Origin of the sequence: Saccharothrix obliqua, assembly GCF_019375475.1 — a bacterium.
Lineage (GTDB): Bacteria > Actinomycetota > Actinomycetes > Mycobacteriales > Pseudonocardiaceae > Actinosynnema > Actinosynnema obliqua.
This window is the reverse complement of the sequence record NZ_JAHXGQ010000012.1, coordinates 1-57671: the sequence shown is the minus strand read 5'-3', so window position 1 is coordinate 57671 and position 57671 is coordinate 1. Positions and strand designations below refer to the sequence as shown.

54 protein-coding genes (1 of these 54 running past the window's edge) are annotated in these 57671 nt (G+C 73.1%); 29 read left to right on the top strand and 25 right to left on the bottom strand.

Annotated features, from left to right (window positions below):
- The 3 genes in view from KZQ38_RS30190 to KZQ38_RS30180 are tightly spaced (at most 23 nt apart) and all read right to left on the bottom strand, a layout consistent with a single transcriptional unit that may run on beyond the window.
- On the bottom strand, positions 1–200 hold the start of the coding sequence (locus KZQ38_RS30190) for an ABC transporter substrate-binding protein (RefSeq protein WP_219446833.1). The gene continues 1000 nt to the left of window position 1, outside the view; only the first 200 of its 1200 coding nucleotides appear in the window; its start codon is at positions 198–200; its stop codon lies beyond the left edge, outside the window.
- 23 nt (positions 201–223) lie between these two features.
- Positions 224–1285 (bottom strand): ABC transporter ATP-binding protein, encoded by a 1062-nt coding sequence (locus KZQ38_RS30185; RefSeq protein WP_219446831.1) that lies wholly within the window; start codon positions 1283–1285, stop codon positions 224–226.
- Complete coding sequence (locus tag KZQ38_RS30180; protein WP_219446829.1) at positions 1285–2382, bottom strand: FecCD family ABC transporter permease; 1098 nt, start codon at positions 2380–2382, stop codon at positions 1285–1287. Before KZQ38_RS30180 ends, KZQ38_RS30185 begins: the two co-directional genes overlap by 1 nt.
- A gap of 491 nt (positions 2383–2873) precedes the next feature.
- On the opposite strand from KZQ38_RS30180, the gene KZQ38_RS30175 reads away from it, so the two are divergent.
- Entirely contained in the window at positions 2874–3623 is a 750-nt protein-coding gene (locus KZQ38_RS30175; RefSeq protein ID WP_219446827.1) for a class I SAM-dependent DNA methyltransferase, read from the top strand.
- On the opposite strand, the gene KZQ38_RS30170 is transcribed toward KZQ38_RS30175, so the two are convergent.
- Positions 3595–4755 carry an MFS transporter gene (locus KZQ38_RS30170; protein ID WP_308258665.1) on the bottom strand — a complete coding sequence of 387 codons (1161 nt, stop codon included), beginning with the start codon at positions 4753–4755 and terminating at the stop codon, positions 3595–3597. The two genes, KZQ38_RS30175 and KZQ38_RS30170, sit on opposite strands and share 29 nt — an antisense overlap.
- A gap of 159 nt (positions 4756–4914) precedes the next feature.
- On the opposite strand from KZQ38_RS30170, the gene KZQ38_RS30165 reads away from it, so the two are divergent.
- From KZQ38_RS30165 to KZQ38_RS30155, 3 genes are read left to right on the top strand one after another with little or no spacing between them, the layout of a single operon-like run.
- Positions 4915–5982: a cysteine synthase family protein gene (locus tag KZQ38_RS30165; protein ID WP_308258664.1), complete on the top strand. Its 1068-nt coding sequence runs from the start codon at positions 4915–4917 to the stop codon at positions 5980–5982.
- Positions 5979–7157 (top strand): ATP-grasp domain-containing protein, encoded by a 1179-nt coding sequence (locus KZQ38_RS30160; protein ID WP_219446821.1) that lies wholly within the window; start codon positions 5979–5981, stop codon positions 7155–7157. The genes KZQ38_RS30165 and KZQ38_RS30160 overlap by 4 nt, the downstream gene beginning before the upstream one ends.
- Complete coding sequence (locus tag KZQ38_RS30155; RefSeq protein ID WP_219446820.1) at positions 7157–7849, top strand: (2Fe-2S)-binding protein; 693 nt, start codon at positions 7157–7159, stop codon at positions 7847–7849. The genes KZQ38_RS30160 and KZQ38_RS30155 overlap by 1 nt, the downstream gene beginning before the upstream one ends.
- Here the strand turns inward: KZQ38_RS30155 and rox are convergent.
- Positions 7830–9263, bottom strand: coding sequence for a rifampin monooxygenase (gene rox, locus KZQ38_RS30150; RefSeq protein ID WP_219446819.1), 1434 nt, complete (start codon positions 9261–9263; stop codon positions 7830–7832). The two genes, KZQ38_RS30155 and rox, sit on opposite strands and share 20 nt — an antisense overlap.
- Before the next feature lie 247 nt (positions 9264–9510).
- On the opposite strand from rox, the gene KZQ38_RS30145 reads away from it, so the two are divergent.
- The 5 genes from KZQ38_RS30145 (at position 9511) to KZQ38_RS30125 (ending at position 14014) form a co-directional block, all read left to right on the top strand.
- Entirely contained in the window at positions 9511–10371 is an 861-nt protein-coding gene (locus KZQ38_RS30145; protein ID WP_219446818.1) for a hypothetical protein, read from the top strand.
- A gap of 81 nt (positions 10372–10452) precedes the next feature.
- Positions 10453–11361, top strand: a complete 909-nt coding sequence (locus KZQ38_RS30140; RefSeq protein ID WP_219446817.1) for an ABC transporter ATP-binding protein — start codon at positions 10453–10455, stop codon at positions 11359–11361.
- Positions 11362–11371: 10 nt separating this feature from the next.
- Positions 11372–12112 (top strand): ABC transporter permease, encoded by a 741-nt coding sequence (locus tag KZQ38_RS30135; protein ID WP_219446812.1) that lies wholly within the window; start codon positions 11372–11374, stop codon positions 12110–12112.
- A 4-nt stretch (positions 12113–12116) separates the two neighbouring features.
- Positions 12117–13388: a sensor histidine kinase gene (locus KZQ38_RS30130; protein ID WP_219446810.1), complete on the top strand. Its 1272-nt coding sequence runs from the start codon at positions 12117–12119 to the stop codon at positions 13386–13388.
- Complete coding sequence (locus KZQ38_RS30125; protein ID WP_219446808.1) at positions 13385–14014, top strand: response regulator; 630 nt, start codon at positions 13385–13387, stop codon at positions 14012–14014. The genes KZQ38_RS30130 and KZQ38_RS30125 overlap by 4 nt, the downstream gene beginning before the upstream one ends.
- Before the next feature lie 82 nt (positions 14015–14096).
- Here the strand turns inward: KZQ38_RS30125 and KZQ38_RS30120 are convergent, their stop codons facing one another.
- Entirely contained in the window at positions 14097–15530 is a 1434-nt protein-coding gene (locus tag KZQ38_RS30120) for an MFS transporter (RefSeq protein WP_219446806.1), read from the bottom strand.
- Positions 15531–15604: 74 nt separating this feature from the next.
- A complete protein-coding gene (locus KZQ38_RS30115) occupies positions 15605–16054 on the bottom strand; it encodes an Rrf2 family transcriptional regulator (protein ID WP_308258663.1) in 450 nt (149 codons plus the stop codon).
- Positions 16055–16234: 180 nt separating this feature from the next.
- Here KZQ38_RS30115 and KZQ38_RS30110 point away from each other — a divergent pair, with 180 nt between their 5' ends.
- The 3 genes from KZQ38_RS30110 (at position 16235) to KZQ38_RS30100 (ending at position 18866) form a co-directional block, all read left to right on the top strand.
- On the top strand, positions 16235–17230 hold the full coding sequence (locus KZQ38_RS30110) for a Rieske 2Fe-2S domain-containing protein (RefSeq protein WP_219446804.1): 996 nt from the start codon (positions 16235–16237) through the stop codon (positions 17228–17230).
- Positions 17231–17305: 75 nt separating this feature from the next.
- Positions 17306–17773, top strand: a complete 468-nt coding sequence (locus KZQ38_RS30105; RefSeq protein ID WP_308258662.1) for an SRPBCC family protein — start codon at positions 17306–17308, stop codon at positions 17771–17773.
- 34 nt (positions 17774–17807) lie between these two features.
- Positions 17808–18866 (top strand): methyltransferase, encoded by a 1059-nt coding sequence (locus KZQ38_RS30100; protein WP_219446802.1) that lies wholly within the window; start codon positions 17808–17810, stop codon positions 18864–18866.
- Positions 18867–18890: 24 nt separating this feature from the next.
- Here the strand turns inward: KZQ38_RS30100 and KZQ38_RS30095 are convergent, their stop codons facing one another.
- The 10 genes from KZQ38_RS30095 to KZQ38_RS30050 all read right to left on the bottom strand — a co-directional run bounded on the left by KZQ38_RS30095 (position 18891) and on the right by KZQ38_RS30050 (position 27979).
- On the bottom strand, positions 18891–19700 hold the full coding sequence (locus KZQ38_RS30095; RefSeq protein WP_219446800.1) for an ABC transporter permease: 810 nt from the start codon (positions 19698–19700) through the stop codon (positions 18891–18893).
- Positions 19697–20668, bottom strand: coding sequence for an ATP-binding cassette domain-containing protein (locus tag KZQ38_RS30090; protein WP_219446798.1), 972 nt, complete (start codon positions 20666–20668; stop codon positions 19697–19699). Before KZQ38_RS30090 ends, KZQ38_RS30095 begins: the two co-directional genes overlap by 4 nt.
- Positions 20665–21033 (bottom strand): ArsR/SmtB family transcription factor, encoded by a 369-nt coding sequence (locus KZQ38_RS30085; RefSeq protein WP_219446792.1) that lies wholly within the window; start codon positions 21031–21033, stop codon positions 20665–20667. The genes KZQ38_RS30090 and KZQ38_RS30085 overlap by 4 nt, the downstream gene beginning before the upstream one ends.
- A gap of 7 nt (positions 21034–21040) precedes the next feature.
- Positions 21041–21421, bottom strand: coding sequence for a VOC family protein (locus tag KZQ38_RS30080; protein ID WP_219446790.1), 381 nt, complete (start codon positions 21419–21421; stop codon positions 21041–21043).
- 75 nt (positions 21422–21496) lie between these two features.
- On the bottom strand, positions 21497–21940 hold the full coding sequence (locus tag KZQ38_RS30075; protein WP_219446788.1) for an ester cyclase: 444 nt from the start codon (positions 21938–21940) through the stop codon (positions 21497–21499).
- A gap of 3 nt (positions 21941–21943) precedes the next feature.
- Entirely contained in the window at positions 21944–22672 is a 729-nt protein-coding gene (locus KZQ38_RS30070; RefSeq protein WP_219446786.1) for an SDR family oxidoreductase, read from the bottom strand.
- Positions 22669–24084, bottom strand: coding sequence for an alpha/beta fold hydrolase (locus KZQ38_RS30065; RefSeq protein ID WP_219446784.1), 1416 nt, complete (start codon positions 24082–24084; stop codon positions 22669–22671). Before KZQ38_RS30065 ends, KZQ38_RS30070 begins: the two co-directional genes overlap by 4 nt.
- Entirely contained in the window at positions 24060–25409 is a 1350-nt protein-coding gene (locus KZQ38_RS30060; RefSeq protein WP_219446783.1) for an alpha/beta fold hydrolase, read from the bottom strand. Before KZQ38_RS30060 ends, KZQ38_RS30065 begins: the two co-directional genes overlap by 25 nt.
- 172 nt (positions 25410–25581) lie before the next feature.
- On the bottom strand, positions 25582–26694 hold the full coding sequence (locus KZQ38_RS30055) for an SDR family NAD(P)-dependent oxidoreductase (protein ID WP_219446781.1): 1113 nt from the start codon (positions 26692–26694) through the stop codon (positions 25582–25584).
- Between the two features lie 4 nt (positions 26695–26698).
- Positions 26699–27979 carry an ABC1 kinase family protein gene (locus tag KZQ38_RS30050; protein ID WP_257902586.1) on the bottom strand — a complete coding sequence of 427 codons (1281 nt, stop codon included), beginning with the start codon at positions 27977–27979 and terminating at the stop codon, positions 26699–26701.
- A 163-nt stretch (positions 27980–28142) separates the two neighbouring features.
- On the opposite strand from KZQ38_RS30050, the gene KZQ38_RS30045 reads away from it, so the two are divergent.
- A complete protein-coding gene (locus KZQ38_RS30045; protein WP_219446777.1) occupies positions 28143–29459 on the top strand; it encodes a HEAT repeat domain-containing protein in 1317 nt (438 codons plus the stop codon).
- 22 nt (positions 29460–29481) lie between these two features.
- The gene (locus KZQ38_RS30040; RefSeq protein ID WP_219446775.1) at positions 29482–30120 is read left to right on the top strand and encodes a DUF6073 family protein; all 639 of its coding nucleotides are present in this window, start codon (positions 29482–29484) and stop codon (positions 30118–30120) included.
- Between the two features lie 38 nt (positions 30121–30158).
- Here the strand turns inward: KZQ38_RS30040 and KZQ38_RS30035 are convergent, their stop codons facing one another.
- Positions 30159–30956 (bottom strand): helix-turn-helix transcriptional regulator, encoded by a 798-nt coding sequence (locus KZQ38_RS30035; protein WP_219446773.1) that lies wholly within the window; start codon positions 30954–30956, stop codon positions 30159–30161.
- Positions 30957–31087: 131 nt separating this feature from the next.
- Here KZQ38_RS30035 and KZQ38_RS30030 point away from each other — a divergent pair, with 131 nt between their 5' ends.
- The 7 genes from KZQ38_RS30030 to KZQ38_RS30000 all read left to right on the top strand — a co-directional run bounded on the left by KZQ38_RS30030 (position 31088) and on the right by KZQ38_RS30000 (position 39056).
- Complete coding sequence (locus tag KZQ38_RS30030; RefSeq protein WP_219446771.1) at positions 31088–31519, top strand: ester cyclase; 432 nt, start codon at positions 31088–31090, stop codon at positions 31517–31519.
- A 1-nt stretch (position 31520) separates the two neighbouring features.
- Entirely contained in the window at positions 31521–32621 is a 1101-nt protein-coding gene (locus KZQ38_RS30025; protein ID WP_219446769.1) for an FAD-dependent oxidoreductase, read from the top strand.
- Positions 32622–32677: 56 nt separating this feature from the next.
- The gene (locus KZQ38_RS30020) at positions 32678–34789 is read left to right on the top strand and encodes a methyltransferase (RefSeq protein ID WP_219446767.1); all 2112 of its coding nucleotides are present in this window, start codon (positions 32678–32680) and stop codon (positions 34787–34789) included.
- A gap of 98 nt (positions 34790–34887) precedes the next feature.
- Positions 34888–35706, top strand: a complete 819-nt coding sequence (locus tag KZQ38_RS30015; RefSeq protein WP_219446765.1) for an SRPBCC family protein — start codon at positions 34888–34890, stop codon at positions 35704–35706.
- Entirely contained in the window at positions 35699–36691 is a 993-nt protein-coding gene (locus KZQ38_RS30010) for a helix-turn-helix transcriptional regulator (RefSeq protein WP_219446764.1), read from the top strand. Before KZQ38_RS30015 ends, KZQ38_RS30010 begins: the two co-directional genes overlap by 8 nt.
- A gap of 76 nt (positions 36692–36767) precedes the next feature.
- Entirely contained in the window at positions 36768–38084 is a 1317-nt protein-coding gene (locus KZQ38_RS30005) for a M20/M25/M40 family metallo-hydrolase (protein ID WP_219447107.1), read from the top strand.
- Positions 38085–38201: 117 nt separating this feature from the next.
- Positions 38202–39056 (top strand): alpha/beta fold hydrolase, encoded by an 855-nt coding sequence (locus KZQ38_RS30000; RefSeq protein WP_219446763.1) that lies wholly within the window; start codon positions 38202–38204, stop codon positions 39054–39056.
- 588 nt (positions 39057–39644) lie between these two features.
- On the opposite strand, the gene KZQ38_RS29995 is transcribed toward KZQ38_RS30000, so the two are convergent.
- Entirely contained in the window at positions 39645–42044 is a 2400-nt protein-coding gene (locus KZQ38_RS29995; protein WP_219446762.1) for a CLIPPER-2 domain-containing protein, read from the bottom strand.
- A 334-nt stretch (positions 42045–42378) separates the two neighbouring features.
- Here KZQ38_RS29995 and KZQ38_RS29990 point away from each other — a divergent pair, with 334 nt between their 5' ends.
- Entirely contained in the window at positions 42379–43608 is a 1230-nt protein-coding gene (locus KZQ38_RS29990; RefSeq protein ID WP_219446761.1) for an MFS transporter, read from the top strand.
- 49 nt (positions 43609–43657) lie between these two features.
- Here KZQ38_RS29990 and cph read toward each other — a convergent pair whose 3' ends face one another.
- Positions 43658–44515 (bottom strand): capreomycin phosphotransferase, encoded by an 858-nt coding sequence (gene cph, locus KZQ38_RS29985; RefSeq protein ID WP_219446760.1) that lies wholly within the window; start codon positions 44513–44515, stop codon positions 43658–43660.
- A 242-nt stretch (positions 44516–44757) separates the two neighbouring features.
- On the opposite strand from cph, the gene KZQ38_RS29980 reads away from it, so the two are divergent.
- From KZQ38_RS29980 to KZQ38_RS29965, 4 genes are all read left to right on the top strand, one after another.
- Positions 44758–45867, top strand: a complete 1110-nt coding sequence (locus KZQ38_RS29980; protein ID WP_219446750.1) for an LLM class flavin-dependent oxidoreductase — start codon at positions 44758–44760, stop codon at positions 45865–45867.
- A 16-nt stretch (positions 45868–45883) separates the two neighbouring features.
- Positions 45884–46390: an OsmC family protein gene (locus tag KZQ38_RS29975; RefSeq protein ID WP_219446748.1), complete on the top strand. Its 507-nt coding sequence runs from the start codon at positions 45884–45886 to the stop codon at positions 46388–46390.
- A 228-nt stretch (positions 46391–46618) separates the two neighbouring features.
- The gene (locus KZQ38_RS29970; RefSeq protein WP_219446746.1) at positions 46619–48367 is read left to right on the top strand and encodes a M28 family peptidase; all 1749 of its coding nucleotides are present in this window, start codon (positions 46619–46621) and stop codon (positions 48365–48367) included.
- 255 nt (positions 48368–48622) lie between these two features.
- Positions 48623–49144: a GNAT family N-acetyltransferase gene (locus KZQ38_RS29965; RefSeq protein ID WP_219446744.1), complete on the top strand. Its 522-nt coding sequence runs from the start codon at positions 48623–48625 to the stop codon at positions 49142–49144.
- Here the strand turns inward: KZQ38_RS29965 and KZQ38_RS29960 are convergent.
- From KZQ38_RS29960 to KZQ38_RS29950, 3 genes are read right to left on the bottom strand one after another with little or no spacing between them, the layout of a single operon-like run.
- Complete coding sequence (locus KZQ38_RS29960) at positions 49125–49616, bottom strand: hypothetical protein (protein ID WP_219446742.1); 492 nt, start codon at positions 49614–49616, stop codon at positions 49125–49127. The two genes, KZQ38_RS29965 and KZQ38_RS29960, sit on opposite strands and share 20 nt — an antisense overlap.
- Positions 49613–50086 (bottom strand): nucleoside/nucleotide kinase family protein, encoded by a 474-nt coding sequence (locus KZQ38_RS29955; protein ID WP_219446740.1) that lies wholly within the window; start codon positions 50084–50086, stop codon positions 49613–49615. Before KZQ38_RS29955 ends, KZQ38_RS29960 begins: the two co-directional genes overlap by 4 nt.
- Positions 50087–50132: 46 nt before the next feature.
- Entirely contained in the window at positions 50133–50855 is a 723-nt protein-coding gene (locus KZQ38_RS29950) for a GntR family transcriptional regulator (protein ID WP_219446738.1), read from the bottom strand.
- A 149-nt stretch (positions 50856–51004) separates the two neighbouring features.
- Between KZQ38_RS29950 and KZQ38_RS29945 the strand changes: the two genes are divergently transcribed.
- From KZQ38_RS29945 to KZQ38_RS29935, 3 genes are all read left to right on the top strand, one after another.
- A complete protein-coding gene (locus tag KZQ38_RS29945; protein ID WP_219446736.1) occupies positions 51005–52201 on the top strand; it encodes an ROK family protein in 1197 nt (398 codons plus the stop codon).
- Positions 52202–52243: 42 nt separating this feature from the next.
- The gene (locus KZQ38_RS29940) at positions 52244–53203 is read left to right on the top strand and encodes a DNA polymerase domain-containing protein (RefSeq protein WP_219446734.1); all 960 of its coding nucleotides are present in this window, start codon (positions 52244–52246) and stop codon (positions 53201–53203) included.
- Positions 53204–53758: 555 nt separating this feature from the next.
- Complete coding sequence (locus KZQ38_RS29935; protein ID WP_219446727.1) at positions 53759–55054, top strand: M28 family metallopeptidase; 1296 nt, start codon at positions 53759–53761, stop codon at positions 55052–55054.
- 35 nt (positions 55055–55089) lie between these two features.
- Here the strand turns inward: KZQ38_RS29935 and KZQ38_RS29930 are convergent, their stop codons facing one another.
- Both KZQ38_RS29930 and KZQ38_RS29925 read right to left on the bottom strand, forming a co-directional pair.
- Positions 55090–57093: a PQQ-binding-like beta-propeller repeat protein gene (locus KZQ38_RS29930; RefSeq protein WP_219446725.1), complete on the bottom strand. Its 2004-nt coding sequence runs from the start codon at positions 57091–57093 to the stop codon at positions 55090–55092.
- Positions 57094–57233: 140 nt separating this feature from the next.
- Positions 57234–57671, bottom strand: a 438-nt coding sequence (locus tag KZQ38_RS29925; protein ID WP_443706245.1) for an elongation factor 1-alpha C-terminal domain-related protein, incomplete at its 5' end; no start/stop codon positions are given.

Genomic DNA, 57671 nt, shown 5'->3' with positions numbered 1-57671 from the left:
GTGATCGTCTTGTACGAGTTGTGGTAGCTGATGTCCCACAACTCCGACTCCACGACCGTGCTCTTGTCCGGGAAGTAGTCGCGGCCTTCGGCGTAGTCGGTGACGCAGCCCGCGGCGTCGGCCCGGTCGCCCGGACCGGCGGCGCCGCACCCGGTGGCGGCGAGGAGCAGCGCGACGGCCGAGGCGACAAGTCTTCTCACGGTGGTGCTCTCCTTGACTCCGGTCATGCGGTTCGCGAGTCCTCGGGGCGCGGTGCGACTTGACCGCGCAGGTGGGTGACGAGGCTGTCGAAGCTGATGCCCGCCGCGTGCGGCACGCGCGTTCCCTCGACCCGCCAACGGCACGGCGTGCCCGGTTCGACGCGCAGGACGCGACCGCACTCGCCGGCGACGGGCGTCCAGCCCGCGCGGCGCACGGCGTGCTCGGCCCACTGGCGTGCCCGGCCGTCACCGACCACCTGGACGGTCGCGCCCGGCGCGGTGTCGTCGGCGACGACGATCGTGGCGGCCGCGTCGTCGAAGGACATGTTCTCCCCGGCGAAGGTGCGGGCGATCGCTTCCCCGTGCGCGAGGTCTTCGGGCGCGCCGGCCGTCACCGAGCCGTCGCCGCCCACCAACCACACCTGGTCGGAGCGGCGCAGCGCGAAACCCAGGTCGTGCGTGGACAGGACGATCGCCGCGCCGGTGGCGGCGGTGAGCCGGGACAGCATCGCGGCCAGCTCGATGCGGCGGGCGACGTCGAGGAACGCGGTGGGCTCGTCCAGCACGAGGACCGCCGGTTCCTGCGCCAGGGCGCGAGCCACCATCACGCGTTGCCGCTCGCCGTCGGACAGGTCGGTCAGCGGTCGGTGGCGCAACTCGTCGACACCCGCGTCGACCAGGGCCCGGTCCACCGCGAGCCGGTCGTCGCCGGTGCCCCGGCCGATCCAGGAGCGGTAGGGCATCCGGCCCAGCGCCACCACCGCCTCCACGCTCATCTGCCCGACGTCGACCGGTTCGGTCAGCACGACCGCCAGCCGCCGGGCGCGCTCGCGGGCCGACAGGGTCGCGAGGTCCCGGCCGTCGAGCAGGACGTGACCGGCCAGCGGGGGCTGGGCCCCGACGAGGGTGCGCAGCAGGGTCGACTTGCCCGCGCCGTTGGGGCCGATCAACGTGATCAGCTCGCCGGGCCGGGCCGCGAGGTGCACGTCCTCCAGCACGCTGACGGCCGGGTGGCGGCGGCGACGCGGGTACCCGGCGGTCACCGCCACCGCTTGCAGGGCCGCCGGTTCGGACACCGGGGTCATCACGCACTCCTCCGCGCACGGCCGGACAGCAGCACCCACAGGATCACCGGCGCGCCGACGAAGGCCGTCACCGAGTTCAGCGGCAGCGAGGTCCGCGTCAGCCCGTTCCCACCGGCGACGTACTCGGCCACCAGCACGATCACCGCGCCGATCAACGCGCTCGCCGGCAGCACCAGCCGGTGGTCGGCCGTGCGCAGCAACCCGCGGGCCAGGTGCGGCGCGGCGAGCCCGACGAACCCGATGGCCCCGCAGTAGGCGGTGGTGATGCCCGACAGCACCGCCACCCCGGCCAGGGACAGGAAGCGCACCCGGCGGACGTTGACGCCCAGGCTGCCGGCGTACCGGTCGCCGAGCAGCAGCGCGTTGAGCGGCTGGGCCAGGAACACCGACAGCCCCAGGACCACGGCGCAGGACACCGCGATGACCTGCAACTCGTTCCAGGTCACGTTGCGCACCGAGCCGCGGGTGAAGGTGGCCAACGCCTGCAACCGGTCCGGGTCGGTGTAGTAGACCAGCATGTCCACCACCGCACCGGCCAGGTAGCCGAGCATCACGCCCACCACCAGGACCACCACCGGGTCGCCCACCCGGCGGGCGATGCCCAGCGCGATCAGCAGCACCCCGGCGGCGCCCGCGACGGCCGCGCCGGTCACGCCCAGCTGGCTCACCACGCCCAGCCCCGACAACCAACCGACCCCGCTGGTGCCGAGGATGACGATGGCGGCGCCGAGGATCGCGCCGGAGCTGACGCCGAGCACGAACGGGTCGGCCAGCGGGTTGCGGAACAGGGTCTGCATCTGCGCCCCGCCGACCGCGAGGGCGGCCCCGGCCAGCAGACCGGCGACGACCTTCGGCAGCCGCGCGTCCAGCACGATCGTGCGGTGGACCGCGGAGTCCACGTCCTGACCGGTCAGGACGCCCACCACGTCGCCGATCGGGACGGCGATCGAGCCCTGCGCGAGCAACACCACGACCGCGCCCAGCGACAGCAGGACCAGCACCGCGAACAACGCCGTCACGTACCCGACGCGCCGCCTGCTCACCGCCGGTGCGGTCCGCCGGACCACGTCTTCGACGTCCGTGCCACTAACCGACACCCTGTTCCTCCCGAGGGCCGATGCGGGGCCACCACCGTAGGAGTCGTCAGACACCGGCCCGGAGTTCCCGTGATCGCACGGAATCAGCCGAACAGCGGCCGCAAGACGCGGAACTCTCGGCCGGGCTCCCCGGACGTTCCGCGTCGCGGGATCTTTCAGGGAGGCTGCCTGAAAGATCGAGACCGGGCAACCATCACGAGCCCCGCGCCCCCGGGTCCCGACACCGCCAGGCGAGCCCTCGAGCCCTCCGGCCCCGACCCCCAGCAGGCAGGCACCCCGGCCCCGACAACTATCAGGCAGGCTTCCTGATAGATCCGGGCCGGGGAACTATCAGGCAGGCTTCCTGAAAGTTCTGCGCCGAGGATCTATCAGGCAGGCTCCCTGAAAGTTTCGGCTTGGGGGGGAACCTCCCTGCCGGGCCGGCCGACCTGTGGTGGTGTGCCGCGGTGTCGCGGGCCGTTGCCGACCGCTCGGCTGCCGGGAGGAGTTCGATGAGGGACCTGGGACCGGAGACCTACGGTGAGCTGAACGTCGACGTCTACGACGAGTGGCACGCCGCCCACGATCCCACCGAGGCGGTGCGTGGTTTGGTCGAACTGATCAGCGAGGGGCCGGCCGGACCGGTGTTCGAGCTTGCCGTGGGCACGGGCCGGGTGACCATCCCGCTCGCGGAGGCGGGTGTGGAGTTGCGTGGGGTGGACGCCTCACCGGCGATGGTGGCGCGGATGCGTGCCAAGCCCGGCGGGGAGCGGATTCCGGTTGTCATCGGTGACATGGTCGACGTCGACCCCGGCACCGACGACCTGTTCGCGATGGTGTTCGTCGTGTTCTCGACCTTCTTCTTCCTCCCCGACCAGGAGCAGCAGATCCGCTGCTTCGCCAACGTCGCCGAGCGCCTGCTCCCCGGCGGCCGGTTCGTGATCGAGTGCCCCATGCCCGACGTCGCCCGCTACGAGCGCAACCAAACCCTGGAGACCTACCAGGTGGGGATCGACCGCGTACGGGTCGTCGCCGTCCGCCACGACCCGGTGGAACAACGCTTCGAGGGCCACCACGTGCTGATCACCGGCGAGGGCACCAAGCTGGCACCGGCGTTCATGCGTTACGCCTGGCCCACCGAACTCGACCTGATGGCCCGCTTGGCGGGACTCGAACGCCGGTACCGGTGGGGCGGCTGGGGCCGTGAACCGTTCCGCGGCGAGGGCAACTACATCACCGTGTACGAGAAGCCCTCGACCTAGCCACCCGGCGCGCCGCCGCCAGCACCAGCGGCGGGAGCAGGAGGCACTGAACGGCTGCCGCCAGCCAGAAGCCGGGCAACGCCCCCACCTCCTCGAAAAGCCCGTACACCGCACCACCGACCACGCCGCTGAACAACGACCCCACGCCGGCCGCCAACCGCTGCTGGCCGAAGGTCACCGTCGCCGACCGCCGCGACCCGGCCAACGCCTCCAGGTCGTTCTTGAGCAGCAGCACGGCGGTGCCCACGCTCATCGCCACCGCACCAACCGCGAACGCGACGATCCCACCACCGGCGAAGGCGACCATCCCCAACCCCATGCACGGGAACCCGATCCCCATCGCCACGGGATAACGCAGACGCCCGACCCACCGCGCCGCAAGGGGTTGGACCACGACAACGCCGAGCGAGTAGCCCATCATGACCAACCCGTAGGCCGCCGTGGGCACGCGACCTTCCGCGAAGCTCGACAGGTACTGGTAGAAGTGCATGTAGAGGTACTGGGTCAGCGCGGTGACGGCGAACGGCAGCCCGGCCAGCCCCCGCAACACGCGCCGGAACGGTTCGACCGCGACCCGGTCCACGTCCCGCTCCCGCCGCAACGACAGGTGCCCGACCGCGAGAACGCCGTAGAGCACGGTGTTCGCCGTGAACAACAGGTCCGGCTCGGCCAGGAACAACGCGCCCACCACCGGCCCGAGGGCGATGCCCAGACTGCCCGCCGCGTTCCCGGCCGACACCAGCCGCGGGCGTTGTCCGGGGGTCGCCGACTGCACCAGGTAGGCGCGGTAGGCGGGCGAGTACAGCGATCCCGCCCCGCTGCTCACGAACAACGCGAGCACCGTCAGCACCGGGTCGTCCGCCCCGACCAGGTAGGTGACCGCACCTGCGCCGTAGAGCACCGTCGCCAGTGCCAGGCAGCGCTTGAGACCGATCCGCTCGGCGAGCGCCGCGGTGAACGGGGCGCTCGCGAACTGCACCAGCGTCGCCAACCCGAGCACCACGCCGACCTGCGCCATCCCGACGCCCAACCGGTCACGCAGCAGGACGGCCAGGTACGGGTACACCGCGAACGTGCCGACGTTGACCAGGCACCCGCTCACCAACAACGCGGCACGGGCACCGGTGAACACAGTCAACGCCTCCGCCCATCCGGCACCAGACCGCCGCAGCACTGGTCGTCCCACGGCGGGGGGAAGTTCCCGCACCGATTCCACCGGCTCGGGAACCGACACCGCCCCGCCGACGACCAGTAGGGCTGGAGACGCCCGGCCGACGCGGAGGTGAGGATCGTGCGCGACCACAACGCCGCGACACCGGCGGTCCACGAGCACATCACCGACGCCATCAAAACACCCTCCCTCGTGCGGCTGTCACCCAACACCGTGCTGATCAGGTTCGAGACGCTGAAGGTGTACGCCGCGCTCGGCGCGGTGCGCCACCTGCTCGACACCGGCGTGCTGCGGCCCGGTCAGACGGTGGTCGACAGCTCCAGCGGCATCTACGCCCTGGCCCTGGCGATGGCCTGTCACCGCCACGGACTGCACTGCCACATCGTGGCTTCCACGACGGTCAACGACACCATGCGCGCCCAGTTGGAGATCCTGGGCGTGACGGTGGACCAGATGCCGCCGTCCGACGACCTGCACCTGGACCAGAACCGGCGGGTCGCACGCGTCCGCGAACTGCTCGCCCGCCGACCCGACCTGCACTGGATGCGCCAGTACCACGACCCGGTGCACCACCTCGGCTACGCGGAACTGGCCGACCTGCTGCGCGCGGCGCTGCCCGGCGAGCCGCTGACCGTCGTCGGCAGCGTCGGCACCGGGGCCTCCACCGGCGGGCTGGCGCGGTCGCTGCGCCGGCACGACCCGTCGGTCGCGCTGGTGGGCGTCCAGCCGTTCGGCAGCGTCACCTTCGGCAGCGAGCACTTCACCGACCCCGACGCCATCATCGCCGGCATCGGCAGCGCCATCCACTTCGACAACGTCCACCACGAACTCTACGACCGCATCCACTGGATGGACTTCCAGCACGCCATGGCCGCGACCATCGACCTGATGCGCGAGCACGCCGTGTTCGCCGGGCTGTCCACCGGCGCGGCATACCTGGCGGCGAAGTGGGAGGCCGCACGGGAACCGTTGCGCACGCACGTGGTCATCGGCGCGGACACCGGACACCGCTACACCGAACGCGTTTTCACCCGCCACCGGGAAGCCCTCGACCCCGCGTTGCTGAAACCCGTGGAGATCACGTCGTTGGCGGAGCTTTCCCCGCCGTGGGCGGCGATCGACTGGGCGCGGCGGTCGTACGAGCGCGGCGTTCCCGTCCACACCCAGGAGAAGGACCTCGTGCCGTGACCGTCGTACTGCTGGAAGCCCTCACGTTCGGACTCGGCCGCCTCACCGCCGCCGCGAGCGACGCCGGGCACGACCTGGTGCTGCTCACCGGCGACCGCTCGATCTACGCCCACGAACTCGCCCGGGGCGGTCCGCGCGTGGTGGACGTCGACACCACCGACGTCACCGCGTGCGAGGAGGTCGTGCGCGACCTGCCCGACGTGGCCGGGTTGATCAGCTCCACCGACACCTGGGCCGTGCCGGGAGCCGAGTTGGCACAACGCCTCGGCCTGCCCGGTCCGTCACCGGAGGCGGTGCGCGTGCTCCGCGACAAGGCCGCTGTCCGGGCGCGGCTGCACGCGTGCGGGCTGAGTCGCAGCGGTCCGCTCGACCCGGCGACCGCGGACGTCTTCCCCTTGGTGCTCAAGGATTCCGCGGGCACCTCCTCCCGGGCGGTGTGGCTCGCGCGCACACCGGCCGAGCGCGACGCCGCGCTGGCGGAGGCCGCGGCCACCGCGCTCAAGGGGACGCTCGTCGCCGAACCGTACTTCGAAGGTCCCCTCTACAGCGCCGAGACGATCACGTGGCGGGGCGAGACCCGGCTGCTCGGTGTGCTCAGCCGGGTCCTGTCGCCCGAACCCGCGCGCCGCGAGGAGGCGTCGGCGTTCCCGGTCGCCTTCCCCGACGACGACCTGACGGCCCTGGACCGCTGGATCACGCGGGTGCTGGCGGCGGCCGGGCACGAGCAGGGCTTCGCCCACACCGAGTTCGTCCTCACCGCGCGCGGACCGGAGGTGGTCGAGGTCAACGCCCGCATCGGCGGCGCCCTCGTCGGCGAAGCCCTGTGCCGGGCGTTGCGCACCAACGTCTACGACGCGATGGTGCAGGTCTCCCTCGGCACGCGCCCCGGCCTGCTCGACGGCGGTACCGCGTGCGGCGTCGCGACGGGTTTCGTGGCGCTCTACCCGCGTGCGGCCGGGGTGCTGGAGGGGTGGACCGGGTTGGCGCGGCTCGCCGACCTGCCCGGCAACCCCGAGTGGTACCCCACCGCGCGGCCCGGTGACGTGCTGGAGCACCTGACCGATCAACGCTCCTGCACCGGGATCGTGCTCGCCGAGGGCCCGACCGCCGAGTTGGCCCTGCACCGCGCGCAGGCCGCCGCGGGCGGCATCACGCCGGTGGTCGGGGCGCGGTGATGTCCTCCGCCCCGGAACCGGGACCGACCCGGCGCGCCGATCCCGCCGCGGTCACCGCCGCCTTCGCCGCGGCGGCGGCGCTCAGCCCGTCCTGCGTCGTCGAGGAGGACGGCGCGGGCTCGTTCCGGCACGACCACGACGCCCTGGCCGAGGCCGTGCGCGTGGTCGGCGCGTGGTTCGACGCGGTGGAGGAACGCGTGGCCGCCTCGACCCTCCAGTTCCTGGTGGCGGCCCGGTCCTGGTCGGTCGCCCTCGGCGCGCTCGCCGCCGGCGGTGTCGTGCCGGACCTGGTGCGGCTGCGGTTCCGGGTGGACGAGGACGCCACCGTGCGGGTGTCCCTGCCCGAACCGGTCGGCTGGACGACCACCGGCGACCCCGCGCCGCTGCTGCTGCGTGCCGTGGTCGACCGTTGCCTGACGCCGTTCCACGCCGAGCTGCGTGCCGTCGCCAAGGTCGCCGACGGGTTGCTGTGGGGCAACGCCGCCGCGGCCGTGCGCAGCGCCATGCGGCGGCTGCCGACCGATTTCGGCGACCTCGGCGACCGCCTGCTGGCCTCGCCGGCGTTGCGGGACAGGCTGTCACCCGACGGCACCCGCCGCAGCTGCTGCCTGTTCTACCGCACGCCCACCGGCCACACGTGCCGCGCCTGCCCGCTCGTCGGCGCGGCCGTCGTCAGGCACGCGGAGCACTGACGCCGAACCAGCGCGGCAGGTGGGCGAGCAGGTCCCGCTGGTCGTCGCCGACCCACGCCACGTGGCCGTCCGGCCGCAGCAGCGCCGCGGGCACGTCCAGCTCCGCGTCGGCGTCGACCACGTGGTCCACCCGATCCGCCCAACCCGCGACGGAGAGCCCGCCGGTCCGGTCGAGCAGCACCCCGCGTCCGGCACGCATCCGCTCGTAGAGGCGACCGCCCTTGAGTTCCAGGTCCCGCAACCGGCGGCCGAGCAGGTCGGGTCCCCCGCCGAAGTCGTAGCGGACACCGATCGCGGTGATCTTCTCGACCAGGTGCCGGTTCACCTCCGCGAAGTCCATCAGCTCCGACAGCAGCCGGCGCACCGCCCGCGGCCCCGGTTCGGTGGACATCAGCTCGCTCTGCGCGCGGGTGGTGTCGAGCACGTCGGCGCCCACCGGGTGCCGTTCGGCGTGGTAGCTGTCCAGCAGCCCCTCCGGCGCCTGGCCGAGGACGCACGCCGCCAGCTTCCAGCCCAGGTTGAACGCGTCCTGGACACCCAGGTTGAGCCCCTGGCCGCCCATCGGCGGGTGGACGTGCGCCGCGTCGCCGGCCAGCAGCACCCGGCCGACCCGGTAACGCTCGGCCTGCCGGGTGCCGTCGCCGAAACGGGACAGCCAACGCGGCGTGTGGACGCCGAAATCGGTGCCGGTGACCGCCCGCAGCCGGTCCTTGACCTCGTCGAGGGTCGGCGGCGTGCGATCACCGACCACGCCCTCCGCGGGCACGACGACGCGGTACACCCCCTCCTCGCCGAAGGGGCCGATGCCGAACCGCTTCTCGGTCGCGCGGACCTCGGCCATGACGGCGGCCACCTCGTCCGGCAGCACGCCCACCGCCATCTCGCCCAGCAGCCACTCGCGCTTGGCGGGCTCACCGGGGAAGGCCACGCCCAGCAGCTTGCGCACCGCGCTGCGGCCACCGTCACAGCCGACCAGGTAGCGGGCGCCCAGCCGGGTGCCGTCGGCCACTTCGACCGTCACCCCGCGGTCGTCCTGGCTCAATCCGACCACTTCACGACCACGGCGGATTTCCGCGCCCAACGCGGTCACGTGCTCGGTCAACACGCGTTCGACGGCGGGCTGCGGTATGCCCAGGACGTACGGGTGGGCGGTGTCCAACCGGTCCGGCACCGGTTTGACGATCCCGGCGAAGAAACCACCGAGCGGGTGCCGCGTGCCCAGTGCGTCGAGCCGGTCGAGCAGGCCGCGCTGGTCCATCAACTCGATGCTGCGCACGTGCAGCCCGAGCGCGCGGACCACCTTGTTCGGCTCCGCCTCCTTCTCCAGGACCAGCACGCGCACACCGCGCAACCGCAACTCGCCGGCCAGCACCAAGCCGGTCGGCCCGGCGCCGGCAATGATCACGTCGAACATGAATACCCGATTTCCCCTGGTACGGACTTCGGCCGCAGATTGTGCGGCACCACCGGGGCCTTGCCGCAAGACCCCCGGTGCGCTATATGTTGAAAGTGGCAGGAGTTCCCTGCCCTTTTCGGAATACCTTCGCGAATGCGCGTGTCCTGCGCCACCTCGGCTGCGCGTGCGCGGCCGCTCAGGCACCCTGGTACCCGGCCCCGCGCCCTCGCGGGCACCCGGACACCCACCTACCGAGGAACAACACGTGACACTGCCCTACGGGCCCGACGACGATTCCGCCGCCTACCACTACATCAACGCCGCGCTGCGCGGCCGTGAGCCCGAGGCGTGGCAGATGCTCGCCTCCGACGCGCACGTCGAGCAGACCGACCGGGTGATGCGGGCGATGCTCGACCGGATCGCGGTGGCGCGGAAGCACCGCATGGCCGCGCGGGCGACGGCGCGGGCACGGGCGCTCTCCGGCGAGATCACCCAGGAGGAGTACCGGCGCGACGCCGCCGAGGACGCCACGCGGGCCTCGAAGACGGCCCACTTCGAGACGCTGCTGCGCGAGCAGTACCGGTCGATCGGCCAGGCCGCCCGCCGGCTGCGCGGCGACGACGTCCGCGACGAGCTGGCGGACCTGGTGCTCGCGCTGGGTTCCGCGATCGACGAGCACCGGACCGCCGTCCTCGCCGCCGGCTACGAGCCCACCGCGGCGGACCAGGCGTTGTGGGAGCGGCTGTCCACACTGGACGCACCCGACGGCGGGGGCCGTGCCTCGGTGGAGGACCTGGTGCAGCGCCGGGCGGAGGCGCAGGACGAGTTCGCGCGGGTGCTGGCCGCGATCGTCCTGGACACCGCGGGCGACGCGACGTCCGTACCGCGCGCGGACCTGCTGCCCGCCTGGAAGAAGGCGGTCGCGCCGATGCTCGCGGCGGAGCAGAAGACCGAGTTCGCGGCCAAGGGCAAGGGTTCCCTGGCGACCGAGAAGCTGCGCAAGACGCTGGGCCACCTGGAGCGCCGGGGTCTGGTCAAGCGCTCCGACGCGGCGGACGGGCAGCGGCTCGACCTGCTCGACCGCCGGGGACTGGCGGAGTTGGCCGGGGATCAACCGATCGGTTGATGCCCTCATCCACCGCGGCCCGTCGCGAAGCCGGCCGCGCGGTCGATTCGGCGCACCCCTCCCGCGCGGCACGCTCTTGGCATGGCGATCATCGAGGTAACCGACCTCGTCAAGCGGTACGGCGACCACACCGCGGTGGACGGGGTCGGCTTCACCGTGGAGCAGGGCGAGATCTTCGGCATCCTGGGGCCGAACGGGGCGGGCAAGACCACGACCGTCGAGTGCATCGAGGGGTTGCGCTCGCCGGACGGCGGCACGATCCGCGTGGGCGGCCTCGACCCCCGGCGTGACGAGGCGGCGCTGCGGCGGCTCCTCGGCGCCCAGCTCCAGGAGAGCGAGCTGCCCGACAAGCTGGAAGTCGGCGAGGCGATGGAGCTGTTCAGCTCCTTCTACGGCAACCCGACCGACTGGCGTGAGCTGATCGAGGCGTTGCGCCTGACCGACAAGCTCGGCACGCAGTTCCGGAAGCTGTCCGGCGGGCAGAAGCAGCGGCTGTCGATCGCGCTCGCGCTGGTCGGCGACCCGAAGGTCGCGGTGCTGGACGAGCTGACCACCGGCCTCGACCCGCAGACCCGCCGGGACACGTGGGAACTCATCGAGGGCATCCGCGCGCGCGGCGTCACGATCCTGCTGGTCACGCACTTCATGGAAGAGGCTGAACGGCTTTGCGACCGGCTCGCCCTGATCGACGCGGGCCGGGTCGTCGCGCTCGACACGCCCGCCGGCCTGGTGGCCAGGGTGGACGACCGCCAGCGCATCCGGTTCCGGCCGTCCGCGCCGATCGACCACGCGGTGCTGACCGCGTTGCCGGAGGTGACCGCCGTCGAGCGGGCCGGCGGTCAGCTCGTCGTCACCGGCCGCGGCAACGTGCTGCTCGCCGTGACCACCGCGCTCGCCCGCCACCAGGTCGTCGCCGGCGACCTGCGGGTCGAGCAGACCTCGCTGGACGACGCGTTCGTCGCGCTCACCGGCCGCCCCTTCGACGCCTGAGGAGACCACCATGTCCGCCCTGACCAGGCTCACCGCCACCGAGGCGAAGCTGTTCTTCCGCGAGCCGATGAGCGTGTTCTTCACGCTCGCGTTCCCACCGCTCCTGCTCGTGATCCTCGGCGCGATCCCGGCGTTCCGCGAACCCGACGAGACGCTGGGCGGCGCCCGGGTGATCGACCTGTACGCGCCGGTCGTCATCGCGATGGCCATCACCATGTTCGCCGTCAGCAGCCTGCCGCAGGGATTCGCGACCTACCGCGAGAAGGGTGTTCTGCGGCGGATGCGGACCACGCCGGTCAAGCCCGCGGTGATGCTCGGCGCACAACTGCTGATGAGCACGCTCATGTCCATCGCGGTGATGGTCGTCGTGCTGGCGATCGCGCGGTTGGCGTTCAACGTGAGCCTGCCCAGGCAGGTGCCCGCGTACCTGCTCGGGTACCTGCTGTGCGCGTTGGCGATGTTCGCCGTCGGCCTGTTCGTCGCCTCGGTCGCGTCGAACGGCAAGAGCGCCGGCGCGATCGGGTCGCTGCTGTTCTTCCCGTTCCTGTTCTTCGGCGGCCTGTGGGCCCCGCGCGAGACGATGAACGACGTCCTGCGCACCATCAGCGACTTCACCCCGCTGGGCGCGGGCGTGCAATCATTGTCCGACGCCACCGCCGGGCACTGGCCCCAGCCGCTGCACGTGGTCGTCATGCTGGGATGGGCGGTCGTGGCCGGCGGGTCGGCCGCGCGGTACTTCCGCTGGGAGTGAAGTCGTGAGCACCGAGGCCGAGCTGCGGGAGGAGTTCCACCGCTGGGAGCGCCGGGAGACCGCCGTCTTCCAGGCCCTGCCCTACCTCCTCCTCGGCATCGGCACCGCCATCACGTTGGCGCAGCCGACCCCGAACCAGCCGGCCGTGCTCGGGCTCACGCTCGCCGCCGCGGTCTGGCTGCTCGTGTTCCACACGTGCCACCCGGAGTGGCACGGGAACGGCTCGTTGACGGCGTTGTACTACGCCGGGTTGATCGCGCTCGCCTTCGGCCTCGTCGCGCTCACGCCCTGGCACGGCTTCTTCGCCTTCGTCGGTTACCCCCAGGCGTTCTACTACCTGAAAGGCCGCTGGCGGTACGTCGGCGTCGCCGCGACCGCGATGGTCGCGGCGATGGCGTACCTGGGCGGGTGGGAGAACATCCGGGCGGAGGACCTGTGGTGGGCCTGGCCGCTGCTCGGCTTGGTCAACACGGTGCTGGCGGCGGGGTTCTCCCACCTCGCCGAGATGGCCGACCTGCGCAACGACCGGCAGAAGCAGGCGCTCGCCGAGCTGCACGAGGCCAACCGCAGGCTGGAGGAGGCGTTGGTGGAGAACGCGGGCCTGCACGCCCAGCTCGTGGTGCAGGCCAGGGAAGCCGGTGTGCTGGACGAGCGGCAGCGGATGGCGCGGGAGATCCACGACACGCTGGCCCAGGGCCTGGCCGGCATCCTGGCCCAGCTCCAGGCCGCCGAGCAGACCGCGGACGAGCCCGCGGCGTTGCGCCGGCACGTGACCAACGCGATGGACCTGGCCCGGGAAAGCCTCACCGAGGCGCGCCGGACCGTGCACGCGGTGGAGCCGTCGGTGCTCGCCGAGGCCAGGCTGCCGGACGCGATCAGCGACGTGACGAGGCGTTGGGCGGAGGTCCACGAGGTCGACGCGGTGCTCACCACCACCGGTGTGCCCCGGCCCATGCACGCCGACGTGGAGGTGACGTTGCTGCGGGCGGCGCAGGAAGCCCTCGCGAACGTGGCCAAGCACGCGAAGGCGGGTCGGGTCGGCTTGACCCTGTCGTACATGGACGACCTGGTGACGCTCGACGTGCGGGACGACGGCGTCGGGTTCGACCCCAACACCAGGCGCGTCAACGGTTCCGCGACCGGCGGGTACGGGTTGGCCGCCATGCGGCACCGCGTGCAGCGGCTCGCCGGGCGGCTGGAGATCGAGTCGGAACCGGGCGGTGGCACCGCGATCTCGGCGACGGTGCCGGCCATCCCGGCCGGAGGCGCGCCGTGATCGGGTTGGTGATCGTCGACGACCACCCCGTGGTGCGTGACGGGTTGCGGGGCATGTTCAGCGCCGACCCGCGCTTCGAGGTGATCGGTGAGGCGGGTGACGGCGCCGAGGCCATCGCCGTCGCCGAGGAGCTGCGGCCCGACGTGATCCTCATGGACCTGCGAATGCCGCGGACGGACGGCGTCACCGCGATCAAGGAGCTGGCGCGGCGCGGTGTGCCGGCCCGCGTGCTGGTGCTCACCACGTACGACACGGATTCCGACGTGCTGCCCGCGATCGAGGCGGGCGCGACCGGTTACCTGCTGAAGGACGCGCCACGCGAGGAGCTGTTCCGCGCGGTGGAGGCCGCCGCACGCGGGCAGGCGGTCCTCTCCCCCGCCGTCGCGACGCGGCTCATGGGCCAGATGCGCAGGCCCGCCTCGGGGCAGTTGTCGCAGCGGGAGTTGGAGGTGCTGGAGCTGATCGCGCGTGGCTCCACCAACCGCGAGGCGGCGCGGCAGCTCTTCATCAGCGAGGCGACCGTCAAGACGCATCTGCTGCACGCGTACGCGAAACTGGGCGTGAACGACCGCGCCGCCGCCGTGGCCGCCGCGTTCTCGCGTGGCTACCTGACACCCCGGGACTGATCCGCTCAGCCGGTGCGCCGGGGCAGGGCCGTTGCCCGCGTGCCGACGGCACCACGTCGTCTTGCCCGCAGCGCCGAGTCCCTCAATCGCCACGATTACGTGCCACGTCCTTGCCTGGGCGCACGTCTGTCGTCGGACGCAACCGCGATGCGATGACCAACGTGACGACCACGACCACCGCCATGGTCAGGAACACGTCGGAGTACGCCGCGCCCTCCGGTCCGCTGTGGAACGGGTTGACGGCCCCCGCCCCGCTCTGCCCCCGCGCGGACACCAGGACGCCGAAGACGGCCGGACCGGTGGCCGCGCCGAGGAACTGGACGCCCTGGAGGATGCCCAGGCCCGTGCCGGCTTGTTCGGCGGGCAGTTCGGCCGCCGCGGAGTTGACGAGGGTCGTCATCACCAGGGCGAAGCCGATGCTGAGGCCGAGGATGCCGATGCCTGCCGGGATCGGTGAGGCACTGCCGGTGAAGGTGGACAGGTACAACGCGAACAGTCCCATCAACGCCAGGCCGGTGAGCACCAGGGTGCGGCGGCCGATGTGGTCGGGAAGGCGGCCGATCAGGGGTGACAGCACGGCGACGGCGACGCCTGCCGGGATCATGGCCAGCGCGCCTCGCCCCGGCGTGAGGCCGTTGACCTCGACCACCAGCAGCGCCACGAACACCAGGCCGCCGAGGTTGACGACCATGGCCGGGAACGCGATCAGCAGGCCGGTGCGGTAGGTGCGGTTGGCGAACAACGCGGGCGGGACGAAGGGGTGCTCGACGCGGAAAGCACGCCACCCGAACAAGAACAGCGCCACCACCGCGGCGAGGAGGCTGCCCCACGCCGAGGGCTCGGCGAAGCCGGCGACCTGCGCGCGCGTCATGCCGAGCAGCACCAAGCCCGCGCCCAGGGCCAGCAGCACGCCGCCGAGCATGTCGATCGGGCCGCTCGCCGCCGGTGCTTCGTCCGGGAGCACTCGCAGTGCCACGGGCACCAGCACCAACGACATCACGAGCGTGATCCAGAACAACGCGGGCCAGCCGAGCAGTTGGCCGACCAGCCCGCCCACGGCGGGACCGGCGGCGGTGCCGACGCCCGCGCCGGCGGAGACCACACCGATACCCGCGCCGCGCTGGTCGGCGGGCATCAGGCGGGTCACGGCGATGATCGACAGCACGGGGATGGCCGCGGCGCCGATCCCCGTGACGACGCGGCCCGCCACCAGCACGAGCAGGCTCGGCGCGAGCGCGCAGACCGCGCTGCCGACCGCGAACGCCAGCAACGCGGAGGCGAACAGGCGCCGCAGGCTGAACCGGTCGGAAACGCGCCCGTAGAGCGGGATGCCGACGGAGAACACCAGCAGGAAACCGGTGACCACCCAGGCCAGTTCGGCCTCGGTGGCGTCGAAGCGCGCACCGATGTCCGGGAGCACCAGGTTGACCATGTCGCCGGCCGTGACCGCGGTCAGCATCGCGGCCGGCACCAGGGCCGGTAACGCGGTCCGCCCGGTCGTTGTCGTCGCAGCCATGACACCCTCCAGTTTACTGCTACCACCGTGGTTACATTTAGGGCCGCAGAAGGTGACGCCCCCGCTGCCCCGACTCAGCGGCGGTGCGGCACCGGCAACCGGCGCTCGGCCTCCAGCACCCGGCGGACCAGGTCGGCGATCGTCGTGCGCCCCAACCGCTCCGCCATGGCCCGTTCCGCTGCCTGGAACTCGTCCTCCAGCAGGCCCTGGATGTTGCGCCCCACCTCGCACTCCGCACTCGGCGGGTGCGGGTGCCGGGACAACACCGGGCCGTCCTCCACGGCGGCATACGCGTCGTGCAGCGTGATCTCCGCCGCCGGGCGCGCCAACGACCAGCCCCCGTTGCGCCCCTCCGCGGACCAGACCAGCCCCGCCACGCGCAGGCTGCCGAGGATGCGCCGCACCAGGACCGGGTTGCTCGCCAGGCTGTCGGCGATCTCCGCCGAGGTCAACGACTTCCCGTTCCACCGCGCGAGCATCGTGAGCGCGTGGATCGCGACCGCGCTCCTGCTGCTGACACCCACGACCGCACCCGTCTCATCTCCGGGGACCAAACCGCAACCAAGCTAGTGGCAGTTCGAGGAGCGTGTCAACGACGCGCGGCCCGACCGGTTTTCTCGCAGGTTGCGGAGCAAGGGTCGAACAACGGGCGGTGTGCCTAACATGGGGGGACGGCACCGCAATCCGTCCTGATTGGACCGACGATGAGCCTCCCCGACGAATCCGCGCCGCGCCGCCGGCTCGTCACCCCTCCGCCGGCGGAGGGCGCGGACGGGCTGTTCAGCCAGACCTGGTACCCGATCTGCCTGTCGGACGAGTTGACCGGCGGCAAGCCCGTCGGGGTGGACTTCCTCGGCGGCCGGGTCGTCGTGTTCCGCGGACCCGGTGGGCGGGCCCAGGTGTTGAGCGCCTACTGCGTCCACGTCGGCGCGGACCTGTCCGTCGGCGAGGTCGTGGACGACCGGCTGCGGTGCCGGTTCCACCACTGGAGCTACGACGTGGACGGGCGGTGCACCGGCACCGGCATCGGCGACCCGGTGCCCGAGGGGGCGCGGCTGTTCCGCTTCCCCACCGCGGAGAAGTACGGGGTGGTGTGGGCGTTCAACGGGCTGCGGCCCCTGTTCGAGCTGCCGGACCTGCCGCACCCGGCGGACCGCCTGGTGCTGCGCGCGTCGGCGTTCCCCCGGTCGCTGCCCTCGGACCCGTGGGTCATCACCGCGCAGACCCTCGACCTGCAACACTTCTCGCAGCAGCACGAGTTCGGGCTGCTGACCGACCCGAGCACCACGGTCCGGCGGACCGCGCACTCGATGGGCTGCGACCTCGACCTGCGCCTGCGGGACGGCGCGGACTTCCGGGTGCGGGCGGACATCCACGGCACCAACATCTACTGGCAGACCGGCACGCTGGACGGGCGCTGGTTCTGCTGGATCACGGGTGTGGGCCTGCCTCGACCGCAGGAGTCCGTCTCGACGTTCATCTGCGGCACGGTCCGCGGCGACGACGATGACGAGGCACAGCGGTTCCTGGACACCGCGACGGGCGTGATGATGAGCCTGCTGGACGACGACGCGGCCGTGCTGAGCACCATTCACTACCGACCGGGACTGCTCACGGAGAGTGACGAAACGCTGCGTGGTTTCCTCGACTACCTCAACGGCATCCCCCGCGCTCACCCGTCCGCCGACTTCCTCTCGTGACGGCTCGACCTGCCCGCTCCACGGGTCTCGCTAGGATGTCCGCGCGCGAGACTCCACCGGCGGACGGGGCGATGGGTGACCGAGAACCCGCGGACGATCAACCTGGACCAGTTCCTGCCCCACCCCCCGCACCGGGTGTGGCGGGTGCTCACGGACCCGGAGTTGCTCGCGCGGTGGCTGATGCCCAACGACTTCGCGCTGGAGGTCGGCCGGCGGTTCACGTTCCGGGGTGAGGCGATCCCGGCGGTCCGGTTCGGCGGCACCGTCCACTGCGAGGTGCTGGCCTACGAGGTCGAGCGGATGCTGCGGATCAGCTGGGACGACCCCGGCGACGACAACCGCCTGCGGTCGACGGTGACGTGGCGGTTGGAGCCGGAGGGCCGGGGCACCCGGTTGTTCCTGGCGCACGACGGGTTCGACGAGCACAACCCGGTGCACCGGTTGTCCCGCCGCATCCTCGGCGGCGGGTGGGTCGGCGTGCTGCGCAAGCTCGGCGCCGTGGTCGACCAGGCGGCCGGCGGGGAACACCGCAACATGCGATAAGTACCGTGAACCGGCGGCTCGTAGCGTCGGCGGCATGGCGACCGCTGAGCAGTTCCTGGACCGGTTCCTGGCCGTGGTCGGCGACGCCTCGGTGTGCGCGATGTGCGCCATCGGGGACCGGCTGGGGCTCTTCCGCGTCCTGGCCGAACGGGGTCCGCTGACGGCGGCCGACCTGGCCCGGCACGGCGCGGTGGACGAGCGGTCGGCGCGGGAGTGGCTGCACGCCCTGGCGAGCGCCGATTTCGTCACCCGGGACGGTGACCGGTTCGCGTTGCCGCCGGAGCACGCGGCGCTGCTGGCGTACGAGGAGTCCCCGTTCTACCTGGGCGGCGTGGCCCGGCTGCTGCCGGCGCTGGGCGGCGTGCTGGACCGGGTGGTGGCCGGGTTCCGCACGGGCGCGGGCGTGCCGGTCGAGGACTACCCGGCGGAGCTGTTCGCGACGATGCACCGGATGGCCGGTCTGTGGCTGGAGAAGATGCTGGTGGCGCAGTGGGTGCCGGCCGTGCCGGGGCTGGCCGACCGGCTCGGGCGCGGCGGGCGGGTGGCCCACCTCGCGAGCGGGGACGGGCGGGCGCTGGTGCTGCTGGCGCGGGCGTTCCCGAGGTGCGAGTTCGTCGGGTACGACCGGGTCGCGGCCAACGTCGCGACCGCGCGCTCCGCCGCGGCGGCGGCCGGGTTGGCCGACCGGGTGCGGTTCGTCCACGGCGACCCGTCCGAGCTGGACGGCGGGTGCGTGCTGGTGCTGGCGCTGGACGTGCTGCACGACGCGCTGGACCTCACGGCCACGTTGCGCGCGGTGGCGCGGGCGATCGGACCGGACGGGGTCTTCCTGCTGCTGGAGACGGACTGCGCGGCCGACCCGGCGGACAACACGGGCCCGGCGGCGACGTTGTTCTACGCCACGAGCGCGCTCTACTCCGTGCCGATCGCGCAGGCGGCAGGCGGTGAGGCGTGGGGCATGATGGGGCTGCCGGAACCCGTGCTGCGCGCGGCGTGCGGCGCGGCCGGGCTGGGCGGGGTGCGCACCCTGGCCCACCCGATCCCGACGTTCAACACGCTGTACGAGATCCGCGCCGCGGAATTCACCCGGTAGTGTCAGTCGAACTCGACCGGCGGTTCAGCGCTTGCGGATGCGGGCCACCGCGATGCCGCCGAACACCACCGAGATGCCGATGCTCCAGAGGACGGCGAGCAGGGTGAAGTGACCCGCCGTGCCACCGGCCAGCGCCTCGGCGGGCGCGCCCTGGGTCAGGGTGCGCGCCGCGTTCACCGCGACGGTCACCGGCTGGTGCTCGGCGATCGCGCGGAGCCAGTCGGGCATGGTGTGCACGGGCACGTAGGCGCTCGACGCGAAGCTCAGCGGCAGCACGAGGAAACCCAGGCCCTGCGCGGCTTGCGGGTTGGCCGCGGACAGCAGGCCGAGGGCCACGAAGACCCAGACGAACGCCATCCCGAACAGGACCACCACGCCGAAGGCCGCCAGCCCGGCGAAGAAGTTCGTGTGCACGCGGAAGCCGATGAGGAAGGCCGTCAGCGTCGCGGCCAGCAGGCACCACGCCACGAGCACCGTGTCCGCCAGCACCCGACCGCCGAGGATCGCGGTGTGCGCCATGGGCAACGACTTGAGGCGGTCGTACAGCCCCTGGCCCGCGTCCTCCGCGATGCCGACCGCGGACACGCCGCCGGAGAACAGGACACCCGCCGTGGCCACACCGGGCACGAGGTAGTCCACATAGGACAGCGTGCCGCTCTCGATGGCGCCGCCGAAGGCGTAGCGGAAGATCAGCATGAACGCGACGCCCTGCACGGCGCTGACGAACAGCACCTGCGGCGTGCGGCGGTACTTGAGCAGGCTGCGCTTGGCCACCGCGGACAGCGAGCTGAGCACTCCCGCCCCGGGCGGGGCCTGCACGACGGCGGCGGTCACGGGCTGGTCACCTTCTCGTCCTCGGGTCGGGCGGCGGACGTCCCGGTCAGGGCCAGGAACACCTCGTCCAGGGTCGGTCGCCGCAACGCGATGTCCTCCACGGCCACCTCCTGCTCGGCCAACGCGCGCACGCTCTCCAGCAGGCGCTCGGAACCGCTGTCGACGGCGATCGACACCAGCCGGGTCGCGGCGTCGGCGCGGGGTTCGCCCACGCCCAGCGGGGCCAGGACGCGTGCGGCGGCGGCCACCGACTCCCGGTCGTGCACGTGGACCTCCACGACGTCGCGACCCGCACGGGCCTTCAGCTCGCGCGGGCTGCCGGCCGCGACGACCCGGCCGCGGTCGACGATGGCGATCAGGTCGGCCAGCTCGTCGGCCTCGTTGAGGTACTGGGTGGTGAGCAGCATGTCCGTGCCCTGCTCGACCAGCTCGCGGATCACCGACCACAGCTCGATCCGGCTGCGGGGGTCCAGGCCCGTGGTGGGTTCGTCGAGCAGCAGCACGCGGGGCGTGCCGACCAGGCTCGCCCCGAGGTCGAGCCGCCTGCGCAGCCCTCCCGAGTAGGTGCGCACCAGCCGGTCGCCGTGCTCCTCCAGGCCCAGTTGGCGGAGCACGCGGTCGGCGGCGGCACGGGCGGCGCGCCGGTCGAGGCCGAACAGCCGGGCCACCATGTCCAGGTTCTCCCGACCGGTCATGGCGCCCTCGACGGCGGCGAACTGCCCGGCCAGGCCGATCAGCCGGCGGACGCGCCGCGGGTCGGCCACGGCGTCCACGCCGGCGACCCGCAACGCGCCGCTGTCGGGCCGCAGCAACGTCGCCACGGCCCGGACGAAGGTGGTCTTGCCCGCCCCGTTGGGCCCGAGCAGCGCGACGACCTGGCCCGGTTCGGCGACGATGTCGAGCCCGTCGAGCGCCGTCACCTCGCCGAACCGCTTGCGCACGCCCACGGCCTCGATCGTGGGGGTCATTCGGGTTCCTCTCGTTCCACGCGGGTCTGCTCCTCTTCCTCCGCACGGGCCTCTTCGTCCAGCACCGCGCTCATCGCGGCGAGCTTGTCCCGCCAGAACAGCTCGTAGGGGGCGAGCCAATCCCGGATGGACGCCATCGCCTCGTGCTCCAGCCGGTAGATCTGCTGCCGGCCACGCCGGCGGCCGGAGACCAGTCCCGCGTCCTTGAGCACCTTCAGGTGCTCGGACACGCTGGGCCGCGCCATGTCGAAGTGCGCGGCCAGGCGCTGCACCGGCTGGTCACCCTCTTCGAGGAGCCGCGCCAGCAACGCCCGCCGCGTCGAGTTGGCCAGTGCCGCGAACACCCCGTCGATCACGTCCGTCATGGGCACATCATCCGGCCTCCTGCCGCTGCACCAGCACGAACGCGTTGCCGTCGGGGTCGGAGAAGGTGGCCTGCGTGCCGAACGGGGTGTCGAACGGCCCCTCCACCTCGACGCCCGACGAGCGCAGCGCGTCGGCGTCGGCGGCGATGTCCTCGGTCTCCAGCATCAGCCCGAAGAGGTTGCCGGGAGTCATGCCCTCGAACCAGGTGCCGAGGATGAAGCTGGTCTCCCCGCCGTCGGGCGCGACCTCGATCCAGCGGGCGTTGTCGCCCATCGGCACCGGCAGTTCGAGCAGCAGCTTGAACCCCAGGGCCGAGGTGTAGAAGTCCTTGGCCCGGTCCTGGTCGGACACCGGCACCGACACGCGCTTGATTCGAGTGATCTCCATGCGGACATGATACGTAGGGAGCTGCCTACGCATCAACCCGGCGTAGGAAGTTTCCTACGCAACGCTGCGTGACGACTACCGGTTCTCCCACATCGCCGACCAGCCGCCGCCGCCCGCCAGCAGGTCCGGGATCTTCGCGACGTCGAACACGCCCCAGTGCTCGGCGATCCGGTCGCCCTCGAACCGGAACGTGTTCGACCCCCCGATCACGAACCGCGTGCCCGTCGGCGCGATGCCCAGGAACTCGCCGGTGTGCTCGAAGTGCAGCTCGATGGCCTGCGCCAGCACGTCGCCCTCGCACACCGACACCAGCACCTCCACCCGCCTGGTGGTCAGCGCCGCGGCGGCCTGGTGGAACCGGTGCTCCACGCCGGGCCGGCCGGGCGGGTCCCACGGCGGCGCGAAGTGGTCGACGAAGTCGTCCGCCAGCACTTCCCGGAGCACGTCGAAGTCCTGCCGGAACAGCACCGCGCCGCGGAACCGGCGCACCACCCGCTCGTAACGCCGCTTGCGGTCCACGGCTCACTCCACCTGCTCGGTCGGCCGCAGGACGACCCGCTCGACGGCCGCGTGCCGGGGCTGCTCGACCACGTACCGGACGAGGCCGCCCACGTCGGCCGGGCTCAGCGGCGCGCCGGGGTCGAAACCGCCGGCCAGGCCCGCCATGACCTCCGGCCGGGTGTGGAGGGGCAGCTCGGTGGGCGCCACGAACCCCGGTTCGACCAGCGCGACCCGCACGTACCGGCGGGCGACCTCCTTGCGCAGCGACGCGCAGAACGCGGCCAGCCCGGCCTTCGTGGCGTCGTAGCCCGCGGTGAACGGCAGCTCCAGCCGCCTGCCCGCCGAGCCGATCACGACCAGGTCCGCCACCCCGCGTGGCCCGGCGGCGGCGGCCAGCAGGTGCGGCAGGGCGCTGTGCGCCACCCGCACCGCGCCCAGCAGGTTGACCTCCACCATCCGGCGCAGCTCCGCGGCCGGCGCGTGCTCGACACCCCCGAGCAGCAGCACGCCCGCGTTGGCCACCACCACGTCGAGCCGGCCGTGGTCGCCCACCACGTCGGCGACGACGTCCCGGTCCGGGTCGGTGAGGTCCGCCGGGTACGCGTGCCCGCCGATCTCCTCGGCCAGCGCCGCCAACCGGTCCGCGCGCCGCGCGGTCACCGCCACGGTCGCCCCGGCGGCGGCCAGCTCCCGCGCCACCGCGTCGCCGATACCGCTGGACGCGCCGGTGACCAGCGCGACCCCGTTCACGACGCCACCCGGGCGCGCAGGTTGGGCACGGTGAGGTCGGCGGTCGGCAGCACGCCGTCCACCAGGTACCCGGTCACCACCTCGTCCACGGCCGCGTTCCGGTAGAACGGGAACACCCGGTGGTGGGCGGTGTCGGCCACGGTCAGCAGCCGCGCCTCCCGGGCGAACACCTCGCGCATCCGCACGCCGGCCGCGTGCGGCGTCGACATGTCCTGGTCCGCCGCCACCAGCAGCATCCCGGGCGCGGGCGCGCCGGTGTCCAGCGGGGTCGGCGGTTCGACCGGTTGCACCGGCCAGAAGGCGGTGGCCTTGATCCCCGCCATCGCCCGGCCCGCGAACGGCCACCGCTCGCCGTGCGCGCGCATGTCCCGCTCGTACAGGTCCGGGTCGCGAGGCCACGACCAGTCTCCCGCCAGGATCGCGAGTTGCGCCACGGTGCCGCTCTCCTCCTTGGGCTGCGCGAACATCGGCGCCATGTACTCCAGGGTGGACGGTGCGAAGGGACCGCCGTGCACCGCCGCGCGCACGATGTCGGCCAGGTGCTCGTACGCCAGGTCGCTGTTCAGCATTCCCACCGCCACCAACCGGATCAGCGTGCGGTCGAACGGGAAGCCGGACACCTCGACCGGTTCTCCCTCGGCCCGCGCCAGCAACCGGTCGTAGCCGGCGCGCACCCGCGCCCCGGTCTCGCCCAGGCCGTACCGGTCGTGGTGGCGCGCCGCCCAGCCGGCCCACCGGTTCAACGCGCGCTCGCCGTTGGGGCTGAAATCGGTGAACAGGCCGCGCCACACCCAGTCCGGGCTGCACATCGAGTCCAGCACCACGCGGTCGACGTGCTCGGGGAACATCCGCGCGTACACCGCACCGAGGTAGGTGCCGTACGAGTACCCGAGGTAGGAGATCCGCTCCTCGCCGAGCACGGCCCGGATCACGTCCATGTCCCGGGCGATGTTGCGGGAACTCGCGTACGGCAGCACGTCCATCGCGTGCTCGGCGACCTTGGCGGCCACCTTCGCCTGGAACCGCACCTCGTGCTCGAAGTCGCGCGGGTGGTGGAACACCCAGAGCCGTTCCTCCGGTTCCAGGCCGACGACCACCGGGCTGCTCGCTCCCATGAACCGGTGGTCGAACCCCACCAGGTCGTAGCACGCGCGCACTTCGTCCGGCAGCGCGCGGGCGAGTTGGCCGAGCAGCACCAGACCCCGGTTGCCCAGGTCGTCACCGGGACCGACGAGCAGCACGCCCCGCCGCGCGGCCGGGTTGCCCGCGCGGAGCCGGCCCAGGCCCAGGGTGATCGTGCGCCCACCGGGCCGGGTGTGGTCCAGCGGCACGGTGAGCGTCGCGCCCTCCAGCCCGGCCACCGCCGGCTCGTCGAGCGGTGCCCAGGTCAGCTGCTGGTGGTGGAAGTCCACGGCGTCGCCTCCGCGATCGACAGGTCGTTGTCCGGCAGTCGGCCGCTCACCAGGTAGTCGGTGACGGCGCGGGTGACGCCCCCGTGGCCGGAGAACGGGAACACCCGGTGGTGGGCCAGGTCCTCGGCGAGCACGAGCCGGCTGCGCGGCAGCAGTTCCCGGACGTGCCGCGCCCCGGACGCCGGTGTGAACGGGTCGTGTTCGGACTGCACCAGCAGCACCTCCGCCGGACCGCCGATCGCGGTGGCCGGCTCCAGCGGCGGCACCGGCCAGAACGCGCCCGGTTTCGGCCCGGCCATCGCCTCGCCCACCAGCGTGCCGCGGGCCGCTTCGAGGTCCGCCCGGTACACGGCGAGGTCACGTGGCCACGGGCACTCGCCGCTGAGGATCGCGAGGTGCGCGACACCCGCGCTCCGCGGTTTCGGCGTGCCGAACAACGCGCCCAGCTCGGCGACCGCCGCCGGCTCCGGCTCGGCGTCGCCCGCCGCGGCGGCGAGCACGTCGGCCAGCACGCCGTAGGTCCGGTCGGCGCGGAGCAGCACGACGGTGATCATGCGCAGCAGCGCGCCGGTGACCGGCACCGGCCCGATCGCCGCCGAACCCAGTTCCCACAGGCGCTCCGCGTAGGCCCGCACGCGGTCCGGGGTGCGGGCGATCCGACCGGTGGCCGCGCACCAGCGCGCCCACCGGTCCAGCCCGGCTTCCGCGCCGGCCGCGACGGCGCGGAACAGACCACGCCACACCCAGTCCGGGTCCAGCACGCTGTCCACCACCACCCGGTCGGTCCGCGGGCCGAACATGTGCGCGTAGACCAACGCGATGTAACCGCCGTAGTTGTGGCCCAGCAAGGAGATCCGGTCCGCGCCGAGGGCCGCGCGGACCACGTCGACGTCTCGCGCGATGTTGCGGCTGGTCAGGTGCGGCAGCACCGCGGCGTGGCGGGGGAAGCACTTGTCCACCAGGGCGCGCTGGAAGCGCACCTCCGCGGCGAAGGACTCCGGCCGGTGGAACGCCCACAGCACCTCGTCGTCGGTCAGGTCGGCGGTCAGCGGTGCGCTGGCGCCGCTGAACCGGTGGTCGAAGCCGACCAGGTCGAAGCGCTCGGTCACCACGCGCGGCAGCAGGTCCGCGAGCCGCGCGGCGAGGGCGGTGCCGGAGCTGCCCGGGTCGTCGGGGCACACCACGAGCACGCCGTGCCGCCGGGCCGGGTCGGCCCGGTACCGGACCACGGCCAGGTCCAGGGTCGCGCCGCGCGGGTGGCGGTGGTCCACGGGCACCGGCACCGTCGCGCGCTGGACGCGGTCACCACGCCACACCGGGGTCATCACGGCCACCTCGCCGGGGTGGTGGCGACTCCGTCCACCGTGGATCGTCCGGGCTGTGGGGCGCCGGACCCGCCCGGCGGGTGCGCGTCGGGTGACCGTCCGGTCGTCATGAGCCGAGCGTGGCACGGGCGCCAGGTGTGAACTTCTCGGAGGTTGCGCTCCGCCGGGGCCGTCAGTCCAGCCGGATCGCGGTGGCGTGGGCGGGTCCGGCGGGGCGGTGCAGCAGGCGCAGCAGGGCGTCCATCCCGGCCCGCAGCGGGATCGGCGTCATGCCCATCCGCCGGGCCTGGGCCACCGCGCCCATCTCGTGCGCCATGCCCGCGCCGCTCCACAACGCCCATTCCGCCACCGTTGTCGCCGCGTTCGGCAGGCGGGTCGCCAGGCTCAGCGCCGAACGCCGCAGCAGTTCGTTGGCCAGGCCGTACGCGCCCATCCCCCGGTGCGGGTCGTGCGCCGTGACCGAGCCGAACACCACCAGGTGCCGCAGCTCCCGCGCGTCGACCACGTCCAGCACCGCCCGCAGTCCCGCCACCTTCGCCGACTGGGCGCGGGCCAGGTCCGCCGGCGTGCTGCGCGCGACCTGCCCCGCCACCAGCACACCCGCGCAGTGCACGACCGCGCGGACCGGCCCGGTGACCGACGTCGCCAGCGCCGCGCGCACCGCGTCGCGGTCCCGCACGTCCGCCCGCACCACGACCGCGCGGGCCGACGCGAGCCGGTCGGCACGCCCCGGCTCCGCCACGTCCACCACCACCGGCCGCCAACCGTGCACGCGGGCGAGCACGAGGGCCGCCCGCAGCCCCAGACCACGCGCGCCACCGGTGACCAGCACCGCGCCGCCGGGCAGCGGGCCGTGGCCGGGCAACGCCACCTCGTGCCACGCGGTCCGCGTCACCCGCCCGCGCGCGTCGACGCGCGCCTCCGGCTCGTGCATCGCCGCCGTGGCCGCCGCCACCGCGGCCCGCGTCGGCACGGCGGGCAGTTCCACCACCCCGACCCGCAGCCCGGGGTCCTCCCGGGCGGCCACGCGCAGCAGGCTGCCGCCCCCGGCGCCCTGGTGCACCAGCACGAGCCGACCGCCGGTGCGGGCGGCGGCGGCCACGGCCGCCAGCAGCAGAGCGTTGTCCGCGGGGCGGAACTCCGCGCCGAGCAGCACCGCGGTGGCGTCCGTGCCACGTGGCAACCCGGCCGCGACGGGGTGGTCCGCCGGACCCAGCAGCCGCCACCCGCACGCGACCGCGGGCGCGGGGCGGAACGGGGCGTCGTGGCGGGCGGAGGCGCGCACCACGTCAGGCCCGCAACGCCTGGAGCAGGGTGGGCACCGCTTCGGCCTGGAAGTCCACGTCCACGTCGAAGTCGTTGATCATTCCCTCCAGGACCAGCAAGGACACCAGCGGGAACACGAACTCCGGCGCCGCCGAGATGCCCGACCGCCGCTGCACGTCGAACAACCGGGTGGCGAACGGCGCGAGCCGGAACCGACCCGCGGTCTGCCCGTGCGCGGCGCGGACCAGTTCGACCACACCGCGCCGGAAACCCGCCACGTCGCTGCCCGGCGGCACGTGCTCGGCGCTGCGCAGGACCACCTCGGCGCACTCCTCGGCCCGGCCCGTCGCCATGTCCAGGAAGAACTCCGCGAACAGCCGCCGCACCCCGGCGGGCAGCCGCACCACGAAGCCCGCGTCGAGCAGGACGACCTCGCCGCCCGGCGCGAGGTACAGGTTCCCCGGGTGCATGTCGCAGTGCACGTAGCCGTCGATGAACAGCATCCGGTACACGCCGCCAAGCACGCGCCGCACGATGTCACGCCGCTGCTCCCTGGTGAAGTCGCCCGGCTCGAACCTGGCCAGGCCCTCGATGAAGTCCATCACCAGCGCGCCGTTCCCGCTCGCCTCGGCGATGGGGCGCGGTACGACGAACCGGCCCCGGCCGCCGAGGTTGCGGCGCAACTCGACCAGCGCGTCCGCCTCGTGGTCCAGGTCGGCCTGGCGGCGCACCGCGACACCCACCTGCTCGACCATCCGGCGCGCGGGCAACCGGCGCATACCGGGCAGCGCCTGCACGATTGTCGCGCCGTGGGCGAGCAGCGCGAAGTCGACGCGCATCCGCCGGTCCACCCGCGGCCGGCGCAGCTTGACGGCCACCGGGCGGCCGTCGCGGAGTTCGGCCCGGTACACGCAGGCGATGCTGCCGCACGCGTGTGGCGTCCAGTCGAACCGGGCGAACGGCCAGCGGTCGGGGTACGCGTGGGCGAGGGCGGTGACCGCCTGCGCCCGACTCATCGGGCGGACCCGGTCGTGCAGCGCGCTCAACCGCGCGCACCACGCGTCCGGCAGCACGTCCCGGCGGGTGCCGAGCAGTTGGCCACCCTTGACGAAGGTGGGCCCGAGCCCGGTGGCCCAGGAGCCGACCCGGCGGGCGGCCACGTCGGTGGTGGCGCCGGTGATCCGGTCCCGTGCCGCCTCGACCAGCCCCAGTCCCAGGTGCCAGGCCGTCGCACCGGCCCAGTGCGCGAGGCGGAGCACGACCTGGTGCGGTCGGATTCGTTCCTGCGCGGCGGTTCTCGGCATCGTCACCGTCCCGGGTGGACTCGATCGCGCGAGCGGCGGTCGCCGGTCGAGCACCGCCGCCGTTCGGGTGATGTCGGGAAAGATGAGCTGGAAGAACTTTTTTACTACTGGTTTTTATAGCGTATTCGGACAGGGAAAACCACCGACCTGGAGGGGTGCCGCGATGGCCATCGACCTGTGCAACAAGTCCCCCGCGTCCTTGGCGGAGCGCGATCCCGGGTCCTGGGGCGACGCGGTGGGCGGTCCCGCGCTGCTCGACGACCTGGGCGCCGAGCAGCGCGACGCGCTGAACTTCGCCTACCGCACCACGTTGAGCAACGTCGACCCGCGCTTCGTCGCGGGCGACCCCGCCGCCTGGGCCAGCGACTTCGGCTACGCGCTCGACCGCGTCGCGATCCGCCTGGACAACCGGACCAACGACGAACTGCGCGACCAGGCGCTGAACCACCCCGACCCGGCGATGCGCGAGCAGGCGCTCTACGAGTACGCCGACCGCGACCACGACGACGCGATCGAACTGCTCGTGCAGGCCGCCCGTGACGACCGCAACCGCGAGGTCCGCTGGGACGCCCTGTGGGCGATCGAGAAGCTGGGCGGTCCGCGCGCGGTCGCCGCGCTGCGTGGTTTTCGCGCCGACGCCGACCCGGAGATCGCCGAGTGGGCCGGGTTGTTCGACAGCGAACTCCAGACCGGCGACCCGGCGTTCGACGGCCGGTCCGGCAGGTTCACGCCGGGCCGCACCTTCGACGAGACGATCTACCTGCTCATCCACTGCGACCTCTACGTCCGGTTGGACGACACCAACACGCACTGGGGGAAGATCTCGCTGGCGCCGCAGGGCCTCGCGCGGATCTACGGCCAGGCGCACGCGTGCCCCAACGTGACCACCCGCGAGCGGCAGCTCGTGATCGCCAAGACGATCTCCGGCCTGCACCGGGACGGGTCGCCGCACTGCGACAACTACCTGTTCCGGGGCTTCACCGACCGGACCCGGCGCGACCGCGGCAACTTCTTCTTCGAGTCGCTGGTGCCCAGGACGTTCTTCAAGTCCGGCCGCGCGGACGACCCCAGCGCGGGCACCCGGCAGGCCAACATCGGCTTCGCCCGGTACGGCACGTGGCACCTGGACCCGAAGTTCCAGGTCCACGACGAGGCGGCCATCCGCTACGTGCGCGGGCGCTTCCAGGGCTGGGGCTACGTCAACCTGTCGCGGATCGCGGGCAGGTCGCTGGAGGAGGTGCTCACCCCCGGCAACGGCGTGCTGTCCACGCTGCACGACCCGGAGGTGGGCCCGATGACCAACGCGTTCATCCTCGGCACCTTCAAGGGGAAGCTGAACGACTGGGACGGCGACGGCGTCATCGACCTCAACTCCCGCGACGTCTACTCCACCGTGAACGGCGAGATCGACTCCGACCAGGACGGCGTCGCCGACCAGCAGGGCCTGACCTGCTGCGACCACACGACCCGGTTCGTGTGACCAAGTGCGAGAGGAGAGGACCATGACAGCGCAGCAGCCGACCGTCGTCTACGGCCGCCCGGTGACGACCGAAGGCGTGCCCAACCTCTACCGGGGCACCACCGTCGTCCCCTGGACACCGCCCGAGCCGGGCATCGACAACCTGGGCATCACCTCCGTCGACACGTTCGCCGTGCCGGGCGTGGGCGAGTACACCGTCGAGTTCTCCGGCTACGTGCGCGTGGTGCGCTCGGAGCCGACCTCCGCGGAGTGGGCCGGCGCCGAGGTCTACACGAACCTGATCGAGATGAAGATGACCGGGTCGTGCGAGGAACTGGGCGACATCACCGTCACGCTGAACCCGGACTGCCTGTCCACGGGCCAGATCCGCACGCCGTTCGACCCGTACGCGGGCGAGGGCCCGTCCGCCAAGGCGTGCCGGATGGCCGTGGGCGCGGTGTTCACCATGCCGAAGCTCGGTATGCGGCTGGTCAACAAGGAACCGATCATCCTGACCATCGACGACGTCCGGCAGATCCCGCCCGCCGGGTCGCCGGGCAAGGGCCAGATCTACCGGATGCTGCCGCTGCACGACGAGCGGGACCTCGACGGTCCGCCGGTCGCGTACGTGACGAGCCTGCGCTTCCGGATGGGTGGCTACCTCGCCAAGGAGGAGATGTGACGTGACGGGTGCGGCGGCGCGGGGCCTGCCCCGCGCCGTCAGCCCTTGTGGCGGTGCAGGGCGAACAACAGCGGTACGGCCGGCACGACCGGCGGGTCGTACGGCCGGGCGTCCCGGAGGCGCACCACGAACGGCAGACCCAGCTGCGCCCCCCGCCACACGCGCACCTCCGCCCGGCCCCAGCCCTCGTGGTCCTGGGATTCACCGCACAGCGCCCGCACGACGGTCGTGCCGCCGTCCAGGCACACCGTGAACGCCCGGTAGTCGCCGTCCGCCGGCGAGCCCAGCTCGACCCGGCTGCCCCGGTCGGCCACCGGCACCAGCGCGCACCCCACGGGCCGCCCCTGCGGCAGGTCCGCCCCGAACAGCCCGGTGAACAGCACCGCCGGCCGCGCCGGGCCGCCGAGCACCGTGCCCCACACCGCCGCCGACCGCGCGGGGACCTCCACCGAGTCCAGCAGCTCACCCATCCGCAACCCGCCCACCCGGTCGACGGCGCGCCGGTACGCGCCCGGTGACGTGCCGACCAGCCGGGTGAACTGCGTGGTGAAGGTGCCCAGGCTCGCGTAGCCCACGCGCGCGCACACGACCGTGACCGTCAGGTCCGTCTCCGCCAGCAACCGCTTCGCCACCGTCATCCGCACCGCGGTCAGGTAGCGCGCCGGCGTCGTCGTGGTGACCCGGTGGAACGTTCGGTGGAAGTGCGACGGGCTCAGCGTCGCCAGCGCGGCCAGGTCGGCCAGGCGGTGCGGTGCGGCCGGGTCGGCACGCATGTGGCGCACCACGCGCGTCACGTCGTCCTCGTGCACCCGGGAGACCAGCCGGCGCCCCGTCATGACCGGAGACGCTAACTCTATGATTTTCAAGCGACAAGGATGCCGCGGACAAGGCCGCAAGACCAGAGAAGTACCGCACCGGACCTGGTCCTAGCGTCCGGGATGACCACCCCGGCGACGAGGAGGACGACATGGCCGAAGCGGACAACAAGGCGTTGTTCCGGCGCTTCGTGGACGCGATGAACAACGGCGACTTCGAGACCGTGCTCAGCGTCTGGTCGCCCGAGATGGTGCACCACAGCCGGGCCGGCTCGTACGGCCGGGACCGGGTGGCCTCCCTCATGGGTGGTTTCCGGCGGGCGTTCCCGGATTTGCGCTTCCACATCGAGGAACTCGCGGCCGACGGCGACCTGCTGTTCTCCCGGATGACCGCCACGTGCACGCACAAGGAGGACTTCCAGGGCATTCCCGCCACCGGTCGCACGATCAGGGTCCAGGTGATGGGCGAACTGCGCATTGTGGACGGACGGATAGTCGAGCACCGCAACGTGATGGACGAGCTGCACTTCCTCAGCCAGCTCGGCCTGGTCGACGAGCGGCTGCTGTCCGCGATCCTCACCTGACGTGCGGGTCGCGGTCATCGGCGCGGGCCCCGCGGGCCTCGCGGTCACGCTCGCCCTGCGCCGCGCGGGGATCGACGCGCGGTGCTGGGAACGGGCGCGAGAACTGCCCGCCGAGGGCACCGGCCTGACCCTGTGGCCCAACGGCCTCGCCGCACTGGACCGCTTCCACGCGGGCGACGTGGTCCGCGCCGCGGGCCTGGCCGCCGAGGGCATCGCGATCCGCACCGCCGGCGGCCGGACGCTGCACCGCTTGTCATCGGACGACATGGAATCGGTCGGTGGCAATGGGATCGGCGTGCACCGCGCCGAACTCGTGGCGGCCCTGGCGGGCCTGCTGCCGCGCGGGACCGTGCGTTACGGGGCTGAGTGCGTCGGTGTCGAGACGGTGGGCGGACGGGCCCGGGCCGTGTTCCGCGACGGCACGTCGACGGAGGCCGATGTCGTCGTGGCGGCGGACGGCGCCGGCTCCACCGCACGTGCCGCGATCGGCCTGGACGTCCCGTGGCGAGGCGGTGGCAGCACCGTGTGGCGGGCCGTGGTCGAACTGGGCCTGCCGCCCGGCCCGGGGCTGCTCACCATGGGCGGTGACCTCTCGGTGGGGGTGTGGCGGCTGCCCGGCGACCGGGTGTACTGGTTCGCCTCCGGACCCCGACCCGGTCCACGTCCGCCGGACCGGTTGCGCGACTGGCACGAGCCCGTGCCGGAACTGCTCGCCGCCACGCCCACCGAGCGGTTCGTGGTCACCGGGGTCCGGGACCGGGGGCGCGCCCGCTCGTGGCACCGGGGCCGCGTCGTGCTGGTCGGCGACGCCGCGCACCCCGGGCTCCCGCACATGGGCCAGGGCACCTCGCAGGCGTTCGAGGACGCGCTGGTCCTCGCCGACCGCCTCAGGTCCACAGTGGACGTCGCGGCGGCACTGCGGTCGTACGAGGAGTCGCGGCGCAAACGCGCCGAGGCCGCCAACGCGCAGGCGCGGGCGTTGGCCGCGGTGGGCGCGTGGCACCACCCCCTCGCCTGCCGGCTCCGCGAGACCGCGGTCGCGGCGATGCCGAGAGCACTGCGGTTGCGGCAGTTGGCCGCGTTGTTCCGGTTGCCGCGCTGACGGCACAGCGCAAGCTGTGAGAAGTCGGCACCCGCGCCCGGTGCCAGTCTCGGTCCATGACGACCGGCCTTCCCGGCGGCGCGTTCGCCGGCATCCCCGCGCCACCCGACTTCGACCTCACCCGGCGCGCGACCGCGTTCGAACCGCTGGGCGGCAAAGCTTTCCCGGTCGCGCAGGACCGCTGGGAACGACTGGTGACCACCACGACGACCACGGCGCCCGCCGACCGCGTGTGGGCCGCGCTCACCGAGCCGGCGCGACTGCGGGAGTGGTTCGCCGTCCCGTCCGGCGAATGGGCGGTGCGCGGCGCGGAGTCCACTTTGGACTTCGAGGACGGCGAGTTCTTCTACTGCGCCACCAGCCGCAGCACGCCGCCGACCGGCACGCAACCCGGCGTGCTGGAGCACCTGTGGCGGTGGAACGGCATCGGCCCGGCGGCCCGGGTGACGTGGACGGTCGCACCCGGCCCGGACGGGACCGCGGTCACCGCGGTGGAGGAGGCGACCAACCCGCCGTCGGACTGGCGGTCGTGGAACGGCATGGGCTGGCCCGGCATCCTCGACCAGCTCACCGCGCACCTGCGCACCGGGGCCAACACCCGGTGGACGTGGCGGCGGATGGGCCCCTACGTCCAGACCCCGCTGCCGTTGATGCCGTTCGCGGCGTGGGAAGCGCTGACCAGTCCCGGCGCGGTGAAGCACTGGTTGCAGCGCTCCGCCGGGTCGCTCGCGCCCGACGACGAGCTGACCCTGGTCATGGGCGACGCGAGCGGAACGGTGCGGATGCGCGTGACCAGGCTGGTGGACAGCGGCCAGCAGTTCCCGTCCTACCTGCCGAGCCTGGACTTCGAGCTGCGCCGCCCCTCCTGGTCGCGTGCGCTCACCGGGCACGTGTGGATCGAGCCCGCGGGCTTGGGCAGCAGCCTGCTCCAGGTGTTCCACTCCGGCTGGGAAGGGCTCGACGTGCCGGACCCGGTCGCCGAGCGCAGGCTGCTCACCGCCTTCTGGATCGACGCGGGCACGCGGGCGCAGTCGCTGTGCGGGCCCCGGCCCGGTCCCGGCGGCCCCCACGGCTGGTCGGCCGGCGGCGGGCCGCCCGAGCGGCGACCCGAGCCCGACCTCGCCGCGACGTTCGGCTTCGCGCAACGCGTCATGGCCGACCTCGGTGGTGGCATGACCGGGCTGCTCGGCGCGCTGGGCGTGCGGCTGGGCCTGTTCGGCGCGCTGGCCGCGGGCCCCGCGGGCAGCGCGGAGCTGGCCGAGCGCACCGGGTTGGCGGAACGGCACGTGCGGGAGTGGTTGTGGGGCATGACGAGTGCCGGTTACCTGGAGGTGGAGGACGCGCGGGAGCGGTTCACGCTGCCCGCCGCGCACGCCGCCGTGCTGGCGCACGAGGAGTCGCCCGCGCACCTCGGGCCGGGTTTCGAGCTGATGGCGTCGATGGCGACCGTCGTGGACGAGGTGGCGGCGGCGTTCCGGGAAGGGCGTGGCGTGCCGCACGAGCGTTACCCGGAGGCGCTTTACGCCGCCATGCGGCGGATGAGCGCGACCTGGCTGGACCGGCAGCTCGTCGACGAGTGGCTGCCCGCCGTGGACGGCCTGGTGGCCCGGCTGGAGCGCGGTGGCGCGGTGGTCGACGTGGGCAGCGGCGGCGGTGCGGCCCTGATCGCGCTGGCGCGGCGGTTCGGCGCGGCCGGGTTCGTCGGGTACGACCTGCACGCGCCCGCCGTCGCACGCGCCACCGAGGCCGCGGCCCGAGCCGGGGTCGCCGAGCGGGTGCGGTTCGAGCGCGGTGACGCGGCGGAAGCCCTGTCCGGGCCGCTCGACCTGGTCACGATGTTCGACGTGCTGCACGACGCGCCCGACCCGACGGCGTTGTTGCGCGCCGCGCGGCAGGCGCTCGCCCCCGCGAACGGCGTGCTGCTGGTGCTGGAGAGCAAGTCGGCGGCCGACCCGCGGGACAACACCGGGCCGGCGGCGGCGGTCCTGCACGCGACGAGCACGCTCTACTGCGTGCCGACCGCGCTGGCCGACGGCGGTCCGGCGCTGGGCACTCTCGGGCTGCCCCGGGGGAAGCTGGTCGAGCTGGCGACCGCGGCGGGGTTCGGCTCGGTGGTCGAGGTGCCGGTGCGCAACCCGCTGAACTCGTTGTTCGCCCTGCGCACCTAGACCGTCCGGGCGTGTGCCGATCGAGTGGCGCGGCGTGGAACCGGCACCGCGGTGCGAGTAGGTTACTTGAAACGCATATAGCGATCTGGGAGGGCGCGGTGCACGACTCCACGGTGCGCGTGGGAGCGGAGGTCGATCGTCCGGTCGAGGTCACCTGGCGGGCACTGGTGGAGCCGGCGGAGGTGGGCCGGTGGTTCGGCGACCTCGACCGCCCGTGGGAGGTCGGTCGGCCGTCGCGGATCGACTTCGGCGACGGCGACTTCTTCGTCGCCACCCCGCTGGCGGTGGTGGCGCACCGGTCGCTGGAGTTCGAGTGGAGCTTCCTCGGCGTCGGCCCACCCGCCCGCGTCCGGTGGGCCGTCGGCGTGCTGCCGCACGGCACCCGGGTCGACGTGGTGGACGTCGAGCCGGGCCGCGGCGCGGCCGAGGCCGGGCAGCTGCGGGACGGGTGGACCGACTTCCTCGGCCGCCTGGTCGGGTACCTGGACACCGGGCGCGGCACCCGGTACGCGTGGCGGGAGGACGTGGACGGCGCGGTGGACCTGCCGCCGGGTTTCGCCGCCCTGTCCCCGGACGAGCTGGTCCGGTGGCTGCCCGTGGCGACCGACGGGTTCACGCCGAGCTGGTTCTTCGTCGTGGACGCGGACGGCCCGCGCCGCTTCCCCGTGGTCGACTGGGTGGCCGCACCGGACCGGCTGGACTTCGGCGTGGAGCTGCCCGGCGGGCACCGCCCCACCCGCTGCGCCGTCCTGGTGGAACACGCGCCGTCCGGCACCCGCCTGCGCTTCACCCACGGCGGGTGGGCGACCGCGGGACTGCCGGACGGCCGCGCCGGCGAACTGCGCCGCCGCTTCGCCGCGACCTGGACCGCCGCGCTGCACGCGGCAGCCGACCTCGCCCGCCGCCGGCATGGCTGACCACGTCGCCGCCGCGCACGCGGCCCACCGACCACCCGTCGACCACCGCTCCCCCGCCCACCACGCGGCCGACCTCCACACGGCCGACCTCCAGACGTCTGCCCACCACGCGTCTGCCCACTACGCGGCCGACCTCCACGCGGCTGCCCACCACGTGGCTGATGACCGCGCGCCCGCCCACCGCTCCCCCGCCCACCACGCGCTCGACGACCGCACCGCGGCCGAGCAGTTCGCCGCCGTGCTGCGCTCCATCCGCTGCATCACCGACAACATCGGGGCGGGTCACTCCCTGGAGTCCCTGGCGCGGGCGGCGCGGTTCAGCCCCTACCACTTCCACCGGATGTTCCGGCAGATCACCACCGTCACCCCGGCGCAGTACCTGGCCGCCGCCCGGATGGCCGAGGCCAAGCGCCTGCTCGCGGCGACCCGCCGCAGCGTCACCGAGATCTGCATGGGCGTCGGCTACACCAGCCTGGGCACGTTCACCACCCAGTTCACCAGGCTGGTCGGCGTGTCACCGCGCCGCTTCCGCAAGGTGTTCGCGATGTTCGCCGACCAGCCCTTCGCCGCCGTGCTGGGCGCGATCGAACCCTCCCTGGCCCGCCCGACCCACGTGCAGACCACCGCCGTGGTCCTCGGCGGACCGACCGGCACGCCGGTGCTGGCGGGGCTGTTCCCCACGGCCGTGCCGCAGGGCCGGCCCGCCGCCTGCGCCATCGTGCCGACACCGGGCGTGGTCGGGTTCGGCGGCCTCGACGACGGCGACTACCGGCCGCTGGCCGTGGCCTTCCACCCGCGCACGTCGGTCGCCGAGGCGCTGCTGCCGGAGCACTGCTGGGTCGGCGCGGCCCGCGCACCCGTCGTGATCCGGGACGGCCGCGCCACCGCCGAACCGCTCCGACTGCACCTGAGCCCGCCGGGGATCACCGACCCGCCGCTGGTCCTCGCCCTGCCGCTGATCGTGGCCGCCGGGCTGGGCGCGTGACCGCAGGTGGGTTCCCAGCACGTGGCCTGGTCCGATCCCGGTCGCCGACCAGTGGTAGGAAGGCCGGGTGAGCAACGTGGAAGAGGGCCTCCGGGTGGCGCAGGACGAGGTCGTCAGCCTCGCCAGCGAACTGATCAGGATCGACACGACCAACACCGGGGATCCGGACACGCTGGTCGGTGAGCGCGCCGCCGCCGAGTGGGTGGCCGAGAAGCTGTCCGAGGTCGGTTACGAGACGACCTACGTCGAGTCCGGCGCGAAGGGGCGCGGCAACGTCGTCGCGCGGTTGAGCGGCGCCGACCCGTCGCGGGGCGCGCTGCTGGTGCACGGGCACCTGGACGTGGTGCCCGCCGACGCGTCGGAGTGGTCGGTGCACCCGTTCTCCGGGGCGGTGCAGGACGGTTACGTGTGGGGTCGCGGCGCGGTCGACATGAAGGACATGGTGGCCATGTCGCTGGCCATCGCGCGTCACTTCAAGCGGGACGGCGTCGTGCCGCCGCGGGACATCGTGTTCGCGTTCCTGGCCGACGAGGAGGCGGGCGGCGTCTACGGCGCCAAGTGGCTGGTGGACAACCGGCCCGAGCTGTTCGAGGGCGTCACCGAGGCGATCAGCGAGGTCGGCGGGTTCTCCATCACGTTGAAGGACGACGTGCGGGCGTACCTGGTCGAGACCGCGGAGAAGGGCATCCGCTGGCTCAAGCTCCGGGTGCGGGGCACCGCGGGCCACGGCTCGATGATCCACCACGACAACGCGGTGGCGAAGCTCGCGGCGGCCGTGACGAAGCTCGGGCAGCACCGCTTCCCGGTGGTGCTGACGCCGTCGGTGCGCGAGTTCCTGGCCGGCGTCTCGGAGATCACCGGCCTGGACTTCCCCGAGGACGACCTGGAGGGGTCGATCGGCAAGCTCGGCGCGCTGTCGCGGATGATCGGCGCGACGATCCGGGACACCGCCAACCCCACGATGCTCTCCGCCGGGTACAAGGCGAACGTGATCCCGTCGATCGCGGAGGCCACCGTGGACTGCCGCATCCTGCCGGGCCGCGAGGAGGCGTTCGACCGGGAGCTGGCCGAGCTGCTCGGGCCGGACGTGGAGCGGGAGTGGTTGGGGCTGCCGCCCGTGGAGACGACGTTCGACGGGGCGTTGGTGGACGCGATGACGGCGTCGATCACGGCGGAGGACCCGGGCGCGAAGGTGCTGCCTTACATGCTGTCCGGTGGGACGGACGCCAAGTCGTTCCAGCAGCTCGGTATCCGCAACTTCGGCTTCGCGCCGCTGAAGCTGCCCGCGGACCTCGACTTCTCCGGGCTGTTCCACGGCGTGGACGAGCGGGTGCCGGTGGACGCGCTCCAGTTCGGCGTCCGCGTGCTGGACCGGTTCCTGCGCAACTCGTGACGCCTGGTCCGCGCGTTCGCTCGTGACGTCCGGTTCGCCCGTTCGTTGGCCTCGGTGAGGGCTTGGACCTCGGTGGGGCTTTGAGCGGGCGGGCGCGGCGTGAGGGGTGGAGGGCGCATGATCGGCGAGCGGGTGTGGATGGACGACGGGACCGAGCTGCACGTGGTGCGCACGGGCCCGCCGGATGCCGAGGTGACCGTCGTGCTGGCGCACGGCTACGCGCTGGACAGCCGGAGCTGGCACCGGGTCGTCGCCGAGCTGCCCGCGGGGTTCCGGGTGGTCACCTACGACCACCGCGGCCACGGCGCGTCCGCGACCGCTCGCCGGGGGTCGGCGCGCGTCGAGCAGCTCGGCGACGACCTCGGCGAGGTGGTCGAGAAGGCGACGACCGGCCGCGTGGTCGTCGTCGGGCACTCCATGGGCGGCATGGCGGCGTTGGCGATGGCCGAGCGGCGCCCCCGCCTGTACCGGCAGCGGGTGGCCGGGGTGGTCTTCGTCGCCACACCCGTGACCGGGGCCGCGGAGACCTCGCTCGCCTGGCCGAAGGCGCTGGGCAAGCTGGTGCGCGAGCTGGAACGCGCCTTCGGCCCGCTGGTGCGCGCGGTCCGCGAGAGGGTCGAACCGGCCAAGGTCGCCGGGTTGCGGTGGTGGCTGTTCGGCGACCAGCCGCGGGCCGAGGACGTGGCGCTGACCGCCGAGATGGTGCGGGCGCACTGGCCGGAGACGGTCGCGTTGTTCCGGCCCGCGGTGGACCGGTACGACCGGGAGGCCGCGCTCACCGTCGCGGGTGAGCGGCCCGTGGTGGCGGTCGTCGGCGACGAGGACCGGCTGTGCCCGGAGTCCGACGCGCACGCGCTGGCCGCGGCGGTCGGCGGTGAGGCCGTGGTGGTCGCGGACGCCGGGCACATGCTGCCGCTGGAACGCCCCGCCGAGCTGGCGACGCTGATCACTCGGCTCGCGTTGAGTGACTAGCTCGATCACCTGGCTCCGTTGGACGGCTGGCTCGCGTTCAGCGGCCGGCTCGCGTTGGGCGACTGGCTGGGCACTCGCTGGGCGACTGGTTCGCTCGGGAAACCGGGCGGTGTCCCGCGCGTCGTTGATCCGGGTGGCTGGTGGGTCGATGTGCGGGCTGGTGGCGGGTCCGGTGTCCGATGGCTCCGGCATCCGGCGTAGCTGGTGGGTCCGGCATGTAGCTGGGTGCGGCGGCCGGCGTGTGGCTGGTGGATTCGGCGTGCGGTGGGCTGCGGTGGGTTGGCTGAGCGTGCGGCGGACGCGTCCGCATCTGGGCAGCGTTCAACCCCGCGTGCGTGTGCCTGGTGCCTCGTTGCCTCCCGCCGTGCCGCCTCCTCTTCTTTACGGCAACGAATTTGCCCGCCGAAAAGTTTCCGGATCGCGTCCGTTTCGCTATATCAGGTGGCCTTTCGAATCCGTGACAACCAAATGAACCATTCACCTGACAAGGTGTTTGCGCTGGTCACGTCCGTCCAGCCTCATGAAGGCGCACTGAACGGCCTACGGAAGTCGAACAGATCGAATGCGACGAGGCGGCCCGGGTCCACGTCAGAGCCGAGCGTTCTCGCGGCGGATCTGGGTGATCAGGTACGCACCGCCGCCCATGAGCAGGAGGAGCAGGCCGACTGCCAAAGGGAGGCCGGGGTGGTAGCCCGTGCTCGCCAACGGCTCGGCGGCGGGAGGGCCGGCGGCGGCCGGGGCGACGGTCAGGTGCACCGCGCCGGGCGCGGAGGTGACCTGGGCGCCGTCGGGGCCGGTGCCGGATGCGGTGGCGACGTTGGACACCCCGCCTGCGGCCATGTCGGCTGGGGTCGGTTCGTAGGTGGCGGTGCAGGTTGTGGTTGCGCCGGGGGCCAGTGGACCCTGCGGGCAGGTGGCTGCCGGCACGGCACCGGTGCCGGAGAACGCCACCTCATCCACCCGCACCTCGGTCAACGTCACGTTGCCGGTGTTGGTCACCGAGAACGAGTACGTGACGGTGTCACCGGGCGAGCGCACCTCAGCGGGCGAGACCGACTTCGTCATGGTTAGCGATGCGGTCCGCGGGATGGTCACCTCGGCACCGGAAGGGGACGACGTAATAGGGGGCAGGCCGGCCGGCGGTGTGGCGGTCGCGGTTGCCGAGTTGGTGATCCGCCCGGCGTCCACGTCGGCCTGTGTTGCCGTGTAGGTGGCGGTGCAGGTTGTGGTTGCGCCGGGGGCCAGTGGACCCGGCGGGCAGGTGGCTGCCGGGACTGCGCCGGTGCCGGAGAACGCCGCCTCGTCCACCCGCACCTCGGTCAACGTCACGTTGCCGGTGTTGGTCACCGAGAACGAGTACGTGACCTCCTCGCCCGCCGCGTCCACGCCGTCCGCCGACGCCGATTTGATCACGCTCACACCCGGCCGCCGGTCGGTGTCCACGGCGGTCTGGGTTTCCGGGGACCTGGTTGGTGTTGTGGCGCCGGGCGGTGTCCCCTCGGCGAACGCCGAGTTGGTGACGCGGCCGGAGTCCAGGTCGGGCTGGGTGATGCGGTAGGTCGCCGTGCAGGTGAGCACTTTGCCGGGCGCGAGCGACGACGCCTCCGGCGGGCAGTTGACGACGGGTTTGCCGCCGGTGCCGGAGAACGCGCCCTCGGTCAGCGTGACGTTGGCCAGGGCGACGTTGCCCGTGTTGGTCACGGTGAACGTGTAGGTAACGGTGTCGCCGACCGCCGAAACCGCCGCCGGCGACGCGGTCTTGGCCACGGTCAACCCGGGCTGCTGGGGGATGATCTCCAGCGTGGCGGGCGGTGCCGGGTTCAGGCCGGAGGTGGTGATGTTGTCCGGTCCGTTGACGTGCTTGCCGGGCTGCGTGCCGGTGACGTTCAGCGTGACCGTGCACGAGGTCATGCCCACCGAGAGGTCGCCGCGCACGGTCACCGTGTCGCTGCCGGAGGTGGCGGTGACCTGGCCGGCGGGGCAGTCGGTGGTCGCGGCCGGGTCGGTGACGACCAGGCCGCCGGGCAGCCGGTCGGTGAACGACCAGCCGTTCTTGGCGCCCAGCTCGCTGGTGTTGGTGATGGTGAAGGTGACCCGGCTGGTCTCGTACGGCAGCACGGACGGCGGGTCGAACGCCTTGTCGAGGTTCGGGGTGACGTCGAGGATGCGGATGTTGTCGAACGCGTGGTCGTTGCCGGCCCCGCTGCCGTTGTTGTTGACCATCGCGACACCGACGGACGAACCGCTCACCAGCACCGCGCTGTTGGCGGTGTAGGTCTCGACGCCGACGGCCGTCGCCGCCACGGTCCCCAGCGGGGGTACCGAGATCTCCGCCGCGCCGGTGCACCCGTCGAGTTCCGAGCCGACCGCCGTCCGGTTGCCGCCGTCGTCCACCAGGTAGAACTGCAACCTCGGGGTGGACACCTCGCAGTTCAGCGCGGCCACGTCGACGCTGAAGGTGAGGAACCGGTTCCGCGCCGTGAACGGCACGTTGTCCACCGTGCGGAACTCGACCAGACCCGCGCCCGGGTCGGCGCTGGTGTACGCGGACACCGCCTGGTTCCCGCGGGCCTGCGCATCGGACTGCCCCGCGTGCTTGCCCAGGGCGTAGGACAACTGCTGGACGCGGTTCCAGTTGCTCTGGTTCCAGCACTCGGCGCGCGACAACGCGCCGGGGTCGTCCACGGGCTGCGACGCCGAGGCGATGTAGCCGTTGCAGTTGGTCAGCCACTTGGGGTCGGCGGCGTACCGCTGCCCGGTCGCCCCGGCGTAGCCGTCGAGCTTGCCGGGCGAGCCGGTGTTGGGGTTGTTGTCGAAGTTCTCGGCGTAGACGGGGATCGGGGGGCTCGGCACGCCCGGTTCGGCCGACGCGGGCGGCGCCGCGATCGCGCCCGAAAGCCCGGCCACGGCCACGACGACGCCCAGCGCGATCCCCTTGCGCGCACCGGTGCGCCGCGGGACGCGGCGGCCGGCTCCCCGTATCGCCATGCTGCCCTCCAGAACACGGAAACAGTGCGCAACGTAATCGGGTTTCGCGGGTCGTACCGGATCAAGCCCATGCCGGTGCGCACTCAGCGTGACCCGCTGGCGCGGGAGGGCCAACGTGGTCAACCTGGCCGTGCGGTCGCCGGCGGGCGGATTCGTCACGCACCGCCGAACCACCACTCGGTCTCTTCACCCTGGTCGAGGTGAACCGCCCCGACAGGTGGTGTTTGCATGACACGACAACTCTCCGCGAGTGCTCGCCGCCGAAAAGCAGTTGCCCGCCACGGCGCAGGTGATTGACTACGCGACGCAACTCCCTTGTTCGAGGGGAAAGCCCGTGGCGACCGTGGACGACAAGCCGCGCGGACTGCGTGACAACCGGGATTTCCGGTTCTGGTGGGGCGGCACGGTGCTGTCCGCCATCGGCGACGAGGTCACGCTCATCGCGTTCCCGCTGCTGGTGTTGTTCCTGACCGGGTCACCGGTGCACGCGGGTCTGGTGGGTGGTGTGGCCGCGGTGCCGCCGCTGCTGCTGAGCCTGCCCATCGGCGTGCTCGTCGACCGGATGTCCAGGCGGGCGCTGATGGTCGGCGGCTCGGTGGTGAGCGCGTTGTCCATCACGTCCATCCCGGTGGCGTACTGGGTGGGCGAACTCGCGTTGCCGCACCTGTACGTCGTCGCCTTCGTCAACAGCGTCGCGGCGACCGTGTACCGGATCGCCGACACGGCGGCGTTGCCGCGCATCGCGGGCGAAGACCAGCTGGGCGAGGCGGCGGCCCAGAGCGAGACGATCTGGGGCATCTCCGCGATCGCCGCGCCGCCGTTGGCGGGCCTGCTGTTCGAGACCGCCGGCCCCGCGTCGCCGTTCCTGGTCGACGCCGTGTCGTTCGCGGCGATCATGGTGTGCGTGCTGGCGATCCGGGCCAAGCTCGGCGCGGACAAGCCGTACCCCGAGGTGTCCTGGCGGCAGGACCTCACCACCGGCGTGCGGGTCACCCTCGGCCGGCCGCTGATCCGCGCGCTGACCCTGCTGACCGCCGCCGGCGACTTCCTGTTCGCGGGGATCGGCCTGCTGCTGATCGTGCTGGTGCGGGAGAACGGGGCGTCCGGGCTCGAGACCGGCACCGTGTTCACCGCCGCGGCGGTCGGCGGCATCCTCGGCTCGATGGTGGCCGCCCGCGTGGAGGACCGCATCGGGATGCTGCCCGCCGTGCTCGGCAAGCACTGGCTCACCGCGGCGTTGTTCCTGCTGCTGCTGATCGACCTGCCCGGCTGGGCCACCGGCCTGGTGTGGGGCCTGATCTCGTTCCAGATCTCCATCCTCAACGTGATCCAGGTGAAGTACCTGATGAGCGTCATCCCCAACGGCGAGCTGGGTCGCGTCGAGGGGTTCCTGACGTTCATCGAGCAGGGCAGCCTGCCGCTGGGCTACGCGCTCACCGGCGTCCTGCTGGGCCTGTTCGGCACCGGCGGCACGTTGCTCGCCTACGAGACCGTGCTGCTCGCCCTGGCCGTCTTCGCGACGGTCAGCCGCGGCCTGCGCCACCCCGCCCGGTCAACGGGCTGACCGGCCCGCCGGGTCGTGCTGCCGGCGGGCCGGTCGGTGCGGGTGCGGCTCAGCGGTAGCCGCTGAGGCCGTCCTCGAGCGCTTCCTCGTCACCGTCGCGGGTGGCGGCCAGGGCCTGCTGGAGCGCGAACGTCCCCTGGTACGCGGTGGTCCTGGGCACGGTGGCCGCCCGGTCGAGGCCGAGCCGGTCGATGACGCGGCCGAGCAGGTCGGGGCCGTAGCTCGCGCCGACCGCGGCCAGGTCCTCGGCCGGGTCGCCGATGGCGGCCTCGTCCCAGTCGACGATGCCGGTGAGCCGGGGCACCTCCCCCTCCTGCCGCCACAGCACGTTCTCGCCGCCCAGGTCGCCGTGCACCAGGCCGGTGGCGACGTGGTCCAGGGCGGTGACCGCGGCCAGCTCCCGCTCGGCGCGGTCCCGGCCGGCGTCGCTCATCAGCGGGTGCAACTCGGCGCGGACGCCGGCGGCGAACCCGGCCCACCGGTCCGGGTCGGTGGTCGGCACGACGTCGCCCAGCCGCGTGGTGTCGGCGGTGGCCATGGCGTGCAGCACGCGGGCGAACTCGGCGGCCACCGCGTCGACCGCGGCCGGGTCGGTGGCGGCGGCCCGGTCGAGCGGCGCGCCCGGCACGCGGGTGAGCACCAGGTAGGCGTCGCCGAGCGGGGCGTCGGGGTCGAAATCGGACAGCGGGGCGGGCACGTCGACGCCGAGGTCGAGGTCCGCCAGGGCGGTCAGCAACGCGGCCCGACCGGGCAGCTCGGCCGCGGCGTCGGCCGTCCGCGGGAACCGGAACACCCGGTCGGACGCGATCAGCACGTCGTGGAACTGGCCACCGTGCAGGCTGACGTCATCCAGGTCCCGACCCGCTCGGGCGCGCCGGACCGCTTCGACGTAGTGGGGCAGGGTCATGTCTTCGGATACTGCCGTCACGCCGACGGATTGGCGAGTAATTTTGTTGACCCTCCGCATCCGCGCGGCTACTCCGTGAACATGGGGTGTTCCGGGGCGGCGGGGGTGCTCACGGGTTGGGACGATGCGGCGCAGACGCGTTCGGATCATGGGCCGGCCCGGTTATTCCCGGTGTTCCCGCACCGTCCCAGTGGGTGGTGGGCCGTTCCCGCGCACCGGGCCGCGCCCCCAGACTGCGGATCATGCCCGCGGTTCCGCTCTCCGTGCTCGACCTCGTGCCCGTGCCGTCCGGCTCGACCGCCGCCGACGCGGTCCGCGACACCGTCGACCTCGCCCGTCGCGCGGAGGCCGCCGGCTACCACCGGTACTGGTTCGCCGAGCACCACCTCAACCCCGGTGTGGCGGGCGCGTCGCCCGCCGTGGCGATCGCCCTGGTCGCCGCCGCGACCGGGCGCATCCGGCTCGGTTCGGCGGGCGTGCAGCTCGCGCACCGCACCGCGTTGGCCACCGTGGAGGAGTTCGGGCTGATCGACGCGCTGCACCCGGGCCGGCTCGACCTGGGTCTGGGGCGCTCCGGTCCGCAGCTGTTGGCGGAGTACGCGCGCCGCGAACCGGTCACGACGCCACCGCCCGCCAACGGGTTGCCGGTGCCCGCCGCGCCGCGGGTGCTCGCCGCGGAGCGGGTGGCGTTGGCGGCGGAGCTGCTGCACCAGCCCGGCGCGCGGACCCCCGACTACGCGCGGCAGGTCGCCGACGTCCTCGCGCTGCTCGCGGGCACGTACCGGTCGACCGGCGACGTCGCGGTGCGCGCCGTGCCCGGCGAGGGCGCGGCGGTGCAGGTGTGGGTGCTGGGCAGCAGCGCCGGTCTGAGCGCGGCCGTGGCCGGCGCGCACGGGCTGCGGTTCGCGGCCAACTACCACATCAGCCCCGGCTCGGTGCTGGAGACGGTGGCGGCGTACCGGGCGGCGTTCGTCCCGTCCGCCGAGCTGGACCGGCCGCACGTGGCGGTGTCGGCGGACGTGGTGGTCGCCCCGACCGACGCGGAGGCCCGGCGGCTCGCGGCGGGCTACCCCGCGTGGGTGCGCGGCATCCGGTCGGCACGGGGCCCGATCCCCTACCCGTCGCCCGCGGAGGCGGACGGGCTGACGTGGACCGACGATGAGCGGGCGCTGGTCGCCGACCGCGTGACGACCCAGGTCGTCGGCTCGCCGGCCACCGCCGTGGCGCGGCTGCGGCAGCTCCGGGACGCCACCGGGGCCGACGAGCTGGTGATCACCACCATCACCCACGACCACCGGGACCGGGTCCGGTCCTACGAACTGCTCGCCGAGGCGTGGGGCACCGCGCCGTGACCGGAGGAAGACACGCATGACACAGCTCAACCAGGTGGACGTCCAAGCGGTGGGCGCGCTGGTCGCCGCCGTCCGGGACGACGAGGCGAAGGCCCGCACGACGTGGGCGGCGCACGTGACGTGGCGCGGCGGGTTCCGGTCGGAGGCGAAGGTGCGCGGGTTCGACCCGGCGCCGTCCGACGAGCCCACCGCGCTCGGTGGCGACGACACCGCGCCCAACCCCGTGGAGCAGCTGCTCGCCGCGCTGGGCAACTGCCTGGCCGTGGGCTACGCGGCGAACGCCACGGTCGCCGGGATCGCCGTGGACAGCCTGTCGGTGGACGTGAAGGGCGACGTCGACCTGCGGGTGTTCCTGGGCCTGGCGGAGGGTCACGCGGGGTTCGACTCGATCACGGCGCGGGTGCGCATCCAGTCGCCCGCGTCGCGGGACGAGCTGGAGGCGTTGCACGCGCGGGTCGTCGCCTCCTCCCCCGTCGGCCACACGCTCGGCAGCGCCGTGCCCGTGCGGGTCGAGTTGGCCTGACGCCGCTTCCCGTTGCGGGGCAAGGGACGTTCGGAGCACCCTGCCGGCGGCAGTGGGGAAACCCTGAATTGTGGCTGGCGGACGCCGTTCGCGGTACCTACCGCAAGCCCTAGTTCGGGGACGCGCGGAATGCGACGCTTCGCAGGTTCGGCCGTGCCCCGATCGTGGGGCCGCCCTTCCTGCGGGGCGGTGCGGCCGGGCACTTCCCTGCCTTACAAGGAGCAACGGATGAAGCACAGAACCCTGGGCGCGGCTCTCGCCACGGCGCTGGTCGCCCTGGTGACGACCGCGGCGCCCGCGCTGGCGAACCAGGCCGAGCAGCAGCCGGGCGGGACGGCGACCGCGGTGGCCCTCGCGCCGCCCAACATCGACGTGGCCGCGGTGCAGGCGCACCTGTCCCAGCTGAACTCGATCGCCAACAGCAACGGCGGCAACCGCCGCGCCGGCAGCGGCGGCTACACGCAGTCGGTGGCCTACATCAAGGGCAAGTTGCAGGCGGCCGGCTACACGGTGTCCGAGCAACGGTGCACGGGCTGCACCTACGTGTCGAACAACCTGATCGCCGACTGGCCCGGCGGCGACGAGAACCAGACCATCATGTTCGGCGCGCACCTCGACGGCGTGTCGGCGGGTCCGGGCATCAACGACAACGGTTCGGGCTCGGCGGCGCTGCTGGAGAACGCGCTCCAGCTCGCCGCGCGCAAGCCCACGATGACCAAGCACGTCCGGTTCGCCTGGTGGACCGACGAGGAGCAGGGTCTCAACGGGTCGCGGTTCTACGTGGGCCAGTTGTCCGGCACGCAGCGGGCCGCGATCAAGGCGTACTACAACTTCGACATGGTGGGGTCCCGCAACGCGGGCTACTTCATCAACAACATCAGCACGGCCGCCGCCGCGCCGCTGCGTGAATACTGGAACTCGTTGAACCTGTCGCCCGAGGAGAACACCGAGGGCGCCGGTCGGTCGGACGACGCGTCGTTCCAGCGGGCGGGCATCCCGTCCTCCGGTTACGCCACCGGCGCGTCCTACCGCAAGACCAGCTCGCAGGCCGCGAAGTGGGGCGGCACGGCCAACGCGGCGTACGACTCGTGCTACCACAGCTCGTGCGACACGACGGCCAACATCAACGCGACGGCACTCGACCGCGCGTCCGACGGCATCGCGTACACGATCTGGAAGCAGGCCGTCAACGACGCGCCGGTCAACGAGTTCTCGTTGTCGTTGAACCCGTCGTCGGGGTCGGTGGGCGCGGGTACCTCCGGGTCGTTCACGGTGAACACGGCGACTACGTCGGGGTCGGCGCAGAGCGTCGCGCTGTCGGCCTCCGCACCCAGCGGTGTGTCCGTGTCGTTCAGCCCGTCCACCGTGCAGTCCGGCTCGTCGTCCACGGCGACTGTGTCTGTCGGCTCGTCGGTTGGTTCCGGCACGTACACGATCACCGTGTCCGGCGCGGGTTCGGTGACCCGTACGGCTACGTACCGGTTGACCGTCACCAACGACAACCCGCCGGTGAACGACTTCTCGTTGTCGTTGAACCCGTCGTCGGGGTCGGTGGGCGCGGGTACCTCCGGGACGTTCACGGTGAACACGGCGACTACGTCGGGGTCGGCGCAGAGCGTCGCGCTGTCGGCCTCCGCACCCAGCGGTGTGTCCGTGTCGTTCAGCCCGTCCACCGTGCAGTCCGGCTCGTCGTCCACGGCGACGGTGTCGGTCGGCTCGTCGGTTGCCTCTGGGACGTACACGATCACCGTGTCGGGTACCGGTTCGGTGACCCGTACGGCTACCTACAGCCTGACCGTGCCGGGTGGTCCGGGCGGGTGTGACGGTATCCAGGAGTGGAACGCCACGGCGAACTACGTGCCGGATGACGTGGTGTCGTACGACGGCCACAAGTGGAAGTCCACCTGGTACTCGTCGGGTGCCCAGCCGGGCGCGCCGGGTTCGTGGGCCGTGTGGCAGGACCAGGGCGCCTGCTGACGCGCTGCTGAGCCGTTCGGGGCGTCTGCCGGCATGCCGCGCCGACAGCCGCCCCGCGGTTCGGCGGCGACCGACAAGTGCCCGGGGATCGGCATTTCGGTCCGCCGCACCGGGCCGGGCGGAGGTCCGTCCGGTCGTCTCGCGGTGAACCGGTCCGGCGACAGCGCCGGGAGCGAACCGGGGGCGGATCGGCAACTCGGCCAACCGCGCCGCTGCCAAACCGCGCCGCGGTTCGGCCGCGCGTAGGGTTTCGCCATGCCGATCGGGCCGGACCGCGAGGTCGTGCTGGAGACGAGTCGCCTGCTGCTCAGGCCCTGGCGGGTGGGTGATGCCGTGGTCCAGCGCGAGCTGTGGACCGAGCGCGACCCGCGCGTGCCGCCGCACCGCCGGATCGACGCGGACGGCCGCCCCACGGTCGCGGAGCTGGAGGAGCGCATCCGCGCCGACCGCTCAACGACCGCCGGGCTGCTGGCGATCGAACTCAAGACGACCCGTGACGTCATCGGCTACTGCGGCTTGGTCGGACCGGGAGCGGACGGGGAGGCGGAGTTGGCGTTCGAGCTGCTGCGCCGGTTCTGGGGTCGGGGTTACGCGACCGAGGCCGCGTCCGCCGTCGTGGAGTGGGCGCGGACGTCCGGGTACCAACGCCTCCGGGCCTCGGTGTGGGACTGGAACACCGCTTCCCGCCGGGTGCTGGCCAAGGTCGGCTTCACCGAGACCGGGCGGGCGGAGGTCGACGTCCACGGGACCTCGCTGCTCACCGCGAAACAGCTCTGAACCAGTCCGGCAGCAGGGCCAGCACGGCATCCGCCGCCTCCACCGCGGTCAGACCCGTGGTGTCCACGGTCAGGTCCGCGTCGACGGGGATGGTGTCGGGCAGCTCGGCCAACCGCGCCGCCGTCAGGCCGCGGAGGTCGTCGCCCGGGATGGGTGGGCCCTCGCCCCGGCTCCGGCGCAGGCGGCGGGTGGACAACACCTCCGGGGTGGCGGTCAGGTGGCAGGTGGTGGCGCCGGGCGGGGCCGGCGTGGGCGGGCCGGTGAGGATCAGCCAGCGGGCACCTGCCGCGTGGTGGTTCGCCGCCACGGCGGTCACGTTGTGGCGGTGGTGGTCGGGGTCGGCGTGGAAGCCGAGTTGTGCCGTGTCGAGGTACGCGACCGGAAGACCGGCACGCAGGGCTCGACCGAACAACTCCCAGCCGACGGCCGACTTGCCCACGGCGCGGGCACCGGTGAGGTGGACGGCCTTCACGTCAACGCGGCCAGGACCCGGTCCACCACCTGGTCGGCGGTGAGCGCGTCGGTGTCCACGACCAGGTCGGCGAAATCCGCCCGGTCCAACGCGCGGGCGTCGGCCACGGCCTCGTCGGCCAGCGCGGTCAGCGGACCGCCCCGGGCGAGGATGCGGGCACGCAGCTCCGGTTCGCTCGCACGCAGCCGGCACACCGTGATCGACCAGTCCGGACGCCGGGAGAAGTAGGCGTGCGCCGTCGCCCGGTCGGGCAGGCCGCCGGAGACCACCACATCGCCGGGCGGGAAGCGGAGTGCCGCGAGGTTGGCCGCCTTGAGGCGGTGGTTGCCCGGGTCGTCGGGCGGGGTCGGGTAGCACAGGCCCAGTTGGTCGGTGTCCACGTAGGCCGCCGCCCACCGGCGGTGCAGCAGCCAGCCCGCGGTGGTCTTGCCGACACCGGACGGGCCGATCAGCCAGAGGCAGCGCGTCACGGCCGCCAACCGTAGGGGAGGCGCGCGGAGCGACGCCGGCGGTTTTTCAGCCGGTGAGGGGGATGGTGAACTTCGGGGCCGTGCCGCCCGTGCTCGACACCGTCGTGGTGGCCTCGACGGGAGTCCCGGACGAGCCGTGCGTGATGCGGTGGACGACCAGGACCGGCGCGTCGGACGGGATGTCCAGGGTGTCGGCCTCGTGCCGGGTGGGCAGGCGCGCGTCGAGCTGCACCGTGGCGACGATCGGGTCCAGGCCGGCGTTGCGCAGCAGCGGCGTCAGGTCGGGGTGCGGGGTGTTGACCCGGTCGGAGATGTCGTGGCCGGTGTGCTCCTCGATGGTGCTCGCCACGGCCTGCGGCAGCCACTGCTGGTCGATGCTGGTGACCCTGGCGCCGGTGTGGTGGTGCCGGATGCGGTGCACGACGAGGCTGCCGGTGCCGATGCCGAACCGGCCCGCGATGTCGGGACCCGCGGCGGCCCAGCCGCTGAGCACGACCTTCGGGTACGTCGCGCCGTCGGGCAGGATGCGGGGCGTGTCGCGCTGCGGCGGCACGGTCGTGCCGCACACCAGCGTGCCCAACCCCTGCTTGGAGGTCGCCACGCCCTGCGCCACCAGCACGGCGACGGCGGCTCGCGCGGTACCCCTGGCCACGCCGAACCTGTCCATCAACTCGTGCAACGTCGGCAGTGCGGTGCCCACCGGGTACTCACCCCGGTCGATGGCACCGATCAGGTGATCGGCGATCACCCGGTACTTCACGTCTTCCACGTCGCCTCCCCCAAGCCGAATCTCACCGCAGGGACGTGAGCTGGGCGCACTTAGTAACGAACCGTTCGATACTGTGCTATGGTCTGGACCACTTGTCAAGCGTTTGTCTCTGCTAGCGTGCGCGGCACAGGTGCGAAAGCGAGGCGCGCGTGTCAACCGGATCGGCGGCCACCGGGCCGCACGTGCTGCGGCGGATCAACGCCACGGCCGTCCTCAACGCGCTGCGCGACGCGGCGGGTCACACCGCCACGGTGTCCGACCTGGTGGTGGCCACCGGCCTGTCGCGACCCGCCGTGACCAGGGCGCTCACCGCCCTGTCCGACGCGGGCATCGCCGAGTTCTCCGGCACCACCGAGCACCAGATCGGCCGCCCCGCCCAGCGGGCCAGGTTCCGCGCCGAGCTGGGCCACGTCGCGGGCATCGACATCGGTCCGCACAAGGTGCTCGCGATGGTCGCCGACCTCGCGGGCAACGTCCTCGCCGAGCGCCAGGCCGCGAGCCCGCCCAACCCCGACATGGCACCGGTGCTGCGCACCGTGCTCACCGAGGTCGCCGCCGAGGCCGGCGTGACGCCCGCCGACCTGTGGGCCGCGGCCGTCGGCACGCCCGGCATCGTCGACCACGAGCGCGGCGAGGTCGTGCTCGCGCCGAGCATCCCCGGCTGGTCCAGCCTGCCGGTGATCACCGACCTGCGGGACTGGCTGGGCTGCCCCGTGGGCATCGAGAACGACGTCAACCTCGCCGTGGTCGCCGAGCGGTGGCGTGGCGAAGCGGGCGACAACCTGCTGTTCGTCCAGTGGGGCGAGCGCATCGGCACCGGCATGGTGATCGACGACAAGCCCTACCGGGGCGCGTCATCGGCCGCGGGCGAACTCGGGTTCATCGACCTCGTCACCGACCTGGACGACGAGCCCAAGCCGCCCGCCGACGGGCTCGGCGCGTTCGAGCGGCTGGTGGGCGCGGGCGAGATCCTGCGCCTGGGCGTGCAGCGCTGCGACCGGGAGCTGCGCGACCGCCTCACCACCGACGACGACATCGCGCCCCTGTTCGACGCGGCGGCGGCGGGCGACCCGGCCGCGGCCTCCGTGGTGGACACCATCGCGACCAGGTTCGCCCGCGGCCTCGCCGTGCAGCTGCTGATCATGGACCCGCAGCGGGTGGTGATCGGCGGCGGCGTGTCCCGCGCCGGTGACGTGTTGTTCGACGCCGTCCGCCGCCGCCTCAGCCGCCAACTGCTGGTGCCGGTCGACCTGCGGGTGTCGGCGCTCGGCGCGGGCAACGTGGCGCTCGGCGCGGTCCGGATGGCCTTGGACCGCGTGGAAGAACGCCTCACCGCCATGCTCTGAGCCCGGCTTGCCGTCGTGGACACGACCGGGGAGGGTGTGCCCGTGGCCAACGCGAGAGCACGGGACGGCGAAGAGCGCGACGGGGTTTCGCTGACCAACCTGGACCAACCGCTGTTCGACGGCGCCGAGGCGACCAAGCGCGACCTGGTCGACTACCTCGACGCCGTGCGCGACCGCATCCTGCCCGCCCTCACCGGACGGCCGCTCTCCGTGGTGCGCGTGCGGCCCGGTCAGGAACCGTTCATGCAGAAGAACGTCCCCAAGTACACGCCGGACTTCGTGCGCACCACTCGGATCTGGGCCGACGCGTCCAAGCGGAACATCGACTACGCGCTGTGCGACGACCGCCGGACCCTGCTGTGGTTCGCCAACCAGCGCGCCGTGGAGTACCACGTGCCGCTCAGCCGCGCCGATGACCGGGAGCGCCCGCAGTACCTGGTGCTCGACCTCGACCCGCCGGAGGGCGAGGCGTTCGACGTCGTCGTCGCCGCGGCGCGCCTCGTCCAGCGGGCGTTGGCCGACGAGGGTCTCACCGGGGCCGTGAAAACCAGTGGTGCCAAGGGTTTGCACGTGTTCGTGCCGGTTTCCGCCCACGACGACGACGCGGCTGCCGCCACCCGTGCCCTCGCCGCGCGTGCCTCACGCATCGACCCGACCATCGCCACCACGGCGTACATCCGGGAGGAACGGGGCGGCAAGGTCTTCCTGGACGCCACGCGTGCTTACGGGGCCACCGTTGTCGCCCCGTACAGCCCGCGCATCCGGCCGGGCACGCCGGTGTCGTTCCCGGTGGCGTGGGACGACCTCGACTCCGTCGCGCCCGGGGACTTCACCGTGCGCACCGCGCCCGGTCTGCTCGGCGGGACGGACCCGTGGGCCGCCGCCCTGCCCGCGCCGCAGGAGCTGCCGGACGACCTCGTGGCCGAGGGGCGGGAGATCCCGGTGGCGCGGGTCGTCGCCATGCACGAGGGCAAGCGCCGCGCACGCGAACGCCGCGGCTGACCGCCCGGCTGGGGACGCGGGCCGGCGACGCGGACGCGACACGGACGCGGCCGGGGCGCGCGGAGGGCAGCGCGAAGGCAGGCGGCGCGGCGGGCGGCACACGCGGGGCACGAGCGGTCCGGGGGGCGAGCGGTCCGGGGGCGCGGCGGAGCGGCAGGGCGGCGCGGCAGGGCGCGGCGGCGAAGCGGCGCGGCGGCGGAATGGCAGTGCGGTGGGCGCGGGGCGAAGTGCGGCGGGTACGGGAGCGGGAGCGCGGTCGGATCGGGTAGCCGGGAATCGGCCGCGGGCGGCGCTTTCCGCGCCCGGGTCGCCCCGAGTACCCAGGACTCGGTCGGCGGGGTCGGCCGGGCTTGTCCCCAGCGAGGGTTCTGGTCGGCGGGTTCCGCCCCTACCGGCGGGCTGATCAAAGAACGCTTTCTTTGGTCAACACTGAAGCAATAGTCACAGCAGAGCCAGCCCTCCCCCCGCGGAATCACGACGAATGCCGCTACCGGTGACTCGGGCGGACGTCGCAGGCTCTGAGGCGGCTATCCCCTACACCCTGCGGAGGCAGCCATGTCCCTCAAGCGGGCAACCCCGCTGGCGAGCGCCCTGCTGCTCGCCACCGCACTGCTGACCCCACCGGCGGCCACCGCCGCGCCGTTGGCGGTGCCGGACATCGCGCTGGCGAACGTCCAGGCGCACCTCAACAGCTTCCAGAGCATCGCCAACAGCAACGGCGGCAACCGGGCGCACGGCCGGCCCGGCTACCGGGCCTCGCTGGACTACGTGAAGGCGAAGCTCGACGCCGCCGGCTACACCACGACGGTCCAGCAGTTCTCCTCCAACGGCGCGACCGGGTACAACCTCGTCGCCGACTGGCCGGGCGGCGACGTCAACAACACGGTGATGCTCGGCGGCCACCTGGACAGCGTCAGCGCGGGTCCCGGCATCAACGACAACGGCACCGGCTCGGCGGGCATCCTGGAGGTCGCGCTGACCGTGGCGAAGGAGAACCTCAAGCCGGAGAAGCACCTCCGGTTCGGCTGGTGGGGCGCGGAGGAGCTGGGCCTGGTCGGCTCCAACTACTACGTGAGCCAGCTGCCCACCGCCGAGAAGTCGCGGATCAAGGCGTACCTGAACTTCGACATGATCGGCTCGCCGAACCCCGGCTACTTCGTCTACAGCGCGAGCGGCCAGCCCAGTGGCTCGGCGCAGCTCCAGCAGCTGCTCCAGGCGGCGTTCAGCGGCAAGGTGGCGACCGAACTCACCTCGGTCGGCGGTCGCTCGGACCACGCCGCGTTCGCGCGGGCGGGCATCCCGGTCGGCGGCCTGTTCACCGGCGCGGAGAGCACGAAGACCTCGGCGCAGGCGACGAAGTGGGGCGGCCAGGCCGGTGTGGCGTTCGACCGCTGCTACCACCGCTCCTGCGACACCACGGCGAACATCGAGAACACCTCGCTGGACCGGATGAGCGACGCGATCGCCTACGCGCTGTGGAACCTCGCCGGCACCGGCGGCACCCAGCCCGGCGACAAGTTCGAGAACACCGACGCCCTGCCGCTGCCCGACCAGTCGACGGCGGAAAGCTCGATCACCGTCTCCGGCATCACCGGCAACGCGCCGTCGGCGCTCGTGGTCGGCGTGGACATCAAGCACACCTACCGGGGTGACCTGGTGATCGACCTGGTCGCGCCGGACGGCACCGCGTTCCGCGTGCAGAACTCCAGCAGCGACAGCGCCGACGACCTCGTGACGACCTACACCGTCGACGCGTCGGGCGAGACCGCCAACGGCGTGTGGAAGCTCCGCGTGCGCGACGCCGGTCCGCAGGACGTGGGCACGCTCAACAGCTGGTACCTCCAGTTCTGAGCCGGCGGCGGTGAAGCGGCGGGAGCACCGCCGCCTCACCGCTCGGCGGTCAGGAAGTCCACCACCGCGAAACCCCTGGAGTCGGCCTCGACCACCACCGCGCCGTGCTCGTTGACCATGGTCGGCGTCGCACCGGGCGCGGTGTCGCGGTCGGCGCCGGTCACCGCGTCCAGCACCACCGGGCCGCGCCGGTCGAGCGCGCCGTAGACGGCGCCGTGCCACGCCGTGCCGAGGCTCGGCACCAGCCGACCGGACGCGTCACCCGGACCGCCCAGGGTCCACAGGCGGTTCGCGTTCCCGTCGTACGCGGCGAGCATCCCGCCGCGGGTGGTGGCGAACTGGCACACGGTCAGCCGCTGCCGGTCGTGCGCGCACGCCCGCGGCTCGCCGTCCGGGCGCTCCTCGAAGCCCGCGACGTCCTGCGGCGCGCCGGTCGCGGTGTCGTGCACGGTGTCGTGCCGGTACAGGCCCGCCACCGAGGTGTGCACCCACACGCGGCCCGGACCGAACGGGGTCAGCCGGAGCGCCTGGCCGGTGCGCGGCCCCACCCACAGCTGCGTTCCGGTCGCCGCGTCCAAGGCACGCGCCTCGGCGTCCATGCCCCGCGCGTCCCAGTAGCCGCCGGTCTGCGCGCGGCCGACCGCGGCGGAACCGTCCACGAACACCGTCTCGAACCCGTCGACGCGCCAGACCTCCTTGCGAGAGGCCAGGTCCACGCCGATGGACGTCGGTGTGCTCTGCTCGCCACCCGCCACCACGACCACCGTGCGGTCGGACGCGCCCGCGACGTAGACCCACGGGTAGGACGTCGGCGCACGCGGCGTCGCGACGCGTCCCGTCCACGCCTCCTCCCCGGTCGACAGGTCCATCGCCACCAGTTCGGCGGACAGGCCGTCGGGGGTGGTGCCGCTGCCCGCGACGAGCGTCGGGAACGCGGCGACGGCGATCGTCCGCCCGCCGGCACGCACCACCGCGGGCGGCGCCTGCGCCCCCGCGGGGCTCACGTCGCGTGGCGGCGGGCCGGAACGCGCCACCGACGCGACCTCCCGGCCGGTGCGCAGGTCGAGCGCGACCAGGCGGCTGTCGGTGACGTGCAGCAGCCGGTCGCCCTCCAGGGTGATCGTCGCGGCCACGACACCGCTCACCCGCGGGCCGGGCTCGAACCGGGTCGGTGCGCGGGTGGCCGGCGACGCCGCGGGCCGGGTGGTGGCCGCCGGGCCGCTAGCCGAGGTGCCGGGCCGCGGCACGCCGACCACGTCGCGGTCCGCCCGGTGCACGGCGTACCCGCCGACCAGCACCAGCGCCAGGACCAGGCCGCCGATGCCGATCCGGGTGCGGCGCGACTGGTCCACGTCCCGGCCGGCGATCACGCTGCCGCGCATCGTCACGCCCGAGCCGACGTGCACACCGGTCGGCCGGGCGTCAGCGGGTGGCGTGGCGGCGGCGAGCCGCGTCGGGTCGGCGGGGTACGGGTGGTCGGGCAGGGCGATCCACGCGCGTGTCGTGGTTTCCTTCACCGCGATCTCGACCGGCCGGAACGTCGCCGGGTCCACGACCCGGCTGTGCCGCACCACCTCGTCGAAGAACCACGGCGACACGACCAGGGCGAGCGACCCGGGCGACGCGCGGTGGGCGGCCTTCAGCGGCTCGGCGTCGACCAACCGGAAGGTGAACGTCACGGCCGGGGCGGTGACGCCGTGCCGGTCGTAGGCCACTTCCCCGGCGTGCACGGCCATGCGCAGCCGGATGCGCTGCGCGGACCCGTGGGTCGCGTTGTGCTCCCGCAGCGCGGTCGCGAGGGCGTCCGGGACGACGTCCACGAACACCGATTTCGCGGTGTCGGCGGGCGCGAGCACCACGACGCCGTCGCCCCGGTCCTCGTGGTGGCAGTCCTCCCACCGCACACCGGCCCGCTCGACCGCACCCCGCAGCAGGCCGTAGAGGGCGTCGCGCACCGCGACCTGGTCGGCGGTCGTCCGGCCCGGGTCACCGAAGCCCTCGACGTCCACCACCACGACGGTCCGGTGAACAGCCGGCATGTCCGCCCTCCGCTCCCCCACGGCCGCGCGGGGGTTCGGGTCCCCCGGCGGACCAACGGCCGCGCGGGACCGCTCCCCCACGGCCGCGCGAGGGGTTCAGGCTAGCCGGCTCACGCCGGTGGGGGTACCGGCCGGATGGCTCACCCCTCCGGCACCGTCGTCGGTGGCCCGCCGACCAGACCCGCCGCGAGCGTGCCGCCGTCCGCCGCGTCGATGACGAGGAAGGCGCCGGTCCGCCGGACTCGCGCGTACTCGTCCAGCGCGAGCGGTTCGGCGGTGCGCACCGCGACGTGACCGATCTCGTTCAACGCCAACGTCCCCGGTCTGTCCACACTGGACAGCTCCTGCTCGTCGAAGCGGGTGTGGAGGTCGGTGACGACGGCCTGGACGGTGCGGGTGCCGTGTTTGAGCAGGACCCGCGCGCCGGGCGTCAACGGCCGTTCGGCCAGCCAGCACAGGGTCGCGTCGAACTCGTCGGTCACCCGCGGTGGCTCCCCGCCCACGACCAGGTCGCCCCGGGACACGTCCAGGTCGTGCGCCAGCAGCAGCGTCACCGACCGCCCCGCCGCGGCCTCGGC

Bases quoted from the DNA above. Each gene is read 5' to 3' on its own strand.
- KZQ38_RS30185 (WP_219446831.1), bottom strand. From the start codon at position 1,285: ATGACCCCGGTGTCCGAACCGGCGGCCCTGCAAGCGGTGGCGGTGACC.
- KZQ38_RS30175 (WP_219446827.1), top strand. From the start codon at position 2,874: ATGAGGGACCTGGGACCGGAGACCTACGGTGAGCTGAACGTCGACGTC.
- KZQ38_RS30155 (WP_219446820.1), top strand. From the start codon at position 7,157: ATGTCCTCCGCCCCGGAACCGGGACCGACCCGGCGCGCCGATCCCGCC.
- rox (WP_219446819.1), bottom strand. From the start codon at position 9,263: ATGTTCGACGTGATCATTGCCGGCGCCGGGCCGACCGGCTTGGTGCTG.
- KZQ38_RS30140 (WP_219446817.1), top strand. From the start codon at position 10,453: ATGGCGATCATCGAGGTAACCGACCTCGTCAAGCGGTACGGCGACCAC.
- KZQ38_RS30135 (WP_219446812.1), top strand. From the start codon at position 11,372: ATGTCCGCCCTGACCAGGCTCACCGCCACCGAGGCGAAGCTGTTCTTC.
- KZQ38_RS30120 (WP_219446806.1), bottom strand. From the start codon at position 15,530: ATGGCTGCGACGACAACGACCGGGCGGACCGCGTTACCGGCCCTGGTG.
- KZQ38_RS30110 (WP_219446804.1), top strand. From the start codon at position 16,235: ATGAGCCTCCCCGACGAATCCGCGCCGCGCCGCCGGCTCGTCACCCCT.
- KZQ38_RS30100 (WP_219446802.1), top strand. From the start codon at position 17,808: ATGGCGACCGCTGAGCAGTTCCTGGACCGGTTCCTGGCCGTGGTCGGC.
- KZQ38_RS30090 (WP_219446798.1), bottom strand. From the start codon at position 20,668: ATGACCCCCACGATCGAGGCCGTGGGCGTGCGCAAGCGGTTCGGCGAG.
- KZQ38_RS30085 (WP_219446792.1), bottom strand. From the start codon at position 21,033: ATGACGGACGTGATCGACGGGGTGTTCGCGGCACTGGCCAACTCGACG.
- KZQ38_RS30080 (WP_219446790.1), bottom strand. From the start codon at position 21,421: ATGGAGATCACTCGAATCAAGCGCGTGTCGGTGCCGGTGTCCGACCAG.
- KZQ38_RS30060 (WP_219446783.1), bottom strand. From the start codon at position 25,409: ATGACCCCGGTGTGGCGTGGTGACCGCGTCCAGCGCGCGACGGTGCCG.
- KZQ38_RS30050 (WP_257902586.1), bottom strand. From the start codon at position 27,979: ATGCCGAGAACCGCCGCGCAGGAACGAATCCGACCGCACCAGGTCGTG.
- KZQ38_RS30045 (WP_219446777.1), top strand. From the start codon at position 28,143: ATGGCCATCGACCTGTGCAACAAGTCCCCCGCGTCCTTGGCGGAGCGC.
- KZQ38_RS30040 (WP_219446775.1), top strand. From the start codon at position 29,482: ATGACAGCGCAGCAGCCGACCGTCGTCTACGGCCGCCCGGTGACGACC.
- KZQ38_RS30035 (WP_219446773.1), bottom strand. From the start codon at position 30,956: ATGACGGGGCGCCGGCTGGTCTCCCGGGTGCACGAGGACGACGTGACG.
- KZQ38_RS30030 (WP_219446771.1), top strand. From the start codon at position 31,088: ATGGCCGAAGCGGACAACAAGGCGTTGTTCCGGCGCTTCGTGGACGCG.
- KZQ38_RS30020 (WP_219446767.1), top strand. From the start codon at position 32,678: ATGACGACCGGCCTTCCCGGCGGCGCGTTCGCCGGCATCCCCGCGCCA.
- KZQ38_RS30010 (WP_219446764.1), top strand. From the start codon at position 35,699: ATGGCTGACCACGTCGCCGCCGCGCACGCGGCCCACCGACCACCCGTC.
- KZQ38_RS30000 (WP_219446763.1), top strand. From the start codon at position 38,202: ATGATCGGCGAGCGGGTGTGGATGGACGACGGGACCGAGCTGCACGTG.
- KZQ38_RS29995 (WP_219446762.1), bottom strand. From the start codon at position 42,044: ATGGCGATACGGGGAGCCGGCCGCCGCGTCCCGCGGCGCACCGGTGCG.
- cph (WP_219446760.1), bottom strand. From the start codon at position 44,515: ATGACCCTGCCCCACTACGTCGAAGCGGTCCGGCGCGCCCGAGCGGGT.
- KZQ38_RS29980 (WP_219446750.1), top strand. From the start codon at position 44,758: ATGCCCGCGGTTCCGCTCTCCGTGCTCGACCTCGTGCCCGTGCCGTCC.
- KZQ38_RS29975 (WP_219446748.1), top strand. From the start codon at position 45,884: ATGACACAGCTCAACCAGGTGGACGTCCAAGCGGTGGGCGCGCTGGTC.
- KZQ38_RS29970 (WP_219446746.1), top strand. From the start codon at position 46,619: ATGAAGCACAGAACCCTGGGCGCGGCTCTCGCCACGGCGCTGGTCGCC.
- KZQ38_RS29965 (WP_219446744.1), top strand. From the start codon at position 48,623: ATGCCGATCGGGCCGGACCGCGAGGTCGTGCTGGAGACGAGTCGCCTG.
- KZQ38_RS29935 (WP_219446727.1), top strand. From the start codon at position 53,759: ATGTCCCTCAAGCGGGCAACCCCGCTGGCGAGCGCCCTGCTGCTCGCC.
- KZQ38_RS29930 (WP_219446725.1), bottom strand. From the start codon at position 57,093: ATGCCGGCTGTTCACCGGACCGTCGTGGTGGTGGACGTCGAGGGCTTC.